52 protein-coding genes and 1 tRNA gene (2 of these 53 cut by a window edge) are annotated in these 57,671 nt (G+C 35.3%); 34 read left to right on the forward strand and 19 right to left on the reverse strand.

The annotated features are described in order from the left end of the window. Positions 1–773 carry the final stretch of a GumC family protein gene (locus GV828_RS06395; RefSeq protein ID WP_166536655.1) on the forward strand. It extends 1,585 nt beyond the left edge of the window, so only the last 773 of its 2,358 coding nucleotides appear in the window; its start codon lies off the left edge, out of view; its stop codon occupies positions 771–773. A gap of 234 nt (positions 774–1,007) precedes the next feature. Here the strand turns inward: GV828_RS06395 and GV828_RS06400 are convergent, their stop codons facing one another. Both GV828_RS06400 and GV828_RS06405 read right to left on the reverse strand, forming a co-directional pair. Beyond that, positions 1,008–2,531 carry a SulP family inorganic anion transporter gene (locus tag GV828_RS06400; RefSeq protein WP_166536656.1) on the reverse strand — a complete coding sequence of 508 codons (1,524 nt, stop codon included), beginning with the start codon at positions 2,529–2,531 and terminating at the stop codon, positions 1,008–1,010. Positions 2,532–2,570: 39 nt separating this feature from the next. Next, entirely contained in the window at positions 2,571–3,311 is a 741-nt protein-coding gene (locus tag GV828_RS06405; RefSeq protein ID WP_166536657.1) for a tyrosine-protein phosphatase, read from the reverse strand. A gap of 321 nt (positions 3,312–3,632) precedes the next feature. Here GV828_RS06405 and GV828_RS06410 point away from each other — a divergent pair, with 321 nt between their 5' ends. From GV828_RS06410 to GV828_RS06485, 16 genes are all read left to right on the forward strand, one after another. After that, positions 3,633–4,898: an ABC transporter ATP-binding protein gene (locus GV828_RS06410; protein ID WP_166536658.1), complete on the forward strand. Its 1,266-nt coding sequence runs from the start codon at positions 3,633–3,635 to the stop codon at positions 4,896–4,898. Continuing rightward, on the forward strand, positions 4,895–5,617 hold the full coding sequence (locus GV828_RS06415) for a hypothetical protein (protein ID WP_166536659.1): 723 nt from the start codon (positions 4,895–4,897) through the stop codon (positions 5,615–5,617). The genes GV828_RS06410 and GV828_RS06415 overlap by 4 nt, the downstream gene beginning before the upstream one ends. A 58-nt stretch (positions 5,618–5,675) precedes the next feature. Then, the gene (locus GV828_RS06420; protein ID WP_166536660.1) at positions 5,676–6,491 is read left to right on the forward strand and encodes a hypothetical protein; all 816 of its coding nucleotides are present in this window, start codon (positions 5,676–5,678) and stop codon (positions 6,489–6,491) included. Between the two features lie 4 nt (positions 6,492–6,495). Beyond that, entirely contained in the window at positions 6,496–7,368 is an 873-nt protein-coding gene (locus GV828_RS06425) for a glycosyltransferase (RefSeq protein WP_166536661.1), read from the forward strand. 34 nt (positions 7,369–7,402) lie between these two features. After that, the gene (locus tag GV828_RS06430; protein ID WP_166536662.1) at positions 7,403–8,425 is read left to right on the forward strand and encodes a glycosyltransferase family A protein; all 1,023 of its coding nucleotides are present in this window, start codon (positions 7,403–7,405) and stop codon (positions 8,423–8,425) included. 25 nt (positions 8,426–8,450) lie between these two features. Next, entirely contained in the window at positions 8,451–9,521 is a 1,071-nt protein-coding gene (locus tag GV828_RS06435; RefSeq protein WP_166536663.1) for a glycosyltransferase family 2 protein, read from the forward strand. A gap of 13 nt (positions 9,522–9,534) precedes the next feature. Continuing rightward, positions 9,535–10,353 (forward strand): polysaccharide pyruvyl transferase family protein, encoded by an 819-nt coding sequence (locus tag GV828_RS06440; protein ID WP_166536664.1) that lies wholly within the window; start codon positions 9,535–9,537, stop codon positions 10,351–10,353. A 4-nt stretch (positions 10,354–10,357) separates the two neighbouring features. After that, positions 10,358–11,452, forward strand: coding sequence for a glycosyltransferase family 4 protein (locus GV828_RS06445; RefSeq protein WP_166536665.1), 1,095 nt, complete (start codon positions 10,358–10,360; stop codon positions 11,450–11,452). After that, positions 11,449–12,456: an N-acetylneuraminate synthase family protein gene (locus tag GV828_RS06450; RefSeq protein WP_166536666.1), complete on the forward strand. Its 1,008-nt coding sequence runs from the start codon at positions 11,449–11,451 to the stop codon at positions 12,454–12,456. Before GV828_RS06445 ends, GV828_RS06450 begins: the two co-directional genes overlap by 4 nt. After that, positions 12,453–13,610, forward strand: coding sequence for a UDP-N-acetylglucosamine 2-epimerase (gene neuC, locus GV828_RS06455; protein WP_166536667.1), 1,158 nt, complete (start codon positions 12,453–12,455; stop codon positions 13,608–13,610). The genes GV828_RS06450 and neuC overlap by 4 nt, the downstream gene beginning before the upstream one ends. Further along, positions 13,610–14,308: an acylneuraminate cytidylyltransferase family protein gene (locus GV828_RS06460; RefSeq protein WP_166536668.1), complete on the forward strand. Its 699-nt coding sequence runs from the start codon at positions 13,610–13,612 to the stop codon at positions 14,306–14,308. The genes neuC and GV828_RS06460 overlap by 1 nt, the downstream gene beginning before the upstream one ends. After that, complete coding sequence (locus GV828_RS06465; protein ID WP_166536669.1) at positions 14,301–15,704, forward strand: UDP-glycosyltransferase; 1,404 nt, start codon at positions 14,301–14,303, stop codon at positions 15,702–15,704. The genes GV828_RS06460 and GV828_RS06465 overlap by 8 nt, the downstream gene beginning before the upstream one ends. Then, positions 15,685–17,004, forward strand: a complete 1,320-nt coding sequence (locus GV828_RS06470) for a hypothetical protein (RefSeq protein WP_166536670.1) — start codon at positions 15,685–15,687, stop codon at positions 17,002–17,004. Before GV828_RS06465 ends, GV828_RS06470 begins: the two co-directional genes overlap by 20 nt. 23 nt (positions 17,005–17,027) lie before the next feature. After that, a complete protein-coding gene (locus tag GV828_RS06475; protein WP_166536671.1) occupies positions 17,028–18,170 on the forward strand; it encodes a glycosyltransferase family 4 protein in 1,143 nt (380 codons plus the stop codon). Beyond that, entirely contained in the window at positions 18,167–19,708 is a 1,542-nt protein-coding gene (locus GV828_RS06480) for a glycosyltransferase family 2 protein (protein ID WP_166536672.1), read from the forward strand. Before GV828_RS06475 ends, GV828_RS06480 begins: the two co-directional genes overlap by 4 nt. Positions 19,709–19,801: 93 nt before the next feature. Beyond that, positions 19,802–20,800 carry a glycosyltransferase family 2 protein gene (locus GV828_RS06485; protein WP_166536673.1) on the forward strand — a complete coding sequence of 333 codons (999 nt, stop codon included), beginning with the start codon at positions 19,802–19,804 and terminating at the stop codon, positions 20,798–20,800. 54 nt (positions 20,801–20,854) lie between these two features. On the opposite strand, the gene GV828_RS06490 is transcribed toward GV828_RS06485, so the two are convergent. Further along, entirely contained in the window at positions 20,855–21,802 is a 948-nt protein-coding gene (locus tag GV828_RS06490; protein WP_166536674.1) for a PorP/SprF family type IX secretion system membrane protein, read from the reverse strand. Between the two features lie 6 nt (positions 21,803–21,808). Beyond that, positions 21,809–24,349 (reverse strand): T9SS type B sorting domain-containing protein, encoded by a 2,541-nt coding sequence (locus tag GV828_RS06495; protein WP_166536675.1) that lies wholly within the window; start codon positions 24,347–24,349, stop codon positions 21,809–21,811. 151 nt (positions 24,350–24,500) lie between these two features. Between GV828_RS06495 and GV828_RS06500 the strand changes: the two genes are divergently transcribed. The 6 genes from GV828_RS06500 (at position 24,501) to GV828_RS06525 (ending at position 31,467) form a co-directional block, all read left to right on the forward strand. Next, entirely contained in the window at positions 24,501–25,529 is a 1,029-nt protein-coding gene (locus GV828_RS06500) for a glycosyltransferase family protein (protein WP_166536676.1), read from the forward strand. Then, positions 25,526–26,641 (forward strand): glycosyltransferase, encoded by a 1,116-nt coding sequence (locus tag GV828_RS06505; protein WP_166536677.1) that lies wholly within the window; start codon positions 25,526–25,528, stop codon positions 26,639–26,641. The genes GV828_RS06500 and GV828_RS06505 overlap by 4 nt, the downstream gene beginning before the upstream one ends. Then, positions 26,638–27,711, forward strand: coding sequence for a glycosyltransferase (locus tag GV828_RS06510; RefSeq protein WP_166536678.1), 1,074 nt, complete (start codon positions 26,638–26,640; stop codon positions 27,709–27,711). The genes GV828_RS06505 and GV828_RS06510 overlap by 4 nt, the downstream gene beginning before the upstream one ends. Continuing rightward, positions 27,662–29,041, forward strand: a complete 1,380-nt coding sequence (locus GV828_RS06515) for an O-antigen ligase family protein (protein ID WP_166536679.1) — start codon at positions 27,662–27,664, stop codon at positions 29,039–29,041. The genes GV828_RS06510 and GV828_RS06515 overlap by 50 nt, the downstream gene beginning before the upstream one ends. After that, the gene (locus tag GV828_RS06520; RefSeq protein ID WP_166536680.1) at positions 29,013–30,020 is read left to right on the forward strand and encodes a glycosyltransferase family 4 protein; all 1,008 of its coding nucleotides are present in this window, start codon (positions 29,013–29,015) and stop codon (positions 30,018–30,020) included. The genes GV828_RS06515 and GV828_RS06520 overlap by 29 nt, the downstream gene beginning before the upstream one ends. A gap of 64 nt (positions 30,021–30,084) precedes the next feature. Continuing rightward, entirely contained in the window at positions 30,085–31,467 is a 1,383-nt protein-coding gene (locus GV828_RS06525) for a sugar transferase (protein WP_166536681.1), read from the forward strand. Here the strand turns inward: GV828_RS06525 and GV828_RS06530 are convergent, their stop codons facing one another. From GV828_RS06530 to GV828_RS06545, 4 genes are all read right to left on the reverse strand, one after another. Then, positions 31,468–32,580 (reverse strand): lipoprotein N-acyltransferase Lnb domain-containing protein, encoded by a 1,113-nt coding sequence (locus GV828_RS06530; RefSeq protein ID WP_166536682.1) that lies wholly within the window; start codon positions 32,578–32,580, stop codon positions 31,468–31,470. Positions 32,581–32,676: 96 nt separating this feature from the next. Then, entirely contained in the window at positions 32,677–33,846 is a 1,170-nt protein-coding gene (locus tag GV828_RS06535) for a zinc-dependent alcohol dehydrogenase (protein ID WP_166536683.1), read from the reverse strand. A gap of 12 nt (positions 33,847–33,858) precedes the next feature. Further along, positions 33,859–36,024: a catalase gene (locus GV828_RS06540; RefSeq protein ID WP_166536684.1), complete on the reverse strand. Its 2,166-nt coding sequence runs from the start codon at positions 36,022–36,024 to the stop codon at positions 33,859–33,861. A gap of 104 nt (positions 36,025–36,128) precedes the next feature. Then, positions 36,129–37,199, reverse strand: coding sequence for a putative type IX sorting system protein PorV2 (locus GV828_RS06545; RefSeq protein WP_235935422.1), 1,071 nt, complete (start codon positions 37,197–37,199; stop codon positions 36,129–36,131). A gap of 159 nt (positions 37,200–37,358) precedes the next feature. On the opposite strand from GV828_RS06545, the gene GV828_RS06550 reads away from it, so the two are divergent. Then, positions 37,359–38,096, forward strand: a complete 738-nt coding sequence (locus GV828_RS06550) for a CDP-alcohol phosphatidyltransferase family protein (RefSeq protein WP_166536685.1) — start codon at positions 37,359–37,361, stop codon at positions 38,094–38,096. A gap of 194 nt (positions 38,097–38,290) precedes the next feature. Beyond that, the gene (locus tag GV828_RS06555; protein WP_166536686.1) at positions 38,291–39,142 is read left to right on the forward strand and encodes a glycoside hydrolase family 25 protein; all 852 of its coding nucleotides are present in this window, start codon (positions 38,291–38,293) and stop codon (positions 39,140–39,142) included. A gap of 86 nt (positions 39,143–39,228) precedes the next feature. Here the strand turns inward: GV828_RS06555 and lptB are convergent, their stop codons facing one another. The 4 genes from lptB to GV828_RS06575 form a co-directional block, all read right to left on the reverse strand. Then, positions 39,229–39,969 carry an LPS export ABC transporter ATP-binding protein gene (lptB, locus tag GV828_RS06560; protein WP_166536732.1) on the reverse strand — a complete coding sequence of 247 codons (741 nt, stop codon included), beginning with the start codon at positions 39,967–39,969 and terminating at the stop codon, positions 39,229–39,231. Positions 39,970–40,086: 117 nt separating this feature from the next. Further along, positions 40,087–40,434 (reverse strand): carboxymuconolactone decarboxylase family protein, encoded by a 348-nt coding sequence (locus tag GV828_RS06565; RefSeq protein WP_166536687.1) that lies wholly within the window; start codon positions 40,432–40,434, stop codon positions 40,087–40,089. Beyond that, positions 40,418–41,248: a twin-arginine translocase subunit TatC gene (gene tatC, locus GV828_RS06570; protein ID WP_166536688.1), complete on the reverse strand. Its 831-nt coding sequence runs from the start codon at positions 41,246–41,248 to the stop codon at positions 40,418–40,420. Before tatC ends, GV828_RS06565 begins: the two co-directional genes overlap by 17 nt. Positions 41,249–41,254: 6 nt before the next feature. Next, positions 41,255–42,220, reverse strand: a complete 966-nt coding sequence (locus GV828_RS06575) for a KpsF/GutQ family sugar-phosphate isomerase (protein WP_166536689.1) — start codon at positions 42,218–42,220, stop codon at positions 41,255–41,257. 88 nt (positions 42,221–42,308) lie between these two features. On the opposite strand from GV828_RS06575, the gene recQ reads away from it, so the two are divergent. Continuing rightward, a complete protein-coding gene (gene recQ, locus GV828_RS06580; RefSeq protein WP_166536690.1) occupies positions 42,309–44,504 on the forward strand; it encodes a DNA helicase RecQ in 2,196 nt (731 codons plus the stop codon). A gap of 12 nt (positions 44,505–44,516) precedes the next feature. On the opposite strand, the gene GV828_RS06585 is transcribed toward recQ, so the two are convergent. After that, positions 44,517–45,560 (reverse strand): DUF2891 domain-containing protein, encoded by a 1,044-nt coding sequence (locus GV828_RS06585; RefSeq protein WP_166536691.1) that lies wholly within the window; start codon positions 45,558–45,560, stop codon positions 44,517–44,519. Between the two features lie 87 nt (positions 45,561–45,647). On the opposite strand from GV828_RS06585, the gene GV828_RS06590 reads away from it, so the two are divergent. From GV828_RS06590 to GV828_RS06625, 8 genes are all read left to right on the forward strand, one after another. Further along, entirely contained in the window at positions 45,648–45,887 is a 240-nt protein-coding gene (locus GV828_RS06590) for a hypothetical protein (protein WP_166536692.1), read from the forward strand. A gap of 211 nt (positions 45,888–46,098) precedes the next feature. Beyond that, entirely contained in the window at positions 46,099–47,634 is a 1,536-nt protein-coding gene (locus GV828_RS06595; RefSeq protein WP_166536693.1) for a T9SS type A sorting domain-containing protein, read from the forward strand. 150 nt (positions 47,635–47,784) lie between these two features. After that, on the forward strand, positions 47,785–49,350 hold the full coding sequence (locus GV828_RS06600; protein ID WP_166536694.1) for an NAD(P)/FAD-dependent oxidoreductase: 1,566 nt from the start codon (positions 47,785–47,787) through the stop codon (positions 49,348–49,350). Positions 49,351–49,519: 169 nt separating this feature from the next. Continuing rightward, positions 49,520–50,047: an isopentenyl-diphosphate Delta-isomerase gene (idi, locus tag GV828_RS06605; protein ID WP_166536695.1), complete on the forward strand. Its 528-nt coding sequence runs from the start codon at positions 49,520–49,522 to the stop codon at positions 50,045–50,047. Between the two features lie 78 nt (positions 50,048–50,125). Then, entirely contained in the window at positions 50,126–50,536 is a 411-nt protein-coding gene (locus GV828_RS06610; protein ID WP_166536696.1) for a 6-pyruvoyl trahydropterin synthase family protein, read from the forward strand. 75 nt (positions 50,537–50,611) lie between these two features. Beyond that, positions 50,612–51,577: a type I phosphomannose isomerase catalytic subunit gene (locus GV828_RS06615; protein WP_166536697.1), complete on the forward strand. Its 966-nt coding sequence runs from the start codon at positions 50,612–50,614 to the stop codon at positions 51,575–51,577. 57 nt (positions 51,578–51,634) lie between these two features. After that, positions 51,635–51,901, forward strand: coding sequence for a hypothetical protein (locus GV828_RS06620; RefSeq protein WP_166536698.1), 267 nt, complete (start codon positions 51,635–51,637; stop codon positions 51,899–51,901). A 78-nt stretch (positions 51,902–51,979) separates the two neighbouring features. Next, positions 51,980–52,053, forward strand: a tRNA-Thr gene (locus GV828_RS06625). An 89-nt stretch (positions 52,054–52,142) separates the two neighbouring features. Here GV828_RS06625 and GV828_RS06630 read toward each other — a convergent pair. The 6 genes from GV828_RS06630 to GV828_RS06655 all read right to left on the reverse strand — a co-directional run. Beyond that, the gene (locus GV828_RS06630; protein ID WP_166536699.1) at positions 52,143–52,853 is read right to left on the reverse strand and encodes a DUF4369 domain-containing protein; all 711 of its coding nucleotides are present in this window, start codon (positions 52,851–52,853) and stop codon (positions 52,143–52,145) included. 89 nt (positions 52,854–52,942) lie between these two features. Further along, positions 52,943–54,769 (reverse strand): M61 family metallopeptidase, encoded by a 1,827-nt coding sequence (locus tag GV828_RS06635; protein ID WP_166536700.1) that lies wholly within the window; start codon positions 54,767–54,769, stop codon positions 52,943–52,945. A gap of 49 nt (positions 54,770–54,818) precedes the next feature. Beyond that, a complete protein-coding gene (locus tag GV828_RS06640; RefSeq protein ID WP_166536701.1) occupies positions 54,819–55,751 on the reverse strand; it encodes an alpha/beta hydrolase in 933 nt (310 codons plus the stop codon). Positions 55,752–55,791: 40 nt separating this feature from the next. Next, positions 55,792–56,070 carry a DUF2805 domain-containing protein gene (locus tag GV828_RS06645; protein WP_166536702.1) on the reverse strand — a complete coding sequence of 93 codons (279 nt, stop codon included), beginning with the start codon at positions 56,068–56,070 and terminating at the stop codon, positions 55,792–55,794. 89 nt (positions 56,071–56,159) lie between these two features. After that, a complete protein-coding gene (locus tag GV828_RS06650; protein WP_166536703.1) occupies positions 56,160–56,999 on the reverse strand; it encodes a sterol desaturase family protein in 840 nt (279 codons plus the stop codon). Positions 57,000–57,014: 15 nt separating this feature from the next. Continuing rightward, positions 57,015–57,671, reverse strand: partial view of a sensor histidine kinase gene (locus GV828_RS06655; RefSeq protein WP_166536704.1) — the final stretch only. Its footprint extends 690 nt past the window's final position; 657 of the gene's 1,347 nt are visible here — the last part of the coding sequence; its start codon lies beyond the right edge, outside the window — the gene reads right to left on this strand; it ends in the stop codon at positions 57,015–57,017.

Raw genomic sequence — 57,671 nt, forward strand, 5'->3', positions numbered from 1 at the left:
TTGAAATTCCGTTTTTAGGAGATGTCCCTAAATCAGACTCGCATAACGAATTAATCAGCACTACAAGTCGTTCAAGCTCTGCGGAAGCCATCCGGATTATTCGCACAAACTTAGAATTCATATTATCAGGAATTACACATCAAAAAGGAAAAACAATTTTTGTAACTTCCACCATTCCAGGTGAAGGAAAAACATTTATCTCCGTAAATCTTGCGGCTACTATTGCCTTAAGTGGCAAAAAAGTTTTGCTAGTAGGTATGGATATTCGAAACCCAAAATTGTCCGAATACATGCCTGTTAATCCGCAAGGAATTACCAATTTCCTTTCAAAACCAGATGCCAATCTCGAATCATTTATCAATAAACTTCCAAATTTTGAAAATTTAGATGTACTGGCATCAGGGGTAATTCCACCAAATCCCGCCGAATTATTGATGAATGATAAAGTAAACCGGATGTTTGACACGCTTCGCGAACAGTATGACTACATCATTGTAGATACCGCACCAGTTAGCGTGGTAACTGATACCGTACTAATTGCTAAAAACGCTGACGCATTTATCTATGTAATTCGTGCCAATTATCTTGACAAACGTATGCTGGTTGTACCAGAAAATTTCTATAACGAAGGTAAATTACCAAACATGTCAACAGTTCTTAACGATACCGAAATCATGAAAAAAGGATATGGATATGGTTACGGTTACGGCTACGGTTACGGTGTAGAAGAAGAGAAAAAACCATGGTACCGTCAGTTTTTTGGTAAAAAATAAATATTTCGCTTACGCAAAAATTACTCAAACCGCTTCAATCTGGAGCGGTTTTTTTTGCCAAAATTTTACAGATGTACGCTCAAAATTTGAAGAATTCCGCTTTCGCAAAATGGACTCAGCATACTTAAATTTTGCGTAAGCGCTATTTTTATGAAACAAAACCAGTGATGGGCAACCTCAAACCAAACTGTTTATATTTTGGAATTGATCATTTTGAATAGCGAAATAAAATGATTATTCCGGCATGACACGATAAGTAGGATCTTCGCTGATGTTAACTTCTACATAACCCGAAGCATTTTGCAATAATTGAATGCAATCCGGGCTCAAGTGTTTTAAAACCACTACTTTGTTGATTGCTTTGTATTGTTCGGTTACTTTTTTAACGGCTTCAATGGCCGACATGTCTGCAATTCGTGATTCTTGGAAGTCAATGATGATTTCATTGGGGTCTGATTCAGGTTCAAATTTTTCTACAAAAGCTGTACTGCTCCCAAAAAATAAAGGACCAAAAATCTCATAAACCTTCCGACCGTTACTATCTATTGATTTTCTCGCTCTAATCCTTACGGCATTGTCCCACGCAAAAACAAGCGCTGCAATCACAACCCCAACTAATACAGCTAAAGCCAAATTGTGTAAAATAACCGTGATTGCGGCGACTAATATTCCTACAAAAATATCCGATTTTGGCATTTTATTGATGATTCTAAAAGAAGTCCATTGAAAAGTGCTAATGGCTACCATCATCATCACGCCAACCAAAGCTGCTACCGGGATTTCTTCAATAACAGAACTTCCGACCAAAATGACTGCTAAAATGGTTACAGCCCCAATGATTGCCGCCAAACGCGTTCTGGCTCCAGCTTCTAGGTTTACTAAAGTTTGTGCCACCATCGCACAACCGCCCATTCCACCAAAAAAACCGTTGGTCATGTTAGCCAATCCTTGTGCTAGCGCTTCTCTATTGGCATTTCCTTTGGTTTTGGTTATCTCATCGGTCATGTTTAAGGTCAGCAACGATTCAATCAGTCCAACACCTGCCATGATTAAAGCATAAGGAAAAATTATGTTGAGCGTTTCAAAAGTAAATGGAATTTTGGGAATGGCAAAAGAAGGCAAATCACCACTTACTGTGGCAATGTCCACCACTTTCTTTGTATCTATATTTAAGAAAAATACCAAGGCAAATACCACGGCAATTGCAATTAAAGAAGCGGGAACTGCACGGGTTAATTTGGGTACCAACCAAACTAATACAATCGTAAATAAGGTTAGTCCTGCCATGGTGTATAATTCGGTTCCCTGAAGCCAAGTGGTGATACCGTTAGTTTTGCTATTGAATTGGGAGATTTGTGCCATAAAAATAATGATGGCTAAACCGTTTAAAAACCCAAACATTACAGGTTGTGGAATTAGGCGGACAAATTTTCCAAATTTAAAAATACCCACGACCATTTGAAGAATACCTGCCAATATTACCGCGGCAAACAGATAAGACACTCCATGATTTGAAATCAAGGTCATCATGACCACTATCGTTGCACCAGCACCACCAGAAACCATTCCAGGACGACCACCAAAAATGGCTGTTACTAATCCCATTAAAAAGGCAGCATATAAACCGGTTAAAGGGGTTAATCCGGCAAGGATGGCAAAAGACAACGATTCAGGAATCATAGTCATCGCTACTGTAAGTCCAGCCAATATTTCTATTTTGTAATTGATAGGCTGGTTGAAAATTTTTTTGAAAAACATAGTTTTAGATAGGAGAAATTAACCCTTTTCAGTTTAAAGCTAATGGGAAGAGAATTGATTATTATTGCGTACTAAATCTTTTAAAGATTGGGCATCTTTGAAAGTAATACGACGCTGAAAACTTTTAACGTGGTTTTCATGATGCACATCCGAACCTACAAAATCATATAATCCGGATGCTAATAATTGCTCGGAAACTTTTGCTATTTTTTCGCCATAATATCCTACCGTGGAAAGCAGGTTCAACTGAAACAAACAACCGGATTGTTTCAATCGTTTATACTCTGAAATATTGTTATGGTAAAATAAATACCTTTCAGGGTGAGCCAAAACGGGTTGATATCCCGCCAAACGCAGTTTAAAAATAATATCGTGTAACTGAATTGGCGGATTTATGTATGACATTTCAACCAAAACATAGTTGTCTTTTAAAGTCAATAATGGGGTATTGGTATCAAGCAAATTTAGAAAAGAATCGTCCATCATGTATTCTGCGGCTGCTCTAACTTGAAAATCATGTCCAATATTGCTTAATGCATCATTTAGGATTTTTTGGGCAGGTAAAATGGTTTCTGGACTGTTATCCCAAACGGTTTTAATGATGTGAGGGGTGGCAATAAATTCAGTAAAGCCAATTTTTTTCAGACTACCAATTAATAACATGGATTGATCGGAAGACTTTGAGCCATCATCAATACCAGGAATTAAGTGGGAGTGAATGTCCACCAATCCTTCGGTTAATTCGGCTAAAATGGCTTTCTTTTTCGTGAAAAACAGCATCTTTTTCTTTTTTTCATTTATGAGGGCGAAGGTAAGAAAATATGGTTTAGGATTTATGATTGAAAGAGTTAATGATTTCTAGGTTTGAAGAGTGTTGAAACGTTATATTGTAAACTCTCGGGAATAAAGCTAAAGCATTAAACTTTAAACTTGGAATTTTATAATCATATCACGCATACAAGAAAATTTAAATAGGTAGGATTAGTGTAAAAATTTAAAATGTTCATTTTAACATTTTGATAAGAATGTGATGGCGAACGATGCAGTCTAGGACAGATTTGTTATATTTGGCAGAATTTTAAGCCTAATATCTCAAGTACCATGGAGGGTGACATTATTTTAAAAGCAGAAAATATTTCCAAACAATATCGTTTAGGTCAAGTAGGCACGGGAACACTTTCGCATGATTTAAATCGTTGGTGGGCTTCGGTTAGAGGTAAGGAAGATCCGTATCTAAAGGTTGGAGAAATCAATGACAGGAGTACGAAAGGCTCGTCTGACTATGTTTGGGCTTTGCAAGATGTTAGTTTTGAAGTGAGGCAAGGTGAAGTTTTGGGTATTATAGGGAAAAATGGTGCCGGAAAAAGCACGTTGCTTAAAATTCTTTCCCGCGTGACTTCGCCTACAACTGGTTCGATCAAAACTAAAGGACGAATTGCCTCGTTGCTAGAAGTAGGAACAGGATTTCATGGCGAAATGACAGGACGTGAAAACATCTACCTCAACGGTGCCATTTTGGGCATGACCAAAAAAGAAATTAAAAGTAAGATAGACGAAATTATTTCTTTTAGCGGATGCGAACGGTATATTGATACTCCTGTAAAACGATACAGTTCCGGGATGACAGTACGGTTAGCATTTGCAGTAGCTGCCTTTTTAGAACCCGAAATTTTGGTGGTGGATGAGGTTTTGGCTGTAGGTGATGCAGAATTTCAGAAAAAAGCCATTGGCAAAATGCAGGACATTTCCCGAGGCGAAGGCCGAACTGTACTTTTTGTAAGCCATAACATGGCGGCGGTGAAGAGTTTGTGTACCAGGGGAATTGTGATTAAAAATGGATCAATTGACTTTATGGGAGGCGTAGAAGATGCTATCATTAATTATTTGGAGGGCAATAAATCTGAGGGAACATTGGAACACGTAACCGATAGAAAAGGAAACGGAGTTGTCAAAATTAAAAACATTTGTGTTTTTGGTGCTACAGAAAATAGTTTGCCACAGGTAGGAGCGCCTTTCTCATTAGAAGTCCTTTTGGAAAATAAATTTAATAAAAAACCTTCCGAAATTCGATTTGATTTGAGAATTGATGATGCTTTAGGGCAAAGGATTCTATGGATGAGCGACTATTTGGTCGAAAAAAATACTAATGATATTTTTTCTAAAGTAACATTTCATATTGAAAAGCTCAATTTGAATAAAGGTTTGTACTATGTAACATTATATATTGAAGTAAATAAAGCCCTTAGTGATTATATCCAAAATGCGTTTAGCTTCGAAATAACTGATGGTGATTTTTACGGAACCGGAAAACAAGTACCGCCAATTCAAAGTAAAATTTTAACTGATTTTAAAGTAGCTTATCAATGATTACAAGAATAAAAACTGCAATTAAAAAACAATTAGCAGACCAAAACGAAATTTTACGCTTGAGTCGTGAGAATGAGTGGGCACATATCTATCATGATAGCATTAGGGGGAAAAAGTGGTTAGAGGAAATGCCATTAAATGTGGGTAGATGGGCTGGAAATTATACTTTTTTTTATTTGTTGAACCGTATCCTAAATGATTATAAACCACATTCTATTGTAGAAATGGGTCTTGGAGAATCGACAAAATTTATAATGGCTTATTTAAATAATGAGTTAACGAATACCAATCACATTGTAATTGAACAAGATGAAAACTGGCGAAATACTTTTGAAACCTTGAATGGCATCTCGCCCAATACTACAATTAAAATTCATAATCTACAGAAGGTTGAAATCAAGAACTTGCCTTCAAATGCCTATACTAATTTAGCTGCTACAATTTCCCAACCTTTTGATTTATATATCGTAGATGGTCCTTTTGGTAGTAAAAACTATTCCAGATATGATATTGTATTATTGGCAGAAAAATTTAGTAACGGACACGAATTTATCATTATCATTGATGACTATCAACGATTAGGAGAGAAAGAAACTGCAAAAGATTTAATTTCTGTTCTTCATCAAAAAAATATCAAAATATTTACTGAAGTGTATAAAGGTTACAAAGAGGTATGTGTTATTGCAACTGAGAAATATAAATATTCAACTTCATTGTAAGTAGTTCATTAAATTGCTTAAATGTAATTTTGTTGAAATACTTGTCTGCCTAAAAATTATGAAAAAAATTCTAGCAGTATTAGTTAATTATGGCGATGAACAACTCAACTATTTAAAGCAAGTGGTTGACGAGCTTAAAAGCTTTAAAAAATACAAGGTTACAATAATCGTACACTCCAATATCGACTTAGATATTGAGTTGATTGACAAGGTAAATATATACCAATTAGAGGATTACCAATTGTTACCCTTAACATGCCGCAAAACAATTTGGGAAAATAGAAATGATTATGAACTATTCATATATGGAGAAAATGATCATTTATTTCTCGAAAAACATATCGACAAACACCTAGAATATACAGCTATTTTACCCAAAAATAAAATTCCTGGTTTAATTCAATTCGAGGAGAAAGACGGATATTATTATTACCCCGCTTATCATGCCGATTTTGACTGGGATTTTAAATCAGTTAAAGTTTATGACAACAAAATTTTCGCTCACTTTAACAATGTTCATCAAGCCTCATTTATCCTTACTAAACAACAACTGCTGAACATAGGAAGCAAAATAAATTTTGTAGCATTGGTAAACGAAAAAACTTTTCTTGCCACTTTAAAAAGAAAACTAAAAAAAAGATTGGGATTCAAACTAGAGCGCGAAAACAAGTACAGTGTAAAATGCAAGGTTAATACTGATATTTACTTATATGGTGGTATGGAAAAATTAATTTGCATCTCAGAATTTAAAGATAATATCATTCATCACTTGCCAAACCTTTATGTCGAAGGAGAAAAAGGCCGAAATAAACTAAGGTCTGATGATAAAAGAATGAAAAATTCATTATCACAATTGTTAAAACAAAAAATGTAAAATTTTGTTAGCCATAGTAATTCCATATTATAAACTTACCTTTTTTGAGGAAACTTTACAATCATTAGCTGACCAGACGAACAAACGATTCAAGGTTTACATTGGTGATGATGCCAGTCCTGAAAATCCCGAAATAGCGCTTAAAAAGTTTGAGGGGCAATTTGATTTTATTTATCATCGGTTTAAAAGTAATTTGGGTGGGACTTCTTTAACTCAACAATGGGAAAGATGTATCGCTTTAATTGATGATGAAGAATGGGTCAATATTTTAGGAGATGATGATGTTTTAGGGAAAAATGTTGTGGAAGAATTTTATAAGAATGAGCAACTACGTAAAAAAAGTAATGTTTGCCGTTTTGCATCGGTAAAAATCGATGAAAACTCAAATGCTTTTTCTGAAATTTACACGCATCCACAGTTTGAAACTAGATATGACTTTTTAGAGCGGAAAACAAGAAGTTCGTTAAGTGAATATTTTTTTAGAATTTCTGAACTTTCCCAAAGTGGATTTAAGTCTTTTCCGTTAGGATGGTATTCTGATATTTTGGCGGTTTTGGAAGTTGCTGGTTCAAAACAAATTTTCACATGTAATGATGCTGTAATTTATATCCGCATCTCGAGGATTAGTATTTCTGGGAATTATAGAAATACACGCCAAAAATACGATGCTTCCTTTTTATATCATTATTACCTATTAAACAACCATGGTTTTACGTTTGCGAAGGAGCAAAAAGAAATTTTTTTACAACAGCTTACTCGATCGTACCTAAGTAACAAGAAAAATTTAAACCATTTTTTCAAAGTACAGTTTGCCTTACTTAAACACGGAAATATCAAAAATTATTTTAAATTCGTTGGAAAAATATTTTCGAACTGACAAAATGAAATAATCCTTAACGGGATTTGAAAAAATGCGAGTAGGTTTCAATCCAAATAAAGATAAAATAGTAAAAAAAAGCGATTACTTTCATCAAGTAATTGTTCCAGTTTATATTCCGATTCTTGAAGGTTATTTTAAAGACAGTTTGGTTATTTTGAAATACTGTTTATCGTCATTAATAGTCACCTCTCATCAAAAAACATATATTTCGGTTATCAACAATGGCAGTTGTCCAGCAGTGATTGAATATTTAAATAGTCTTTTGGAAAAAGGTAAAATTCAAGAGTTACTTCATACAACATCCATAGGTAAATTAAACTCCGTCATTAAAGGAATTTGTGGGCATCGGTTTCAATTTGTTAGTGTGGTAGATGCCGATGTTTTGTTTTTAAACGGTTGGCAAAATGCAACCTATGATGTGTTTCGGTATTTTCCGAAAACAGGAGCGGTTTGTCCGACACCTTCATCAAAATCATTTAAAACACATACGTCTAATATTTGGTTCAATCTATTATTAAGTAAGAAGCTACAATTTACATCAGTTAGAAATCCAGAAGCGTTAAAAATGTTTGCCAATAGTATTGGAAACCCTAATTTTTATAATGAGAATCATTTAAAAAAATATTTAACTGTTTCAAACGGAAGCTTTAAAGCGGTAGTTGGAGCCGGACATTTTGCTACAACCTACTTAGGAGAAATTTTTGATAAATTACAAAGTAAACATTCTAATTATCAATTAGGAGGTGATAGTGAAAAAGAAATTTTAGACCTGCCAGTTGTCAAACGTGACTTGTGGCGGCTTTCAACCGAAGACAATTTTGCACATCATATGGGAAATGTATTTGAGCCCTGGATGGACGAAGTATTTAATTCGATTTCCCAGAAAGATATAAGCCAGGCGAATTTGCCACCTCGTTTTTTTTTAAAATCCCAACCTTTTAATTATTGGTTTAAAACGAAATTATTTAGTAAGTTTATTCTAAAACGGCGTGTGATGAATCTTTTGCTGAAATATAAGGGCTTATCTAAAAACGAATCGCAAAATTACTTTTAGTATGTCATCCTAGCCACAAAAAAAAATGTTCACAATCCTTTACCCATATCGAAACCGCGAAATTTCAAGAATTAAAAAATCTTTAGATTCCCTACGTGCTCAAACAGCACAAAATTTTCAAGTCTATTTTTTAGATTACGGTTCTGATGCGGCTATATCTCATGAAGTGCAATCACTTTTAAATGAATATACTTTTGCAAAATATTATTATTTGCCCACAAGGTACCAACCTTGGAACAAATCTAAAGCCTTGAATTTTGGAATTAAAAAAATACAAACCGAGTATGGTTTTGTAGCAGATGTGGATATGATTTTTCATCCCCAGTTTAGTCAAGAGTTAACCCGTCTTAAAAATCCTAATCAAGCGGTTTATTTTAAAGTAGGTTTTCTTTCAGAAACAGAATCAAAAAAAAATCAGGCGTTTGAAGCATACCAAATAAAGTTTTATTCTAATCATGAAGCGACCGGTATGACGCTTTTCCCAATCTCAAAAGCCAAAGAAATCTCAGGTTTCGACGAATTTTTTCATTTTTGGGGAGCAGAGGATACGGATTTTCACAATCGATTGAAAAAAGCAAATTGCGAAGTTTTTTTCTATGCTGATAAAACACTAATGCTACACCAATGGCATCCAAACTTCAATTCGCAAAAAAGCGCTACACTAACGGCAAGTTTGCAACTAAGTAGAATAGCCGAAATCAACCATTTACACTTGCTCGAAAACGAACGGAATCCGAAAAACAATCATCAAAATGGATGGGGTGTAATTTTAGACAATGATGCGTTATTGGACAAAGCAGCAGATTTTAAAATTAACATTACTAACGAAAAAAAATACATTGACTATCTATTAAACGGTCAATTACCTTTGGCAACTAATCAATTAGTAGAAATCACAATTAAAAAAAGCCAAGAACCAAACACTTTAAAACATCAATTTAAAAAAGCGTTTGGCTATAAAACTAAATCATTTTATAACCTAAAAGAAGTGAATGATAAAATCCTTTTACAGCTTCTTTCATTTTACAGTTCAAAACCATACATTTATCGGGTTAACACAGATTTAAGTGGAATGCTACTTAAAATTGAACTTTAATTATTGGCCAAATATGTTTAAGGATCATAAAATAAAATTATTTTGGTGGAGCGAAATTTACTTAGGTCATAAAGACAAAGAAAATTTTGGTGATTTAGTGGGGAAATATTTAGTTGAAAAAATATCAAATAAACCAGTAAAATGGTTGCATCCTAAAAAGAGAGGATTGTTTTCTAAGAATACTAACTTATACTTTACAGCCGGAAGTATCTTAAGTCAAGTTAACGGCAAATGTACGGTTTGGGGAAGTGGCATTATCACGAAAGACCATCCTGTGAAGCCCGCAATATTTACTGCAGTTCGCGGGCCACAAACCCGAAAACATTTAATTTCACAAGGATATAATGTTCCTGAAATTTATGGTGATCCGGCTTTGTTGCTTCCGTTGTACCATAATCCCAAGATTGATAAAAAATACAAGGTTGGCATCATTCCTCATTATGTAGATTATAAAACAATTTGTAATTTATACGCTAATTCGCCACACATTAAAGTTATTGATTTGATGACAAATAATGTAGAATCCGTTTGTAATGAAATTTTGGAATGTGAAAATATAATTTCTTCTTCATTACATGGAGTTATCGTGCCTCATGCCTACGGAATTCCAGCAGTATATGTAAAGTTTTCGGATAAAATTTTTGGTGACGGTATCAAATATCAAGATTATTTTGAGTCCATAGAGATTGATAATTATGCCCCAAAATATATACAAGAAATAGTAACAGAAACTGCTTGGTTACAACTCATCTCAGATTATAATTCATTACCCAAAGCACAAAAAATAAATCAATTGCAAAAAGGTTTATTAGCAGCTTGCCCATTTAAATAAAAAGATGCCAAAAGTAATTCTTCTATCTCAATTTCCGCTGCCGTATTCCAAAATTGGAAGCTGGACTACATTGTATAAAAATTACTTGCAAAATGCTCATTCCATAGATTATATCGTTTGTAGTCCACCCGAAATTAAGTTTCAAGGAGTTGATTATGCTTTGGTAAAAAATGATTTTAGTACGAAATTGGGGCAAAAATTTTTTAAAAAGAAATATACAGATTATTTCAACGCCTTAGAAGAGGTAGTCCAACCCAATGAAAAGTATATTTTGCAAGTGATTGACAATTATGGAATTGTTCCGCATTTAGAAAAATGGCTTCAGCGCAAAAAACTACGTCAACAATTTTATATACAATTCTTTTACCACGGATTTCCACCATTTTTCGGAAACTTTGCAGGAAGAGAATTTTTTAACTTTATAGACGAAATGGTTTTATTAACATACGATAGTTATAAAGCTCATCGGGATTACTATACTATTTTACCAGCAAAATTTTCAGTTTTGCATAATGGTATTGACACACAAAAATTTTTTAAAGTAACCGAAATTCAAAAACAGCAACTCAAAGCTAAATTCAAAGTAAGCAATAAAACCATTTTTGTTTGGTGTTCACAAGACCGTCCTAAAAAAGGATTGGATTTAATTTTAGATGTTTGGAACAGGATTTATTCCGAAGAAAAAAATATGGAGCTCTGGGTCATTGGAGCCACACGAAATCAAACTATCAAAGGTGTCAAATTTTTAGGACGTATAGAAAATGATTTATTACCCGAATATTTTCAAGCATCAGATTGTTATCTTTTCCCAACACTCAATCATGAAGGTTTCGGATTAAGCCTAATTGAAGCCTTACATTGTGGAAATTATTGTATAGCATCAGCAATGGGTGGAGTTCCCGAAGTGTTGCAATACGGCAAGTTAGGTAAATTAATTGAAAACCCACATTTTATATTGGAATGGGTTAAAGCTATGGAAGATTTTTTACAACAACCCAAACCCGAAATTACTATTCCCGATGGATTTTATTCAAAAGAAAGTTGGAATGAAGGAATGAATGCCATTATCGCTTCGGCAAAAAAATCTATGGAAATATGAAAACACCTTATATTATCGCCGAAATCGGTCAGGCTCACGAAGGCAGTTTAGGACTCCTTCATTCTTATATTGATGCCTTAGCGCCAACTGGGGTTGATGCCGTAAAATTTCAAATGCATATTGCTGAAGCCGAAAGTAGCCAGCACGAGCCTTTTAGAGTTAAGTTTTCTTTAGAAGATGCTACTAGATATGATTATTGGGAACGGATGTCTTTCACAATCGAGCAATGGAAACAAATCAAAAAACATTGTGATGAAGTAGGTCTCGATTTTTTATGTTCTCCGTTTAGTAATCGTGCGGTGGACTGGCTTGAAGAAATTGGTGTTACCCAGTATAAAATAGGTTCGGGGGAGGTGAATAACTTACTTCTGTTAGAAAAAATCGCTCGAACTAAAAAGCCTGTTATTTTGTCTTCAGGCATGAGTAACTATCAAGAGCTTGACGAAACGGTCGCTTTTTTGAAAAAATCGGATGTGCCATTTTCGATTTTGCAATGCACCACAGCTTATCCTACACCACCTAACCAATACGGTTTAAATGTTATTGGAGAATTAAAAAACCGTTATCAGGTTGCGATAGGTTATTCTGATCATTCTGCATCGATTGCTGCCTGTGTCGCTGCAACGGCTCTTGGTGCTGAAATATTAGAATTTCATGCAGTTTTCGACCGAAGACAGTTCGGTCCGGATTCTTCTTCGTCGTTGACTATTGATGAAATTAAGCTATTGGTTCATAGTGTCCGAAGTGTTTCGGTTGCCTTATCAAATCCTGTAGATAAAAGTGATAATCATCATTTTTCATCCCTAAAAAATATATTTGAAAAATCGTTAGCAGTCAATAAGGCGTTACCAGCAGGACATGTCTTGCAGTTTGACGATTTAGAAGCCAAGAAGCCAAAAGGGTTTGGTATTGATGCTAGATTATTTCAGCAAGTTATTGGCAAAAAACTTAAGTTTGTCAAAAATCAATGGGATTTTTTAAATTTTGAAGATATTGAATTGTGAACCCAAGAAAAATTTGCGTAGTTATTACTGCGAGACCTTCGTACAGTAGGGTACGAACCGTATTAGAAGCGATAGACCATCATCCCCAACTCGAACTTCAACTTGTTGTGGCAGCTTCGGCATTGTTAGAGCGATATGGTTCTGCTGTTAATTTTATTGAAAAAGACGGATTTACTGTTACTGCCAAGGTCTTTAATGTATTGGAAGGAGAAAACCTTACCGCTGCTGCTAAAACGACCGGTATTGGAATTTTAGAGCTTTCTACAGTTTTTGATAATATCAAACCTGATATTGTAGTAACTGTTGCGGATCGATTTGAAACCATGGCAACAGCTATTTCGGCTTCTTATATGAATATACCATTGGCACATATACAAGGTGGAGAAGTGACTGGAAATATTGACGAAAAAGTACGACATGCCATAACTAAATTGGCGGATTACCACTTCGTTGCATCTGCGGGTGCGAAGGAGCGCGTGATTAAATTAGGCGAAGCAGAAAATGTAGTTTATAATACTGGTTGTCCTTCTATTGATATTGCCAAAGCCATATCACAATTTACGGAGTTGCAATTTGATCCTTATGAGAAATATGGTGGCGTAGGAGCTAAGCCGGATTTGTCTTCGGGTTATCTTGTGGTGATGCAACATCCGGTTACCACAGAATACCAAAATTCACGAAAGCATATCGAACAAACTTTAGCGGCGGTTCATCAGCTCAATATTCCAACCTTGTGGTTTTGGCCCAATGTAGATGCTGGAGCCGATGGTACTTCGGCAGGAATCAGGTCATTTAGGGAAAATAATGCTTCAGAGAACATTCATTTTTTTAAAAACATGGAAGGAGATGATTTTCTTAATTTGCTACAAAATTCTTTGTTACTTATCGGTAATTCAAGCGTTGGAATTAGAGAATGTGCTTATCTTGGTGTTCCGGTCGTTAACATTGGAACGCGTCAAAACATGAGAGAACGAGGCGATAATGTTACGGATGTAAATTATGATGCGGCAGCGATTATTTCGGCGGTACAAAATATTATTAAAACTGGAAAAGCAACTCCGTCTAAAATTTACGGAGATGGTAATGCAGGCAAAACCATTGCAAATCTATTAGCATCAGTACCTTTGAAGTTCCACAAAACAATCTCTTACTAATGAAAGTGTTGGTCATTATCCCTGCTCGAGGCGGAAGCAAAGGTGTTCCCGGTAAAAATATTAAAGTATTGGGTGATAAGCCATTGGTTATTCATGCTATTGATTGCGCCAAAAAATCAAATAAGGTCAGTGAAATTGTTGTAACAACGGACAGTGATGCGGTAATTGATGTGGTAAAAAACCAAGGAATTACAGTTCTTAAACGTCCCGAAAATTTAGCGCAAGATGACAGTAATGTTGTCACGGCAGTAAATCATTGCATTGAAACATTAGAAAATAGTTATGATTTGATTGTATTGTTACAACCTACATCTCCATTTAGAACCGAAAAAGATTTGGATGCCATTATTGAAATGTTTGAAAATGATGCCGATTTAGAAGGAGTTGTGAGTGTTGCAAAGGTTGAAGAACCTCATCCTGCCCGAATGTACCATAAATCCGAAGAAAATTATTTGAGTTCGTATGCAAAAGATGAAGAAAGCAAGCGAAGACAAGATTTGGATATTCTATTCCATAGAAATGGCTGTTTTTATGCTGTAACAACCGCTGTTTTTTTGAAACAAAAATCTTTAATGCCTGAACATAAAAAAGCGTACATTATGGATGCTGATTGGGTGGTAAATATTGATAAACCTCGCGACTTTGCTATTGCTACTTTATTGTATCAAGATTGGATTAAATTTGTTGGTAATGTCTAAAAAAATATTTATACTCCTTCCCGATGGTATTGGACTTCGAAACTTTGCTTATTCTGATTTTTATCAAATAGGAAAACAAGAAGGTTTTGAGGTTACTTTTTGGAATAACACCCCATTTGATTTAAGTGCTTTGGGTTTCGACGAAATTAAAATCCACGGAGCGAAAGCCCATCCATTAACGGAAATCTTCAAAAATGCCAGGAAACAGATTGAGCTTAACCTCAATATTAAAAAAAGTGGTGATGCCGTTTATGATACTTACCGCTTTCCTTTTTCCTATAAAAATTTAAAAACAAGCATCAAAAATATTGCCACTCAAGTTATTACTGCTGTTTGTAATTCCGAACAAGGCTTACGGAACGTTCGAAAAGTTATTGAAAAAAAAGAGCGAAAAACTGCCTTTTACCGCCGTTCAATTGAAACTTTAAAAAGTAAAAAACCTGCGATGGTTTTTTGTACAAATCAAAGACCTTTATTAGCAATTGCACCATTATTGGCGGCAAAAGATCTTGGGATTCCTACGGCAACCTTTATTTTTTCTTGGGATAATTTGCCCAAAGCAACTATGGTGGTGGAAACGGATTATTATTTTGTTTGGAGCGAACACATGAAACGCGAGTTGCTTGACTATTATCCCTATATTTTAGAAAAACAAATTGTGGTAAGTGGAACGCCACAGTTCGAAGCGCATTTTAAAAAAGAAACATTGTTTTCCAAAGAAGAATTTTTTGAAAAATACCATCTTGATGTAAAAACAAAATATATTTGTTATTCCGGAGACGATGTCACCACCTCGCCAGATGATCCGCAGTATTTAGCCGATACCGCAAAAGCAATCCGAGAGTTAAACGAAAATGGCGAACGTTTAGGGATTATTTTCAGGCGTTGTCCGGTTGATTTTTCTGGAAGATTTAATGAAGTGATTCAGCAAAATTCGGATGTAATTGTAGCAATCGATCCGCTTTGGAAAAAAATTGGAGAAGGCTGGAATACCATCTTACCAACTGCCGAAGACGTGGTTTTGCAACAAAATATTATTCAACATACTGAAATGGTAGTGAATTTAGGTTCATCAATGGTGTTTGATTACGTGGCCCATCAAAAGCCTTGTGCATTTATTAATTATGATGCAGCACAACAAAAACTTCCAGGCTGGTCAGTAAAAAAAATTTATAATTACATTCATTTTCGCTCCATGCCACATTGCAAAGCGGTCGTGTGGTTACATTCGCCTGAAGAAATTGCAGAAAAAATAAAGAATATTTTGCAAAACAGCGAAACAACTGTTAAACATGCACAAAATTGGTTTGAAGTCATTGCCGGACCAAGACCAATGACAGCATCACGGGAAATATGGAATGGAATTGCGATGGTAATTGAGCAACAACAAGTGTAATGTCATGCCGGAATCAACATTAAAAGAAAATAAAACAACACTTTTTCAGTGGCTTACGCTTTCAGGAGCTGCCATAATTTGTCTCATACTTCTTGTGTTACAAAATCAGCAATTGTTAGAATTTGCAGCACATCCTAACGATGGTTACATGGAGGCGTTTAAAAAATTTTATAGCTTAGGTTTTTACAATGGAAATGTTAAAGGATTCAGCATGTCATATAATGGAGTGATTTCTTTCTTTTATTTCTTTACAGGAAGTATTTCGTTTTCATTTTTTTTGACGAATATTATTTCACAAATTATAATCGTCTTCATAGCAGTTAAATTAATAAATCGTTTTAAAATCAAAATTAAGCGTTACTGGTTTTTATGTTTGTTGCTTTTTATTATGTTTCAGTTACTAAATTTGAAATCGTATGCTGCGTCATCTGACGATACTTTTTTAGGTGTTTTTGTAATATCAATTATTTATTTTGTTTTTGAAGATAATGGCGAAAAATTATTTGGAGTAAAAAAATCTTTTTTAATTGGACTGTTTTTAGCAATAGCGCTTTCTATTCGACCGACGGCAGTGGTCCTGATATTCTCATTTTTAATAGCTTATTTGTATTTAGGAAAAATTTTAAAAATTTCCCTTAAAACATTATTTAGATCGTTAGCAATATGGGTTGGAACTTTTGTCATTTTTACGGGACTATTTCACTTTCCTTCTCTTAAAGAACAGAATAAATTGGCAGTTTATGACAAAAATCCTCCTACGGGAGCAAATTGGACGCAGCGGAATTATTTGGGCTTAAAAAAGATACAAGCAGGAGAGGCAAAAATTCACCGAGATGCCATTTGGAAAGACTGTAAATTTAACGTTGTTAACGATTATTTGGATATAAATGGCAAAGATTCGCTTCCTGATAGCTTTTTGAAAGTGTTACTCAAAGATCCAATTTTACTATTACTGATATCACTATACAATTTTGTATTCTGCTTTTTGTGGGAGCTTAGATTTTACGGTTTTTTACCTTTTGTGCCCTTGTTTTTTGTTATTTCAAAGTCATTTCAGTCTATCTATAAAGTTTCGTTTGTATTTTTATTAACTGTATTCATTACATTTTCAACTGTATGTATTACATTTATTGAAATGCGCTGGTTAATTGGTTACGAAATATTAATTCCAGTAAGTATAATTTGTTCATTAGGTAATTTAGCTAAAATAATTGGCGAAAAAAAGGTTGATGCTGTAATAACATTGTCTATAATAATTGTTACAGTATTGAATTTTAAAACCTTGCTATCAACCTTATAATGTATTTGATAATCTAAATTGCAATGCACATCGCCTTTCTAACTCCAGAATATCCTCACCAAAAAGTTAACCATGCCGCCGGAATTGGCACAAGCATCAAGAACTTGGCATTGGCTTTAGCAAAAAATGGCGTTCGTGTTTCAGTTGTCGTTTATTCACAAAAAGAATTTGCCGTGTTCCAAGAAAATGGGGTTACTATACATTTGATTCCCCATAAAAAATACCGTTTTTTTACTTGGTATTTTTATCGGAAACACCTTCAAAATTATCTCAATCAACTCACTATTCAAGAAAAAGTTGACTTAATTGAAGCTCCAGATTGGACAGGAATTACCGCTTTTATGAAGTTTAAGGTTCCGTTAGTAATCCGCTTCCATGGGAGTGATGCTTATTTTTGCCATTTAGAAAACAGAAAACAGAAATTTAAAAATTTTTGGTTTGAAAAATTAGCATTGAAGAGCGCCAAAGCATTTATTGCCCCCACAAAATTTGCTGGAGAATTGACACAACAATTGTTTAAAATTAAAAGTCAGCAAATACAAATAATATATAATGGATTACAATTGTCGCATTTTAGTAACAAAAATCCAGGAGTTTTTGAACCCGGACTGATTTTATATTACGGTACCATCATTCGTAAAAAAGGCGTACTGGAACTACCTGAAATTATGAAAAATGTTATCTTACAATATCCCGATGTAACATTAATACTAATTGGTGGAGATTCTGCAGATGTTAAAACCAATTCAAAATCTACTTGGGAATTACTAAAGTCAAATTGCGATACCGCTTTAAAAAATAAAATCAAGTATTTAGGAAAAGTACCTTATCATGAAGTTCAAGAATATATTAAAAAGGCAAATGTTTGTATCTTTCCTACTTATGCCGAAACTTTAGGGATGGTTACCATAGAATCGATGGCAATGCAAAAAGCAGTAGTAAATAGCAATATTGGTTGGGCAAATGAATTGATTATCGACTCAGAAAGTGGATTTTTAATCTATCCGAGTGATCATGAACAATATGCCAAGGCTATCGTAAAAGTTTTGCAGAATCCCGAATTGGCACAAGAAATCGGGAAAAAAGCGAGGGAACGGGTGGAAGCAAAATTTGATATTGAAAAAATTGCCGAACAGAACATTGAATTTTATAAAAGCCAGTTATGATCATTTTTTATCATCAAGACCAAAAAGTTACACGTGTGTTTCATCAAACGAATAGAACTTCTGTTTCTCTCGCTAAATTTTCGTTAGGAAAAACACTTTTTATTTTGGCTAAAATGTTTCCTAACGATTTGATTGTTTGGTGTCATGAATCTCAAAAAGAAAATTTAAATTTAAAGCAATTGCCTGAAATTTTTCACCATCAAAAAATTATGGCATCGTATCATCCAAGTCAGTTATATTTCCCTGACAGCATTGGTTATGTAGAAGAATCTCCCTTCATTAAGGTAAAAAAAGTTGTGAAATATCCTACTTGGCAAATGAGTAGTTTGGCAGGCGGAATTCATGCGAGTATTTTAAATGAGATAAAGTTTAATGCTGAAGATAATTTTGATTATCTGCTTTGTTCTATTGCTAAAATGCTGATGCCACAAGGTTTATTGTGTTATTCAGAACCGCGAATGCTTGTTCAATCGTTACCTAACCAACCGCACGAAAATGCGAGTTTAAACCAATTGTTCCGCTTTGTAAAACAGCATTACAGGACACGTTGGGTTTTTTTGTTGTTTTTAAATTTCTTTTTATACGAACGAAAATTTCCAGTCGTCGCACTTTTCAGGACTGCTTTCTTGGGTAAAAGAACCCGTTCCATTTCTTTAGAACATCTTCCCATAAATTCGACTATGGCTGGAACTCCCGAAAATACTGTGGATGTCATAATTCCCACCATCGGCAGGAAACCGTATTTATATAATGTATTGTGTGATTTTCGCCAACAAACGCATTTACCTAAGAAAATTATTATTGTGGAACAAAATCCATTGCCAGACAGCACTTCCGAATTAGATTATCTCACTAAAGAAAATTGGCCGTTTGAAATTGAACATATTTTTACCCATCAAGCGGGGGCTTGTAATGCCAGAAATGTGGCATTGTCAAAAATTGCTCACGAGTGGGTTTTTATGGCGGACGATGACATCCGTTTTGAGCGGAATTTTCTCTATAATTTGTTACAAAATATCAACAATACGGGAAATAAAATTGCCACCATCAGCTGTCTGCAGCAAGGTGAGGAAAAAATCTATCAAAAGATTATTCAATGGTCCACTTTTGGTTCTGGAACGAGTATTGTTAAGCGGCATTGCCTTAACAATATAAAGTTCAACATGGCTCTTGAATTTGGTTATGGCGAAGACATGGATTTTGGCATGCAATTACGAAATGCCGGATATGATGTTATCTATTTGCCTTTTCCTGAAATCCTGCATTTAAAAGCACCAATGGGTGGTTTCCGCATTAAACCGACTTTGCCTTGGCAAAATGAAACAATTCAGCCCAAACCTTCCCCAACAGTAATGTTATTTAAAAAAACGCATTTAACTCCACAGCAATTAATGGGTTATAAAACAATTTTGTTTTTTAAATTCTACTCACGCCAATCTATAAAAAATCCAGTCCGTTATTTTCGTGAGTTTAAAAAAAGGTGGAAGTCGAGTATGGAATGGGCTTGCTTTTTGGAAAAAAAATCAACACTAAAATAAGTTTTTATTAAAAGAGTTTTTCCTTTAATCTTAATTTTTATAAAGCTCGCTATACTTGAGTTTGCTTCGTTATCTTTGAAAACATTTTAACCTATGGAATTTTCACTGATTATTTGCACCTATCAACGTCCGGAACCCTTGCAACTTTTACTGCAATCGGTAATCAAACAATCTTTATACCCTAACGAAATAATTATTGTTGACGGCAGTTTGGATGTAGATACAGAAAAGATGCTGCAAAAAAAAATCTATAAAGGATTGCGATATTTTCGAGTAGATCCTGCTGACAGAGGCTTAACCCGCCAACGCAATTTTGGGATTTCCAAAGTGGCAAGCACCAGCGAAATTATTTGTTTTCTAGACGATGACACTATTTTGTCCGAGCATTATTTTAAAGAATTATTAAATACATACCAGCAATTTCCAAACGCCTTAGCAGTTGGTGGCTACATCACAAATGAAACAACGTGGTTTGAATCTTCTGGAAATTCTTCACTTTCTCATCAATATTTTTGCTACGACGGTTTTTGTCGGAAAGAAAGCTCACGTTTTAAAATGCGTAAAAAACTAGGATTAGATTCTAATGTTCCGCCTGGTTTTTCGCCAAACTATTCTCATGGCAGAAGTGTCAGTTTTTTGCCTCCTTCCGGAAAAATTTATCCCGTCGAACAAATTATGGGGGGTGTTTCTTCATTTAAAAAATCAATTTTTGACCAGTCTCAATTTTCTACTTATTTTGAAGGTTACGGATTATATGAAGATGCAGATTTTTCCATTCGTCTTGCCAAAACAGGTTTGCTCTACCTTAATACTGCAGCACAATTAGAACATCATCATGCTCCAGACGGAAGACCCAATCAGTACCAATATGGTAAAATGGTGGTTCGAAATGGTTGGTATGTTTGGCGAGTAAAAAATCTAAACCCCAACATTAAAGATTGGTTTAAATGGCATGCAATAACCATTTTACTAACGGCAATTCGTGCTACAAATATATTAACCACTTCTGAAAAAAAGAAAGCTTTTACAGAAACCATTGGTCGTCTTTCGGGATGGGTAAGTTTAATATTTGATAAACCGGGGAGGAGTTAGGAGTGATTGTTGTAGTTAATTTTTAAATGCCAAATTTTTTTAGCTATTTTTTAATTAAAACCCTAAAAAACTTCCTGAATCAGTAACGCTACAATTACACTCACGACGGGATTGATCGTTTCTTTTAAATGTGTATTTTAAATAAAATTGGTGAGAACTTGGGGCAAATTTACTGATGTCGCTGATATTATGGTCATACGCATAACCGGCCTGAAAATTTTCAAAAAACTGAATACCTACCATTCCAGTAATGGCTGAATCCCATCGATAAGCTGCCCCGAAACGAAATTTATTTCTAAAATCGAAATTAGCAGCAATGTCAAAAGCAATGGGAGCTCCTGGAACGCCTTTTGCCAAAATGGAAGGTTTTAAAATCAACTCGTCCGTCAATGAAGTTTGAAAACCGGTCATCAAATAAAGATGCGGTTTGGTGCTGGCTTCGGCTTGTTGTACGGTTGCGTTGTAATTTGTGCTGATGAAATTTGGCGTGGACAATCCGGCAAACCACACTTTATTAGTGTATAAAATTCCAGCTCCAATTCTCGGTGCAAAACGGTTTTCAATATTATTTGCCAGTAAAGCATCGTCTGCATCGGCTTCGTCTAAACGGGAATAATCGACATTAATATTATTAAAACCACCTTTTAGCCCAAAGGAAAGCATATCGCCATCATCATTTAAAAAAACGCTGTACGAATAATCAACTGTAAATGAGAGTTCATCTGTTACCCCAATTTTATCGTTAATTACATTAAAACCCAATCCCATTTTTTCATCAATTGGTGCATTAATGTTGAGGTTTTGACTTTCGGGAGCTCCATCAATTCCCACAAATTGGCTTCGGTGAATGAGCATAATGCTACCATCATAAAATCCGGCAAAGGCAGGGTTAAATGAAGAAATATTTAAGCGATAGTCAGAAAATTGAACGTCTTGTTGGGCTTGTAATTTGCCCATTGAAAAAAGTCCTAACGTTAGCAAAATATATTTGGAAAAATTCATATTGGTTTAATAAGTAAGGTGTAAATAACCTGATTTAGATTTTGAAATACCGTCGATTCCAATGTAATTAAAAATATAAAAGTAAGTGCCGTGTGGTAACAATTGAGTTCCTGTGGCAACGTTCGGACCTTTATTGGCAATTCCTTTAAAATAGTTATTGTGCGTTCCGTAATTTTTTGTTTCAAAAACTAAAGAACCATAACGGTTGAAAATTTGCAAATTATTTTCAGGATGTTTTTCAATATTTCTAATCGAAAAATAATCATTTCTACCATCATTATTTGGCGTTACCGCATTGTGCACAAAAACATCACATTCATTTACCACCGCCAAAACTTCGAGCCTCTGGCTACTTTCACAACCGTTTTCTATTTGAGCGGCATAATACAAAGTATTGTTTTGCAAAGTTTCGCTTGACGCCAAAGCAGTTCCGTTTTCGGAAACATCGTACCACACAATTGAGGATTCATTGGCTACTAAATCAGCAACGGTAGGGTTGAGTTCCAAACAAAATTCTTGCGTGGTTAAAGCAGTTGGCGGATTGGTATCAGAAATTATTACTGTAATTGGCAAACGGTTTTCTCCAACACATGTTCCAAACACAAATGCCGCGTAATAGGTTTGACTATAAAGAGGTGTTTCCGGCGGAAAAGGAACAGTACTATCCGAGGTGCTGAAAAATCTTACATTAGGTTCATTTACCGTTAAATCGGCAACGGTTGGCATGTTCACTCGGCAAAATTCTTGAGTAGTATTGCTTGTTGTGGGCAAAGGAATAGGTTCAACTGTAACTGTTGCCGAAGCTGTAGTAGTATTTCCGGAAATATCTGTAACGGTTAGCGTGATATTATTAATACCAATATGTAGGCACGAAAAATTTTCTTGGCTAATCGTCATAGAACTGATGGCACAATTATCAGAGGAACCATTGTCAATATCTGCGGGAGTTACGACTGCTACACCATCAGTGTTAAGCGTTACGTTTATATTTTGGGCAATGGCAATTGGCGGCGTATTTTCGGAAACATTTACGATTGCTGTAGCCGAAGAATTATTTCCCGCATTATCAGTTGTTGTGAGGGTTACCGTATTGTTTCCAATATCTGCACAAGAAAAAGTGTCTTTGTCTAAGGTAAGTGCCACAATTCCGCAATTATCGTTTGAGCCCGCATCAATCTGTGAAGGTATAATCGTGGCTTGTCCCGCAGCATCTAACACCACGTTTATATTTTGCGTAAGCGAAACTGGCGAAATATTATCTACTACTGTAACCACTGCTGTTGCCGTACTCACGTTTCCGTTTGCGGCCGTAATAGTTAGGGTTACAGTGTTGTCACCCAAATCTGCACAACTAAAAGTATCACGGTCTAATTGTCTGTTAGTAATGCCGCAAGAATTGGTAGAGCCATTGTCAATTTGATTTGGCGAAATGGTTACATTTCCCGAAGCGTCCAAATTAGCGGTAATGTTTTGCGTGATAACAATAGAATTTGGGTCGAGCATAAGGTTCTGCGAAGCAGTCTCAGAACAACCATTTGGCAATGTTACTTCAAAGGTATAAAAACCACTCATGGAAGCAGCGATGTTGGGTCGAACCGGATTTAAAAGTGTACTTGTCCAGCCATCAGGTCCTGTCCATAAATATGTGGCTGTTGGTACCGCAGTTCCCAGAAGTTCCAAGGTTTGTGTGGCGCAAATGGCAGCATTATTGAATGAAAAATTTGCTATTGGCGCTTCAAGCACTTCAATTGTTGTAGAAGCATTAGCATCGCAAGGAGCGATTCCTACGCTGTAATTTATAGTATGAATACCGATTCCTGCTGTTGCGGGATCAAAAATTCCTTCGGGTGAAACACCAGGACCCGACCAAAGACCACCATTAGTTCCAGCGGTAAGGGTTACCAATCCGTTATTTTGACAAATAGGTGCAACTGGATCAATTGTAGCATCCGGTGGAGCCGTTTGTGCTCCTGGACCTAACTGTATTGTAAACGAACTATTAGCATTAGAATAATCTTGAACTACAACCATTAATTGAGAACCGGCAGTTACCATTGGAGCACTTACAGGAGAATTACATGGAAAAGAATTTCCAAATTGTACACAACCACCTTCATTTGCAGCATAGTTACAACTCAACATATTTGCAGGATTGATGATGGCGTTACACGGAATTTCGCCATCGGGAATATTAAAAATAAGTACATCCAGGTATCCAAAACCTCCGTCGCCTTCCACCAATAAATTCAGCGGACCGTTAGTAGAAATATTCAATAAAATAAAGGCGAATTTAAAAGCACCTTCTTCACCAATTTGGCATCCTCTGTGAAAATTGGGCACACTTGCTTCAAAATTAAACGGACCCGCCACGCCACTCTGGCAAATGGTGGTGTTAGAATTACAGGCTTGAGTGGCGAAAGTCTGCTGGTTGTCTAAAACTTTTTTGTTGAATGTTTTGTAATCGCCTTTTGGCGGATTGCGTTGGGCAAAAGTATTACTGCTTGAGAAAAGCAATAAAAAGGCTGCGAAAAAATATAGTAGTTTCATCAAATTGCGGATTGTGCGGATCATCGGCAAAGATAAGCAAGTTTAGAGTAAGGAAATACAAGCTGTTTGATAAACTTTTTTTCGATTAATATGCTAAAATGTTTACTTTTAAACGCTATTAATCACATTTAAAAAAAGCACCTCAGTTTGTATGTTGAAATTGCTAAGAAAAAAAATAAGAAAGAAGTTTAACGAAGTGCAGCAATTTCATTCTGATGTAAGGTTTTATGATGGTTCCACTTCTGTAATTTACCTCAAATTGCCACATAGAACTAAAGTGAGGACCTATCTTAATCTATTTGTTTTTTTGAAAAAATCATTTCCAGAAACTAAAATAGTGTTGGCATTTTCGTTATTCCGTTATTTTGTTTTAGCCAAATGGTTTTCGGTTTATCCTGAACTTTATTTCAAAAGACCATTCAAAAAAATCTCTAAACTTAGGTCTTTCTCCACTTTAGGAAATCCAGATTTTTTGGTAAATTTTAATTACGAAAAAGTGTATGGTTCTGATGAATTTGTACCCGAAGTATTGCCATATATTATGCATCCACAAAACTATCTTGCTGATACAAATACTATATACAATGGTCGTTTTTGCGGGATTTTGATTAGCGGTAATTTTGCAAAAAATATTTATGATACACCGGTAATGCAGGAAAAATTTGGAATTAAAAATCGCTACCAAATTTTAGAAAGTATTAAACAACATCAAAAAACAATCTTTTTGACTGGAGATGAATTTGTTGGCCAATTAAATTCAGGTATTCTTTTAGATAAACTTGTAGTTATGAGTTGGAGTAATGGAGCAATTCCATCGGAAAAATGGCGTTACTATTTATCATCGGCAAAATTCATTTTATGTACTCCAGGAATGACAATGCCTTTGTGTCATAATGTTCTAGAAGCACTTTCTGTTGGAACGGTTCCAATTGTAAATTATCCACATTGGTTGAATCCAAGTTTGAAAGACGGCGAAAATTGTTTGGTTTATAGCGATAATTTACATGAAGTTATTGACAAATCCTTGAACATGAGCGGCGAAGAATATGAGAAATTGAGTGAAAATGTAATCAGTTTTTATCAAAAATACTATCAAAGTTTCGATTTTGACGAACATCGTGGAGGCAAAATTACATTGGTGAATGAAAATAGTAACGATTTACCTTCCATAAAAAGATGATAATTGCTGTTTTTACCCACGTTATTCATACTAAAAGCAACGAAAAATATTTTGGTTACGGACCTTACGTGAAAGAAATGAATTTGTGGTTTCAAAATGTGTCCGAAGTTATTTTGGTTGCTCCGTTACAGTCAGGTAAACCTGATAAAATTGATATTGCTTATCAAGCTCCAAAACTGACTTTTATCACAATTCCAACCCTTTATTTTAAAAGTCTAAAACATTTTTTTAGAAGTATTTTTTTGTTGCCGAAAATGTTTTTTAGCATCTTCCGCACCATGCAAAAAGCCGATCATATTCATTTGCGATGTCCCGGAAATATTGGGCTTTTGGGATGTTTGGTACAAATTTTTTTTCCGAAGAAGAAAAAATCAGCAAAATATGCCGGAAATTGGGATTCTCAATCCAAGCAACCGTGGAGTTACAAGTTGCAAAAATATATTTTAAGCAATACTTTTTTAACGAAAAATATGCAGGTGTTGGTTTATGGCGAATGGGAACATCAGTCTCAAAACATTAAATCTTTTTTTACCGCCACTTATCGGGAATCAGATAAAATAGAAGTGCCTCAAAGAACATTTAAAATTATAAGATTTGTTTTTGCCGGAACACTTTCAGCCGGAAAACGCCCGATGTACGCCTTGGAAATTGTTCATCAACTGTTTCAAAAAGGTTTTCCAATTCAATTTGATTTTTATGGAGAAGGACCGGAAAGAGCTTTTCTTGAAAATTATATCGAAACAAATAATTTAAAAAATCAGGTAACTTTACACGGCAATCAAGATGAAATGACCGTGCGAAAGGCTTACCAAAATGCCCATTTTCTTTTGCTTCCGTCCAAAAGTGAGGGTTGGCCAAAAGTGGTTGCCGAAGCTATGTTTTGGGGCTGTATTCCACTAGCAACTCCGGTTTCGTGTGTTTCAAACATGTTGGAAAATGGGCGAAGAGGTATTTTGTTGACACTCAATCAGGAAACAGATGTCGAAAAAATTGAAACTATTTTGCATGATCAAGACCAATTTAATCAAATGAGTCAATTGGCGAAAAATTGGTCGCAGTTTTATACTTTAGATGTCTTTGAAAAAGAAATACAAAAAATTTTAAGCGTATGAGAATTCTGCAACTCATCGATTCGCTTGAGGCGGGTGGAGCCGAAAGAATGGCAGTTAATTTTGCAAATGTTTTGGCAAAACAAGTTGAATTTTCAGGATTGGTTTGTACTCGTGCTGAAGGACCTTTGCAAAAAACACTTTCTAACGAAGCAGCGTATTTTTTCATGTGTAAAAAAAGTGCATTAGATTTTAAGGCGCTATATCGTTTACAATCTTTTGTAAAAAAAAATAAAGTTGAGATTATTCAAGCGCATTCGTCTTCGTTTTTTACAGCTGTCTTATTGAAAATTTTAATGCCCAAGCTAAAAATTTTTTGGCATGATCATTATGGGAATAGAAGTAATATGCCTCAGTTTTCGAGATATGTTCTACAAATATGTTCAATGTTTTTTACGGGAATTCTTGTAGTAAATGAGCATCTCAAAATTTGGGCACAGAAATATTTATCTTGTAAAAATATTATGTTCTTGGAAAACTTTATTTCGGAACAAAAAAGGTTGACGGGTCTTCATTTACCTGGCGAAAATGGTAAAAGAATTATCCAAATTGCAAATTTAAAATATCCCAAAAATCATGTTCTGTCACTTGAAGTGGCGAAAATTGTGTCTGAAAAATATCCGAATTGGACTTTTCATTTCATAGGAAAGGATTTTAAAGATGCGTATTCTGAAAATCTTGTTAAAATAATTGATGATAGTAATTTGAAAAGTCAAGTATTTTTTCATTTTAATACTCAAATCGACGATTATATCAATCAAGCAGAAATTTGTATTTTAACTTCGGAATCAGAAGGTTTGCCCGTTTCTGTTTTAGAATATGGAAAATTTTCTAAAGCAGTTGTCGCCACCCAAGTCGGTCAGATTGATGTTGTGATTGAAAATGGTAAATCAGGTTTTTTAGTGCCGTCTGGCGAGGCCTCTATTTTTGCCGAAAAAGTTATTGAATTAATTGAAGATGAATCGCTACGAGAACAATTTGGCAAAAATCTTTTTCAAAAAGTAAAAAACAATTTTACTTTTGATGCGGTGTCCGATTCTTATTTTAATTTTATTAGAAGTGCCAAGCAATAATTTCAATTATTTTTTACTTTTAGGTGTTCATGCTTTTTTAGGTGTGCTGCTATATTTTATGCCTATTCTTGCTACACCTATTAGCTTGGCAATTTTTGGATTGGGGTTGCTGTACATTTTTAAAAATCAGAATAGGAACAATGAAATTTTAATCGTGTGTGCCTATTTGGTTGGTGGTGAAGTTTTATTCAGGATGACAGGCGGAAATTTACTCAATGAAATTACGAAATATCAAGTTTTAGTGCTGTGTTTAATTGGGTTTTTTTACAGTGGTTTCTCCAGAAACGCTATGGCCTACTGGTTATTTATTTTGTTGCTCATTCCAGCAGTTGTAGTTTCCATCACTTCCTTAAATATTGAAACCAATATCCGTAAAGCCATTGCATTTAACATCGTAGGGCCTGTAACACTGGGAATTGCGGCTATTTATTGTTATCGACGCCTAATAACTTTTGCTCAAATGCTCAACATCATTGTGGCGTTAGCATTGCCCATTTTTTCGATGTTGGTGTACTTACTATTGTACAATCCAAGCGTTCGGGATGTAGTTACCGGAACGACCTCAAATTTTGAAACTTCAGGAGGTTTTGGACCTAATCAAGTATCTACTATTTTAGGACTGGGCATGTTTTTATTTGCGACCTTAGTATTATTTCAGTCTAAATCTAAAATATTCTTAATTATTCATTTAGCATTGTTAGTAGTCATTTCCTTTAGAGCAATTGTAACGTTCTCTCGTGGAGGAGTGATTACCGGTGTGGTGATGATTGTTTTATTGCTGTTGATGATTTTTAGGAAAGGCAATAACGCCATGCGAACTCGTATCCTAATGATTTCAATTTTCACCGGATTTTTGGCTGTAGGAATCTGGACCTATACTTCAATTCAAACTTCGGGTTTAATTGATAAAAGGTATGCCAATCAAGATGCTGCAGGACGTGAAAAGGCTGATGCTTTAGGAGGTAGAGAGGAAATTGCAAAAACTGAATTAGCCATGTTTTTAGAGAACCCCATATTTGGGATTGGGGTTGGAAAAAACAAAGAATATCGGGAAGAACAAACCGGGATTGTAGCTGCTTCGCACAACGAAATCACTAGATTATTGGCAGAACATGGGATGTTCGGGATTTTTGCAATACTGATTTTGTTAATTACACCGCTCGTATTATCAATCGATAATAAACAGCATATTTTATTATTTTCATTTTTTGCATTTTGGTTATTAACCATCAATCATGCCGCGATGCGAACGGCTTCTCCGGCGTTTATTTATGCACTTTCACTCTTAAAAATAACCGGTCTTGAAAAACCTGCTTTACATAGGGAATAAACTTTCGGCACATGGGTTTTCACCTACTACGGTTGAAACTTTAGCGCCACTGTTGGGGAGCGAAGGATTTTCGGTACGGTCGGTTTCGAGCCAAAAAAATAAAATTTTACGTTTTGCCGAAATGCTTTTCAGTATTTGCAAATTCCGTAAAACAATTGATTTTGTGTTGATTGATACTTACAGCACAACCAACTTTTGGTATGCTTTTTACAGCGCAAAATTATGCATCCTGCTGAAAATAAAATATATTCCAATTCTGCACGGTGGAAATTTACCAAATCGACTTAAAACGAATTCTAAGCAATGCAAAATTCTTTTTGGAAAAGCTTATAAAATCGTGGCGCCTTCGGGTTACTTATTTTCTGTTTTTTATGAAAAATTTCCCCATACGGTTGCTATTCCAAATACCGTTTCAGTAGAAAATTACGAGTTTAAAAAAAGAGAAGTTTTTAAACCAAAGTTACTGTGGGTGCGATCATTTGCATCCATATACAATCCAAAAATGGCAATCGAAGTGCTTTCTCTGCTTCAGAAAAAATACCCCGAAGCTTCACTTTGCATGGTTGGACCAGAAAAAGATGGTTCCTTAAAAGCTGCTAAACTGTATGCCCAAAAATTAGGAATTCAGGTTAAATTTACTGGAAAGCTAACCCAAAAACAATGGGCGAAACTAGCAGAAGAGTACGATTTTTTTATCAATACCACTCATTATGATAATTTACCTGTAAGTTTAATAGAGAGTATGTTACTTGGTTTACCTATTATTTCTACCAATGTTGGCGGCATTCCATATCTTATTGAAAACGGGAAAACGGGGTTATTAGTGGCTGACAATGATGTAGATAACTTGGTAAAAAAACTTTCATTATTAATCGAAGACCAAGATTTAGCTGTAAATATAGCAACCAATGCTAAGATCAAGGCAAATGATTTTTCTTGGGAAAATGTAAAACAAAAATGGATGAAAATATTAACATAAATAAACTTTTTTTAAATGTAAAGCATTAACTTGCAACTGTTTTTTCCATACAAATTTTACTTTAATGCAAAACCACAAGAAGAAAATACATTTTGAAATTTCGGAAAGGAAAATTTTGCTTCGTATTTTCGATGTAATTGCAGTAGCGTTTGCCTTACTAGTGGTGTCTAAATTGCTTAATTTTAGGTATTTTGATGCTAATAGTGTACAATCTATTTTATTGTTAGGATTGTATATTAACGTCATTGGAACCGTTTTTGAGATCTACAATTTGCAAGTAGCTTCTAACCAGTTTCAAATCATTAGAAGTATATTACTCACTTCAGCCACAACGGTGTTAGTGTTTTTATTAACACCAATATTAACCCCAGTTTTACCATCTAATCGTTTACAAATTGTTTACTTTTTTTTAGCGATTACTTCATCACTTTTAATATGGCGTATATTTTACCAAACTTTTTTAGGCTCAAAAAGATTTCTTAAAAAAGTTGTGATTGTATGTGATGGTAGTCAATTAGATGAACTGACACAATCTCTGCAAAAAGTTGATCCACATTATAAAATATTAGGATTTATTAATACAGGAAAGAATACAGATTCTAGCTCAACTTTAGAATGTTTATCTATCGAAGATTTGAATATGTTTAGTCGTACCAATGGTATTTCGGAAATTGTTATTGCTTCTCAAAAAACTGATGGAATTACCGTAGCTATTTATAACGAATTATTAAATTTATTAGAGCAAGGTTTTATCATTCGCGAATATACACAGGTGTACGAAAATATCACACAACGTATTCCGGTTCAATACGTTGGCAAAGATTTCTACCGTTATTTTCCATTTAGCCGAAGCAATCAAAATCGTTTGTACCTTATTTTTGCCCGAATGATGGAAATATTGATATCATTGTGCGGAATTTTGGTAGGAATTTGTCTCTTACCGATTGTTTTGATTGGAAATTTGGTAAGTAATCGTGGGCCGCTTTTTTACACTCAAGAACGTATTGGAAAAAACGGAATTCCTTTTAAGATTTACAAATTTAGGACAATGGTTCGTAATGCCGAAAACGGTACCCCAATATTTGCGACTCAAAATGACCATCGCATTACACCATTTGGAAAATTTTTAAGAAAAACCAGAATTGATGAATTCCCTCAATTTCTTAACGTGCTCAAAAATGATATGGCAATCATTGGACCGCGACCAGAAAGACCAGCTTTTGTAAAACAAATTGCCGAAGAAATGCCCTTTTACCAAACCAGGCACGTAATTAAACCGGGACTTACAGGTTGGGCTCAAGTGAATTATTCTTATGGAGATTCCATCAAAGACAGCTTAATCAAGCTCCAATATGATTTATATTACATCAAGCATCGCAGTATTTTTCTTGATGTAAACATTACCATCAAAACCATTTCCACTATTTTATTTTATCGTGGTCAATAATCACCTTATGACCTGAGTATTTTTTGCGAAAGCGAACCTGAATAAAAAATATCCAGCCGTTATCATAACAGGAAATAATAGCCAAAATTGGTCACGGGTAATCACAATAGTGAAATAAATAGCTAAGCAAATTAAAGTGACAATAGCCGTTAATTTTAGAGGTTTTTGTTTTTTCCGAAGTAGAAAAATTGCCGTCAAAATGTGGATTGGGTTGAAAAGCAAAATATTGTAATTAGCCAAAACTTCCTCATGTAACGAATAAAAACCTACTGATGAAAGGAATACCCCAAATATTCCCAATAACATAAAAAAGAAAGCCGTGAGGTATTTTTTTCTAAAAATGATTACTGACAAAATCGCCATCGCATAGGTAATTGGATTATTCCAAATTGATTTTGAAGTTACGGGTTGTGCTTCAAATAAAATTTCGGTATTGGTGGTGAGTGGTTTTCCGTTAAATTTTGTGGTTCTAAGGACTTCGAGCAATTCAAGTGGAAGAAATAACTTTTCGGCAGGTTGATCAGTCTTGTTCCCAAAAATAATATTTACACCTAATTGCTGGTAAAAATTTTTGCTCAGGTAAGGATTTAAAATTTCTCTATAGGTTTCGTTAACTGGTTTTTTAGTGTCGATGATTTTGCCTCCCAAAACTTTATTGACTTCATCAATTACCATCGTAGTGCAATTTCTATCAATAAATTTATAAGTGTAAAAGCGCTCGTTAGAAAATAATATTTGGTTTAAATTATCAAATAATTGTTGCTTTTGCGCAAGCGTTAAATCTAGCGTTTGCTCATAAACCGAACGATTTTCCTGACGGTAATTTTCTAAAAAGGAAGCGTAAGAATTAGTGGCTACAAAATATTGCAAATCGCCTTTTACAAATTTTGCTAAAAAATAAGGCGTGTTAAAATCAAAATAACCAAAATTATAAACGATGTCAATAGCGCGCTTTTGATCTTTCACGCGTAAACCGGTATGACCGTAAAGCGTGTGAGATTCGTTAGCAGTTCCAACAGTTAGGATGCTTACTTGGGCATTTTCGCTTAGGGTATTTTGCGCGGAAACTATTTGCGTAAGCGATAAAAAAAGAAACAGAAAAATCTTTGACATAAGCGTAAATTGTAGCGCAAATATCCTTAAAAGAATTTACTTTTTGCTTAATTGTTTTACAAAAAAAAGGCGGAAACCAGTTCCGCCTTTTAAATTTTATGCCCAAGGATCGAGCACCACTTTTACACAACCATCTTCTTTTTTATCGAAAATATCGTATGCGTGTGAAATTTTGGAGAGAGGTAAACGATGAGTAATGATGTCCTCCAATTTTACTTTACCTTCGGTAACATAACCCAAAAGTTTGTCAATATGTTTGTGGGCTGGAGCTTGCCCGCCACGAATGCTAATGCCTTTGTCGAAAAATTGCCCGATGGGAAAATTGTCATAAGTGGTAGGATAGACGCCCAAAACCGACACGATTCCGCCTCGACGAACGGCACTCATGCAAGCTTCCAACACTTTTACTGAACCTTTTTCAAAGTTAATGACGGCTTTTGCACGATCTAATAAATTTCTATCGGGTTCAAATCCCACGGCATCAACACATACGTCAGCCCCTCGACCTTGCGTTAAATCTCTGATTTGTTCCACAACATCTTTGGCACCATTTTCCCACTGAATCGTTTCACAACCTGCAGTTTCTCTGGCTTTGTCTAATCGATATTTTACGGTGTCAACAATTATAACTCGAGCAGCACCACGAAGCCATGCACTTTTTGCAGCCATAATTCCTACGGGACCTGCACCAAAAATCGCCACGGTTTCACCTCCTTTTACATTACCCCAGTCGATCCCGGAATAACCTGTTGGGAAAATATCAGTTAAAAATAAAACTTGGTCATCGGTTAAATTATCCGGCACTTTTCTGGGGCCGAAATTAGCGTAAGGCACTCGAACATATTCGGCTTGACCGCCGTCATAACCGCCATACAAATCTGTATAGCCGAACAAAGCGCCACCTTTTTCGGTGAGCAAACCTCCTTCGGGACCGTAATGTTCCGGATTGGAATTTTCACAATGTCCGGGCAAATCGTGGTTGCAGAAAAAACAGCCACCACAAGCGATGGGAAACGGCACAACCACACGATCGCCACGTTTGAGATTAGTAACACCACGACCTACTTCTTCCACAATTCCCATAAATTCATGACCTAAAACCATCGGTCGCGGTTGCGGAAACCCTCCTGAAAAAATATGTAAATCGCTTCCGCAAATGGCTGTAGAAGTCACCTTTAAAATAATGTCCTGTTGGTCTTTGATAATTGGATCGTCAACGGTATCGTATTTTATTGATCCCGGACCGTGAAAAACAGCTGCTTTCATATCTTTTTTTTTTTAATTTAAAATTTTTTCACGTTCCCAAATGCGATGTTTCGCCAAAGCATTGACGAAGTTTTCAGTGAGTTGTGTTTTATTTTCTTTTTCCGAAAAAACACCTGCCGGAAGTTTTTGGTCTGATGTTATATTTTTACCAATATCAGAATTAGAAATAATATGAATTCCCTCATTTTCAGCGGCAATTGGTTTACAATGTTTGAACGCATCATTGATAAATTCTGCTGTTTGGGGTTGCTGTACTAATTTTTCCACACTTTCTTTTCCCGAAGGAATAAACACGCCATCGAATACAACAGAAGTAGTTGAAAGCAGGTTAAAATCAACCTTTAAAGTGTTTCCAGAATCGCATTTGATGGAATTGGCATTCGTGCCAATTATTTTCACTACAGCATTTTTAGATTCCAATTCATTTTTCATGATATTTACAGAATCTTCATTCACCCCATCCGAACACAAAAACGCAATCATTCTCGTTGCAATATCATTTGGATTAGTAGGATTTTCGATCATGCTTAACGCTTTGGAAAGTGTTTCAGGTTTTTTCGCAGTTGTCGGTTCGTGTTTTTGAGAATCGGTATCGGCACCAATTCCTTGGTTGATTGGTTTTTCAATTTCTTTGATGACAATGCCTAAACTTGCCGCTACTTCTTTCGCTAAATTTTCGTTTATTTTTGCCAATAATCCCACCATCCGTTCGCGAATGACAACCGTTTCTACCTTGCTCAATTCAAATTTTAGAGCATTGGCAATATGTTGTTTCTCGGTTTCATTTTGACTTTCATAAAATAAAACGGCTTGGCTAAAATGATCTTTAAAACTTTCGCTTCGTTCCCGAATTTTTTTGGCGTCAATACGTTCTTCATAACTGGTGAAACCGCCTTCAGCCATTTTGGCTTGGTATGGACAACCGCCACCTAATGAGTTGGGAAAATAGCTGACTCTTCCGGTATTGATTTCTTGTCGCATGTGACCGTCACGTTGGTTATTGTGCATGGCATTGATGGGACGGTTTATGGGAATTTCATGAAAATTTGGACTTCCCAAACGGGACAATTGTGTATCAGTATATGAAAATAATCGACCTTGTAATAACGGATCATTTGTAAAATCAATTCCCGGAACTACGTGACCCGGATGAAAGGCAACTTGTTCTGTTTCGGCGAAAAAATTGTCCGGATTTTTATTAAGTACCATTTTACCTATTAACGTTACCGGAACTAATTCTTCCGGAACAATTTTAGTAGGATCTAATAAGTCGAAATCAAATTTATGCTCATCTTCTTCCGGAATCAATTGCACGCCAAGTTCCCATTCCGGATAATTGCCGTTTTCGATGGCTTCCCATAAATCTCTACGATGAAAATCTGGATCTTTTCCAGAAATTTTTTGTGCTTCATCCCAAACGACTGCGTGGGTTCCTAATTTGGGTTTCCAATGAAATTTTACAAAAGTGGATTTATTTTCCGCATTGATAAAGCGAAAAGTATGGACGCCGAAACCTTCCATCATGCGGTAACTTCTGGGAATCGCACGGTCAGACATTGCCCACATGATCATGTGCATGGATTCTGGCATGAGGGAAATAAAATCCCAAAAAGTGTCGTGAGCTGATGCTGCTTGCGGCATCTCGTGATGGGGTTCGGGTTTTACCGCATGAATTAAATCCGGGAATTTTGAGGCGTCTTGGATAAAAAAGACGGGAACATTATTTCCGACCAAGTCATAATTCCCTTCTTCAGTATAAAATTTTACGGCAAATCCACGAACGTCACGAGCCAAATCGGTCGAACCTCTGAATCCTGCAACGGTCGAAAATCTAACAAAAACAGGCGTGATAGAATTGGGATCTTGAAGAAATCTAGCTTTGGTATATTGAGAAATGTTGCCGTAAGGCTGAAAATATCCATGAGCAGCAGAACCTCTCGCGTGAACAATTCTTTCCGGAATGCGTTCGTGGTCAAAATGGGTTATTTTTTCGCGTAAAATAAAATCTTCTAATAAGGAAGGTCCTCTGTCTCCAGCTTTCAACGAATTGTTGTCGTCATTGATTTTAACACCTTGATTTGTGGTGAGGTATTGGTCATGACCAAAAGATTTTTCGGGTGCTAAATCTTGCTGTTTTTTGTTGAAAGGTTCGCTGGAGTTTGTGTATTTTTTTTTCATTGGTGGCAGTTTAAAGATTGATAATCATAAAGTTGACTATTTTTATCTTTAATCTGCTTACACGATTTGACGAAAAAATTGTATTATTTACTCACGAAACAAAGTTACCTGCGGAAAATTCCTAAATCGACTTTTACAGAAAAAATATTGGAGTATAAAGCCACACTTTGATCGCCAATATCAGTTAAAGCGTAATCTACTTGAACACCTCTGTATTTAAAACCCACGCCAATGTTTGGTTGGAAACCTATTTTTTCTGTACCATCAATTTGCATAACATTTTGGAAATTTCCCGCTCCAGCTCTGAGAAAAACCAAATCGGTATAACCAAATTCTACCCCAATTGCCGGATCAATGCTTACAAAATCAGTAGAAATAATGTCATTAGTTTGGGCAAAATTCATGTTGAGGTTTGCCGCCGCTAAAATGCTGTAATCGTAGCGAATGATGAATTTTTTGGCAATTCCAAATTGTGCTTTTGGCATGGTAATTTCGGAATCTTCGGGTAGTTCTTGATTTTCTCCGGGAATAGCATCTTTAATTTTGTTGAATTCTTCCTCGTTGATATTCCAAATGTTGTATGTAGTGGTAATGTCGCGAAGCATTAAGCCAAATTTCCAATCGTTACGTTCAAATTGTAAACCGGCATCAAAACCAAATCCCCATGAACTGGCGAAATCTCCAATAATTCTACGGATTACTTTGGCATTAATGCCGTATTGTAGTCCTGGAATTTTTAATTTTCGGGCGTAAGAAAATGTCACGCCGTAATCAGCTGTAGAAAAAAGACTGATTCGGTTATAATCAATATTTCCTTCGCTGTCAATTAATTGTGTGGTGTTTAAAATATCGTCAACCCCAAAACGGATGAGATGAAGTCCCCAAGCGCTTTCATTGTCGATTGGCATGGCAAACCCGGCATAATCATATTGAGCAATGTTAGCAAAATAACTCGCATGCATGAGCGACACTTGTTTATCTTCAAGATTTACCAAACCTGCGGGATTCCAATACCCAGATGTTACATCGGCAACGCTTGCTGTCACAGCGTTACTCATTCCCATTGCAGCAGCATCAACACCAATATTCATAAACTCGTTTGAATATTTACGAACGGTTTGCGCTTGCACAAAAATTGTTGCGGATAAAAATGCGGCAATAATGAGTTTTTTCAAAGCCTGAAGGGTTAAAAATAGCGATTTTTAAATTTTTCCAAAAGTATAAATTTTTATCGAGCCAAAAACTACTTTTCGGTTTGGTAAAAAATCTTGACAAAAGAACGTAGTAAACTGTCAAGTTATTGTATTAAATTTGTGCAGAAACAAAAAAAACAGATGAAAATCAAAGCGCATATTCCTAACTTTATTACGTTGCTCAATCTTTTATCGGGCTGTTTTGCCTTGATTTTTGTAACCCATAATGACTTCCTGTTGGCATTCTCGTTTGTGGCACTTGGAATTTTTTTAGATTTTTTTGACGGTTTTTTTGCCCGAATTTTAAAAGTTCCTAGTGCTTTGGGATTACAACTCGATTCGCTTGCGGATATGGTGACAAGTGGCGTAGTTCCTGGATTTGTTATGTATAAAATGATGCATCAATCGCTTGGTTTTCCGGCTTATGAATGGAGCGATTTTGCGTTGCCTTTTGCAGGATTTTTAATTACTTTAGGGTCGTGTTATCGTTTGGCAAAATTTAATATTGATACAAGGCAAACCGATAGTTTTATTGGGTTACCAACACCTGGAAATGCACTTTTTATAATGTCGCTACCAATTATTGCAATGCAAAATAAATTTCCTTTTATCAGCGAAATGTTCGAGAATTTTTATTTTTTATTGGGAATTGCGGTTTTAAGTGCTTATATGATGAACGCTGAAATTCCGCTTTTTTCTTTGAAGATTAAAGAATTTACTTGGAAAAAAATGCAATTACCTGTTTTCTTTTTATTGGCCTCATTGGTAATGTTGATTTTTTTGAAAATGTTAGCCGTACCGTTGATTATTATCTTTTACATTTGCCTTTCGGTGGGATTGAATTTTTCTAAAACGAAGGTAAAAGCCAGCGATTTTTAAGTTGCCGTTTGTTACGAAGGATTCCAAAAATGCCTTTTTGATTATTTCCTAGCCCTGATTGTAGCGGAAATCCTGCCGCAATGAAGCTTGCGGAATTGCGGGAGATTGCAGCGGAAAGCAGGAATAGGGATGGCAAAGGTGCCAAATGTGTTGCTCCAAAAAAAAACTCTGGAAAATTTTTCTATTTTTAAATCATGAAAAAAGCGTCGAGTAAAGCAAAAGCAAAGTCGCGGAAAGTGGTCAAAAGACCGTGGCTTTCGGGCTTGCGGCTGAAGGTTTTGCTGTGGATTTTGGCGGTTGCGATTATGGGTGGTTTGGGCTATCATTATCGTGTGGCATTGGCGTATTATTTTAGTTTTAAAACCGATAAAAAGCTTTCGCCGAAGGAGAAAAAATTGGCTGAAGCTAGAATTAAAGATGTTTTAGAAGGACATGAAGGGAAAATTTTCGGGTTTGATGTTTCGGAATATCAAGGGATGATTGATTGGGAAAAGGCAAGGAATATTCAGCAAAAATATCCGCTGGAATTTGTTTTTGTTCGTGCTACGGCTGGAAAAAATAGGGTGGATGCGAAGTTTTTGCGGAACTGGAAATCGGCAAAAAAACATAATTTGGTTCGTGGTGCTTATCATTATTATCGCCCAAATGAAAATTCTTTGGAACAAGCCAAAAATTTTATTAAAACCGTAAAATTGATCAAAGGTGATTTGCCTCCGGTTTTGGATATTGAGCAATTGCCTAAAAATCAATCAATTGACAGTTTAAAAGTGGGGTTGCAACGCTGGCTTGACAAGGTGGAAGCACATTACAAAGTGAAGCCGATTATATATTCGGGAGAAAGTTATTACCGGGATTTTTTAGAGGAAGAATTTTCGGAATATTATTTTTGGATTGCCAATTATAATTATTTCGTAGAAGAAATTAAGGATGATTGGTTGTTTTGGCAATTTAGCGAGCAGGCTACAATTCCCGGAATTAAAGGTTTGGTGGACGTAAATGTTTATAACGGCACGAAAAAACAGCTGTTGTATTACGCGGTTGATTAACGATTTATGATTTATGATATTTGATTTATGATATTTGATTTATGATGGTCTAAATTTTAAATCAAATATCGTAAATCATATATCTATTAGAAATCAAGTTTCTTTTTACGGAGTTCGAAATTTTGTCCGAGATATACTTTTCTTACCATTTCGTCTTCCACAAGTTCTTCGGGAACTCCAGCTTTTAAAATTCCACCTTCAAACATTAAGTAAGTTTTATCAGTAATGGCGAGGGTTTCCTGAACGTTATGATCCGTGATTAAGATTCCGATATTTTTATTTTTGAGTTGTGCTACAATTCGCTGAATATCTTCAACAGCAACGGGATCCACGCCTGCAAAGGGTTCGTCTAACAAAATAAATTTTGGATCTGTTGCCAAAGCGCGAGCAATTTCGGTTCGGCGTCTTTCGCCACCTGAAAGTAAATCGCCACGGTTGGTACGAATGTGATTCAAGCTAAATTCTGAGATTAAACTTTCCATTTTTGCTTCTTGTTCATCTTTCGTAAGATTGGTCAATTGCAAAACACTCATAATGTTATCTTCAATGCTGAGTTTTCTAAAAACCGAGGCTTCTTGGGCAAGATAACCTATACCGTTTTGAGCTCGCTTGTACATTGGATAATCGGTAATTTCTGTTTTGTCTAAGAAAATTTTTCCGCTGTTAGGTTTTACTAATCCTACAATCATGTAGAAAGAAGTTGTTTTTCCGGCACCATTTGGTCCTAAAAGCCCCACAATTTCGCCTTGATTAACTTCCACGGAAATGCCTTTTACAACGCTTCTGCCTTTGTATGTTTTGATTAAATTTTCAGCTCTTAACTTCATCATTGAATGGAAAATTTTTGAGATAATGAATTATCGCAAAGTCACTTTTTATGGCACAAATAAAATTAAAATTTGTCAATCGCTTATTTGAATTAACAAATAATTGCATCAGGGTTATTATTGATTATTTTCCAATGCTTCCCAAAATTCATAAGCACGACGCAAATGCGGAATGACAATCGTTCCGCCAACTAAAGTAGCAATACTCATGGCTTCCATCATTTCGGCACGAGAAATTCCTTGTTTGAAGGCAGTTTCCAAATGATATTTGATACAATCATCGCAACGCAAAACGGCTGAAGCTACTAAGCCAAGAAGTTCTTTGGTTTTCACATCCAAAGCGCCTTCCATGTAAGCATTGGTGTCAAGATTAAAAATTCTTTTAATTACTTTATTATCGTCTGCCAGCAATTTATCATTCATTACTTGGCGGTAATCATTAAATTCTTTAACTAAGTTGCTCATTTTTTAATTTTGCTTTAAGTACCCAACCAGAAATCAGGATACTAAATTCGTATAAAATCATTAACGGAATTGTTACAATTATTTGACTTACAATGTCTGGTGGTGTTACGATTGCCGCAACGATAAGAATAATTACCAAACTGTGTTTTCGGTATTTGCGAAGGAATGACGGGTTCACTAATCCCAGTTTAGATAAGAAAAACATTACAATAGGTAATTCAAAAACTAAACCACAAGAAATCGTAGTGCTTCTTACCAAGGAAATATAACTGTCAATATCAATATTATTTTCAATTTGCTGACTTACTTGGTATCCCGCTAAAAAATTGATAGACAGCGGACAAATGATAAAGTAACCAAATAACACTCCTAAGAAAAATAAAATTGATGAAATGGCGATAAAAAGTTTGGCTTGCTTTTTTTCTTTATCATACAAAGCCGGACTGATAAAGAGCCACATTTGCCACAATACGAAAGGAAATGCCAAAATAAAGCCAGCAGTAATTGAGGTCCAGATGTGAGCATTAAATTGCCCCGACATAACTCGGCTTTGAATATCAAAATTAACCTGATTATTGCAAAAACCTTCACCGGTTCCGCCGAAAAATTTACTTGCTTCGCAAAACCAATGGTAAGTGATAAAATCAGGATTTTTAGGTCCAAATATAATGTTATCAAATATAAAATCAGCAAAGTAAAATGCTACTGCAGCTGCTATTACAATTGCCAAAGTGCTTCTGATAAGCAACCAGCGTAATTCCTCTAAATGGTCGAGAAAAGACATCTCTCCCGGATTTTTTTTTGTTTTCGCCATTATTTTTTAAACAATTCCTTCTTTTAAAATATCATGCAAATGAATGATTCCTAGATATTTGTTATCTTCGGTTACAATCAATTGAGTGATTGAAAAATCTTCCATTAAATTTAAAGCTTCAACCGCCATATCAGAAGATTTAATGCTCTTCGGATTTTTGGTCATGATGTCCGAAGCAGTTAAGTTAGAAAAATTATCGTAATTATTCAACATTCTTCTGATATCGCCATCGGTAATAATGCCCACGATTTTTTCGTTTTCCACAACAGCGGTTACCCCAAGTCGTTTTTGAGAAATTTCTACGATGGCTTTTTTAACCGAACACTCCGGACTTACTTCTGGTTTATGCGAAGCATCAAGCATATCTGCCACACGAAGCAATAATTTTTTTCCCAAAGCGCCTCCCGGATGGAATTTGGCAAAATCTTCGGCTTTAAAATTGCGGAGCTGCATTAAGCAAATGGCTAAAGCATCGCCTAAAACGAGTTGTGCTGTAGTGCTATTTGTTGGCGCTAAATTAATCGGGTCACATTCTGTTTCAACATACGCGTTTAAAACGAAATCGGATTGTTTCGCCAAAAAAGAAGTTAAGTTACCGGTAATGGCAATTAATTTGTTTCCAAATCTTTTTAAAAGTGGTACTAAAACTTTAATTTCTGGACTATTGCCGCTTTTAGAAATGCAAATTACCACATCACCATTTTGAACCATTCCTAAATCACCATGGATGGCTTCGGAGGCATGAAGAAATACCGATGGCGTTCCTGTGGAATTTAGCGTGGCGACAATTTTTTGAGCAATAATCGCACTTTTACCTATTCCTGTTATCACTAATCGACCGTTAGAGTGGTAAATAATTTCTACCGCTTTCGCGAAATCATCATTTAAAAAATCAGAGAGTTTTGCAATTGCCTCACTTTCAGCTTTAATGGTATTTCGTGCTGAAGCGAGTATGGTATCTTTTTGAATCAAAACAGAATTTTTATAAAATTTGTGGTTGTAAAAGAAAATTGTATCTTTATATAATGCAAATTTACGCAAAATACCATATAAATATAGAATGAATTCAAACGAAATTGACATCCACAAAGAACTGAAAAAATTTTTTGGTTTCGGCCAATTCAAAGGTTTGCAGGAACAAGTTGTCAAGAGTATCATTTCGGGCCACAATACCTTTGTGATTATGCCTACGGGAGGCGGTAAATCTTTATGTTACCAACTTCCGGCATTAATTAAAGACGGTACCGCCATTGTGGTTTCCCCCCTTATTGCCTTAATGAAAAACCAGGTTGATGCCATCAGAAGTTTATCTTCTGAAAATGGCGTTGCCCACGTTTTAAATTCATCGCTTACCAAAACCGAAATCGCTCAAGTAAAAAAAGACATTGTATCGGGCATTACAAAATTATTGTATGTTGCTCCAGAATCATTAACCAAGGAAGAATATACTTCTTTCTTGCGAAGCGTTCCCTTGTCTTTCGTAGCGATAGATGAAGCACATTGCATTTCGGAGTGGGGTCACGATTTTCGTCCCGAATATCGAAACTTGAGAAACATAATCAAGCAATTGGGCAACATCCCGGTAATTGGTTTAACCGCAACTGCCACGCCAAAAGTTCAGGAAGATATCTTGAAAAACCTTGATATGACAGATGCTAACACTTTTAAAGCATCGTTTAACAGACCTAATTTGTATTACGAAGTTCGTCCGAAAACAAAAAATATTGAGTCAGACATTATACGTTTTATCAAGCAACATAAAGGTAAATCAGGAATTATTTATTGCTTAAGCCGAAAGAAAGTAGAAGAAATTGCGCAGGTTTTACAAGTAAACGGCATTAGTGCGGTTCCATATCACGCTGGTTTAGATGCTAAAACCAGAGCGAAACATCAAGACATGTTTCTAATGGAAGATGTGGAAGTGGTGGTAGCAACCATTGCTTTTGGTATGGGAATCGATAAACCAGATGTGCGTTTTGTAATTCACCACGATATTCCAAAGTCATTAGAAAGTTATTATCAAGAAACCGGAAGAGCAGGACGTGATGGTGGAGAAGGTCATTGTTTGGCTTATTATGCATACAAAGATGTAGAAAAACTTGAAAAATTTATGGCAGGAAAACCCGTGGCTGAACAAGAAATTGGTTTTGCTTTGCTTCAGGAAGTAGTCTCTTATGCCGAAACTTCTATGTCGCGCCGTAAATTTTTACTGCATTATTTTGGAGAAGAATTTGACTCCGAAACCGGCGAAGGAGCGGATATGGATGATAATGTTCGGAATCCGAAGAAAAAAGTGGAAGCCAAAGATGATGTGGTAAAATTACTTCAAGTAGTTCGAGATACTAAACATCTTTATAAAGCTAAAGAAATTGTTTTTACCCTGATGGGTAAAGTCAATGCTACGATTAAAGCCCATAAAACGGATGCCCAATCTTTTTTTGGATGTGGAACTGATAAAGACGAACGTTTTTGGATGGCATTAATACGTCAGGTACTGGTCGATGGATATCTGTCAAAAGACATCGAAACTTACGGAATTTTAAAATTAACCGAAAAAGGAAAACAATTTATTGCAAATCCTTCTTCTTTTATGATGTCTGAAGACCACGAATACAAAGAAGGCGAAGACGATTCGATCATCACTTCTTCAAAATCTTCAAACGTGGCAGACGAGGTGTTGACGGGAATTTTAAAAGACCTTCGAAAAAAAGTTGCCAAAAAGTTAGGCGTTCCTCCGTTTGTAGTTTTTCAAGATCCGTCGATTGAAGATATGGCTTTAAAATATCCGATTTCAATCGAAGAAATGTCAAATGTTCACGGCGTTGGAGAAGGAAAAGCCAAGAAATATGGTCGAGAATTTGTAGAATTAATTGCCAAATATGTTGAAGAAAATGACATCATTCGGCCGGATGATTTGGTAGTAAAATCCACAGGAGCCAATTCAGGGTTGAAGTTATATATTATTCAAAATGTGGATCGAAAATTATCATTAAACGATATTGCTCGAGCCAAAGGTTTGGACATGGATGCTTTGCTTAAAGAAATGGAGCAAATTGTGTATTCTGGGACGAAACTTAACATTAAATATTGGATTGATGACATTTTAGACGAAGACCAGCAAGAAGAAATTCAAGAATATTTCATGGAATCTGAATCGGATAGTATTAAATTAGCACTCAAAGAATTTGACGGCGATTATGATATTGAAGAACTTCGATTAATGAGAATCAAGTTTATCAGCGAAGTGGCCAATTAATTTTTGGTTAAATTATTTTTCTGAAAAAGCTTTTAAGGCGAACGTTGCCAGCCAATGTTCGCCTTCATAATTTCCGTCCACCACCGTTGGAAGCGAATAAACAAGATGTTCGTTGGCCACTTTTTTTAAGTGCGAAAATTCCTTTGGAAACTGATTGGCAAGGTGGTAAAAATTCCAAGCCCTGCTAAAATTCAAGCCGTCTAAATGTACCAAATGACCGTCAGTTCTGTCGGAAACTTTCGCTAATTCCCATTTAAAATTTTTATCAAAAAGTGGTTTAGCAAATTTTTTCATCCAAACTATAAATTCTTTTTCAGGCAAAATACGCTGCATAATTCCCATTTCTTCCAAACAAGGCGACAAGAAATCCGTTCCCGAAGGTTCCCAAGCAAACGGACAATTTTCGTCATTGCCAAAAAGCCTGATGGCATTTTCTTGCAACACTTTTTGCAGATTTTCATTCTTCGAAAAAACCGCATAATCCCAAGCCAAACTCATTCCAAAACCCGTGTTATTGTGCGTTCCAACCCGAACCGGATAATTTAATTTTGGTAAAAATTCTACATATCTTTCTTCAATCAATTTTGTTAACGGCTTTAGATTTTGCGCCAATTCTTTTGCGAAATCTTCATCGGATTGTTCCAAAATCAATTGTAATTGTAAGATCCAAGCCCAACCGTAGGTTCTCTCAAAAGATTTTTCGTGTTTTTTTGAAAGATAAGCGACTTCGGCAGCAATATTGTCTTTAGATAAATTGGTTTTTAATTTTTGAATAATCTCATTTTTATTTTCAAGATTTGGAAAACGATTCAGCAAATACACCAAGCTCCAATGTCCATGAACCGAAGAATGCCAATCAAAACAGCCGTAAAATGCGGGATGAAGCGTTTTCGGAGATTGGATTTCGCTGGCGTCGTTAAGCAATTGCCCCAATTTATTCGGGTATTCTTGTTGCAAACATTTTAAAGGAAGTTGCGCCAAATGATTGGCCTGATTTTCCGAAAGTTCTTGTGCGAAAAATGTTGCCGGAAACAACAAAAGAATATATTTGAGCATTTTAAGAGAAGTTTTTTTTCAAAAATAAACATTTAAAAGCGAACAAAGGAACTTTCGGACTTTTGTATTTTTGTCAAAATTATTTTTATGGAAGAAAAAATAAAACTGATTTGGGATTTTCGTGGTCCGGCAGCTCAAAAAACCGCTGAACACCACGAACTTCATTTGAAAGAATTTATTCAAATGGAAAAATTTCCTATGATTGCTACCGGTTTTCAGATTATTAATGAGATGCATTCCATCGCGTTTATGGTCGTGGAACGCCAGAATATGATTGCCGTTCGAGATGCGTTAAAACCACACAGAGGAGAAATTTTTGAAGAATAAATTGTAAAAATAATGTTTGGTAATCAACTCTTTTTAAAAAATGAAATTAGGTTTGATAAAATAGGGTGAATTTGCCTTTTTTTTTTCTATGATTAGGTTTTGATGAGATCTTCCACTTAAAAACTGTTCGCTGATTTCTGAGTGTGATAATTGTAAATTAAAATCTTAATTTTATGTTCCAAAATTTGTACATTTGTTAGAAACTAAATGTATGAAACATAATTACTTAATAAAATTTTCAGCGGTATTTTCTTTCTTTTGCTTAGCAACTATTGCCTCTGCTCAAACCAATTATTCAGTTACACCTATTCCGCACCAAGTTTATACTATGCCCAATCAAGCCTTGATACCAAGTATGGACGATCAATATTCGAGTGTAATAAACATTGGCTTTGGATTTACTTACTTTGGAAATACTTATAATCAAATGGTTGTAAGTACAAACGGATATATCGATTTTAGAACAAGTCTTGCTAACACAACTTCACCATGGCAAATTTCAGGAACATTTCCCAACATCTCAATTCCCATAAAAAATTCAATCATGGGAAGTTTTCATGATATGTATAACAACGGTTCGAATGTATCATCTGCGGCAATTTCGTACGCAATCGTCGGAAGCGCACCTTATAGAAAATTTGTAGTTCTTTTTAGCAACCAACCGCAATATAATTGTACAACATTGCTAAGTAGTTTTCAAATTATACTTTATGAAACCTTAAATATTATTGATGTTCAAATCATTGATAAACCGATCTGCACAGCATGGAATTCTGGGCGAGCAACTTTGGGAATAGTTGATCAATCAGGAACTACGGCTATAATTGCTTCGGGTAAAAATAACACATCTTGGATGGCTACTCAAGAAGGCTGGAGATTTAAACTGCCTTCTATTAATCAGTCCAATAATTTTATTTTTTGCGATATTGATAACGATGGCACAGAAACTTTTGACCTCACGGTTATAAATTCAGGTTCATCTAATAACACAACTTTTTATCAAACGCTAGCAGACGCAGAAAATGAATTAAATGCATTATCGCCAATTTACACAGTAGCTTCAGGAGCATCACAAACAATTTTTGCATTAAACGACAACATAATCACACCATTAAACCTGTCTATTATCAACTGTTCTGTTGATTATGATTTAGATCAAGTTCCAACTATTTCAGAAGATTTAAATCAAGACGGAAATTTAGCTAATGACGATACAGATGGCGATGGAATTCCAGATTTTTTAGATAACGACGATGACGGAGATATGATTCTTACTTCGGTAGAATATGTTTTCGCAAATCAGGGGCGAAATCTTGAAAACTCGCTAATAGATACAGATGGCGACGGAATTCCAAATTATCTTGACAACGACGATGATGGCGATGGTGTATTAACCATAAATGAAGACTATAATCAAAATAACAATCCAGCCGATGACGACACAAATAATAACGGTCTTCCAGATTATTTGGAATCTGCAGTAGCTTTAGGATTAGAAGAACATAATTTAAACCAAATAATCTCGCTTTATCCAAATCCAGCTACAACTATACTTAATGTCGAAAACCATAGCGGAAATAAAATAGCTTCAATTTCCATTTATTCAATCACAGGAGCATTAGTTAAAGAAGTGAAAAATCAAGATGAAATCAAATTTATTTCTGTATCAGAATTACAAAATGGAATATACTTCTTAAAAGTAAAAGCAGGAAACCAAATTTCGAATAGCAAATTTGTCAAAAATTAAATAAATTAAATTCCGGAAAAGGCCTAACACAAAATTAGGTCTTTTTTTTTACAACTTTTTAGAAAAACACCATTAATCCAAGTGTAGAATTATAAAAGTAGTGCTCAAAAACCCATAAAAATACAGATCAAATTTCCCTACCTTTGCACCATGCCAAGAGAATTTCAAATACAAGTTTCGCCAGAAGTGGCAGTTAATGCAACATTATTAACTGATTTTGTGTCTAAATTGATGCAGGTTTCACCAAGCGAAATTCAGCATATCGCCATTGTAAAAAGATCGATTGATGCCCGACAAAAAAATATCAAAATCAATCTTAAAGTTGCTGTTTTTCACAACGAAAAATTTGTAGAAAATAAAATTAATTTGCCGCCTTACCGCAATGTTTCAAACAATCAAGAAGTAATTGTAATTGGTGCAGGACCTGCGGGACTTTTTGCCGCTTTACAATTGATAGAATTAGGACTAAAACCCATCGTAATCGAACGTGGAAAAGATGTTCAGGAACGCCGCCGTGATTTAAAAGCCATCAACCGCGATCACATTGTCAACGAAGATTCTAATTACTGTTATGGCGAAGGTGGAGCAGGAACTTATTCGGATGGAAAACTGTACACCCGTTCCAAAAAACGCGGAGACGTTGATAGGATTCTTCGACTTTTTGTGGCATTTGGCGCTTCCGAAGAAATTTTAGTTGATGCCCATCCACACATTGGGACCAATAAATTGCCGAAAATTATCAAGGCAATGCGAGAAAAAATTATTGAATTTGGGGGTCAGGTACTTTTCAATACAAGAGTCGTTGATATTTTGGTAAAAAATAATGAAGTTCAAGGTGTTGCTACGCAAAATGGCGAGGTCATTGAAGCTCAGAAAATTATTTTGGCAACCGGACATTCAGCTCGAGATATTTTTGAATTGCTCGACAGAAAAAAAATTCACATCGAAGCCAAACCTTTTGCACTTGGCGTTCGAGCGGAACATCCGCAAAGTTTGATTGACAAAATTCAATACAGTTGTGATTACCGTGGCGATTTTTTGCCTCCAGCTCCATACTCCATCGTGAAACAAGTGAACGGCCGTGGCATGTATTCTTTTTGCATGTGTCCCGGAGGCGTCATTGCACCTTGCGCGACAAGTCCTGGAGAAGTGGTGACAAACGGTTGGTCACCATCAAAACGGGATCAGGAAACGGCAAATTCCGGAATTGTGGTCGAATTAAAATTAGAAGATTTTAAGCCGTTTGCAAAATTTGGCGCTTTGGCTGGAATGGAATTTCAAAAAAGTATCGAGCAAAAAGCGTGGCATTTGGCAGGCAAAACGCAAAAAGCACCCGCACAAAGATTGGTTGATTTTACGAAAAGTAAAATTTCTGCGGATATTCCAAAAACTTCCTACGTTCCCGGAACTTCGTCGGTAGAACTGGGTCAGGTTTTTCCCGGATTTATCACTCAAGTTTTACGCGAAGGATTTGTTCAGTTTGGCAAATCGATGAAAGGATATTACACCAACGAAGCGATTTTGCATGCTCCAGAATCCAGAACTTCTTCGCCCGTAAAAATTCCACGCGATAATTTTTCTTTTGAACACGTTCAAATCAAAGGTTTGTATCCTTGTGGAGAAGGAGCGGGATATGCCGGCGGCATTATTTCTGCGGCAATCGACGGTGAAAAATGTGCGTTGAAAATTGCAGAATCGTTAGCTATCAGCCAATGATGTTTTTTCCATTATTTTGATCCATTTTTTCATTGACATCTTTTACTGATTCATTTATTTGAAATTACTTTTCAAAAATAAAACCTTTAAAAAATGGGGATTACGCAATTTTGAACGAATTTCTACAACCCATTTCTTTTTTGTATTTTTGACGGGCTATAAAAATACTATGACAGAAGAAAAAGTAATTTTAGTCAACGAAAAAGACGAACAAATTGGGCTGATGCCAAAATTGGAAGCACACGAAAAAGCCGTGTTGCATCGCGCATTTTCGATTTTTATTTTAAACGAAAATAACCAAGTGATGCTGCAACAACGAGCTGCAAATAAATACCATTCGCCTTTGTTGTGGACCAACACTTGCTGCAGTCATCAGCGTGAAGGTGAAACTAATTTGCAAGCCGGAAACCGCAGATTACAAGAAGAAATGGGTTTTTCAACCGAACTCAAAGAACTGTTTCATTTTATTTACAAAGCCCCTTTTGACAATGGTTTAACCGAACATGAGCTTGACCATGTGATGATTGGTTACTATAATGAAGCTCCTAAAATTAATAAAGACGAAGCCGAAAGCTGGAAGTGGATGGACATCGATGGAATTAAAATAGATCTCAAAGAAAATCCGGAAAATTACACCGCTTGGTTTAAAATAATTTTTGAGGAATTTTATCATTTTTTAGAAAAAGCAAAGGTTTAAAAAAGTTTTCAGGTTTCAAGTTTGAGGTTTCACACCAAACTTCTAACTTCAAACCATCAACTCCAAATTCACAACTGAATGAAAGTTACCGTAAGTCGAAAAGCCCATTTTAATGCCGCTCATCGTTTGTATCGAAAAGATTGGAGCGATGAAAAAAACAATTTGATTTTTGGCAAATGCAATAATCCTAATTTTCACGGACATAACTATGAATTGATTGTAAGCGTTACCGGGGAAATTAATCCCGAAACCGGTTTTGTGATTGATATAAAAGATTTAGCTGAAATTATTTTGCAAGAAGTTGAAATTCCGTTTGATCATAAAAATCTAAACCTCGACGTGCCAGAATTTTTTGAATTAAATCCTTCTGCAGAAAATATTGCAGTAGTGATTTATAATAAAATAAAACCGAGGATTGATGCCAATATGGAACTCGAAATCACGTTGTACGAAACCCCAAGAAACTTTGTAACCTATCGAGGTTTATAGTTTTCAAATTACAAAAAAAGAATGAAATTTTGTAACCAAAAATTTTGTGGAAGGCAGTAATTTCAAATAAAAAAAATGAGCGAAGTTTTTTATCCACTTACCTTCACACCCATTTTAAAAGATAGAATTTGGGGCGGTAAAAAATTACAAACTGATTTTAACAAAAATATCGAATCCCCCACTACTGGCGAAAGTTGGGAAATTTCTGGCGTTGAGAATAGTGTTAGCGAAGTAATGAACGGTCAGTTTCAAGGAAAATCTTTTAATTGGTTACTAAAAGAATTTCCAAAAGAAATTTTGGGCAACCGTATTTTTGAGAAATTTGGAACAACTTTTCCATTATTATTTAAATTCATTGATGCTCGCGAAGATCTGTCAATTCAGGTGCATCCCAATGACGAACTAGCCAAAAAACGCCATAATTCTTTTGGTAAAACCGAAATGTGGTACGTCATGCAAGCCGATGAAAATGCAAGGATTGTGGTAGGTTTCAAAAAAAATTCGGACCAACAAGAATATTTGCAAGCGCTTAAAAACAAAAATTTATTATCCATTTTAAAAGAAGTTCCGGTTAAAAAAGGCGATGTTTTTTTCTTAGAAACAGGAACCGTTCACGCTATTGGCGCCGGAATTGTTATTGCCGAAATTCAACAAACAAGCGATATTACTTACAGAATTTATGATTGGGATCGAGTTGATGCGCAAGGAAATTCCCGTGAACTACACACTGAAGAAGCGCTTGACGCAATAAATTATAACTCAACGGATGCTCAAAAACAATATGCCAAAACTGTAAACGAAGCAAACCAACTGGTGCATTGCGAATATTTTATAACCAACTATTTACCTATTGATAAAACAATAGAAGTTAACATTACTAACGATTGTTTCCGGGTGTACATGTGCATGGAAGGAATTTTTGAAATCGTTACCGGAAATGAAACTTATTCCTACAAAAAAGGCGATACTGTATTAATTCCCGCAGCTTTATCGCAGTTTAAATTAAGTGGAAAAGCGACGCTTTTAGAAATTTACATTTAAAAACTACATTAATAAAAGATATTGCGTAATTTTGCACGCAAATTAAATGATATAAAAATGGCAAACGTTAAGAATTTAAAGAAAGACATCAACTACGTTTTAGGAGATATTATTGAAGCGGTTTACATCTGGGAAATGTCAACTACCGGAAAACCAACTGAAGCTTCTGAGGCTTTGATTGATGAAGCAATCGTTACTTTCGATAATTTAATCGGAAAAGTAAACGCTAAAAATGTTGAAAACAAAAAAGCACATTTTAAGCAAATTCACAAAGATTTAGAAACGGCTGCAACTCAATTGGTTACTAAAATCAATGCATTGTAAGAAAAAAAAATCATAAAAAAGTGCGATTTTTTTTTGGAAAAATAAATTTCAGAATTATATTTGCACCCGAATTGAGATGCCGGTGTAGCTCAGCTGGCTAGAGCAGCTGATTTGTAATCAGCAGGTCGTGGGTTCGAGTCCCTCTATCGGCTCAATCAAAAAAACCATCACAACGTGATGGTTTTTTGTTTTTACTCGTCTTAAAAAAAAATCGGCTGGAGAAATTTCCAGCCGATTTTTTTTATTGCTCTGATTTTTTTCTTTCGGCTATAAAATCCGATAACATCTTGCCATATTTAGACTTCGCCACTTTAGGTGTCAATGAATTATTGATGGTGTCGAGATATTTTATATTAGCATCATAAATTTCTGATAAAGCTACATAAGGTGCAATTTCGTGCTGTTTATTGTTGATGGCAAAATTAATGGCAAATAAATATTTACGCTTCACTAAGTCATTATTTTTTTGGTCAAGGTCAGAGGGTGCTTGGCGATTAAACTGAAAAGCACGCAACTTTTTTTCGGTTAATTCTAATTGCGAATTTTTAAAGCGAGACATCATTTTTTGATAATCTTCATATAATTTTTGATTTTCTGAGCCAGTAAATTTTGCGGAAGCAAAAAAACTTGCCAGCTTGGTATTCAAAGTCATTTTTCCGGGTTCGGCAAAAAACATTAAATTGTTGTCGATACTGTTAGTTTCCCCACGATCCAAGAATAAATAGAGCATTTGTGGTTCGTCAATTTGAAAATTGGTTTGGAAATTTTCATCACCATTAAAAATAACCGAATCTATTACTACAAACGCTGTGTCTTTAATTTGTTGGATATATAATTTTCCTTGTTTCAACCCTTGTATTTTCCCCGAAAAATCTAAGTTTCCTTGCTTTTCTTTTTCTCCGGAACAACTCAACAAGGCGAGTGCCACAACGACTGTCAATATTTTTTTCATAAAAATGATGCTGATTTTTTTTTTGTGATGCAAAATAACGAAAAAGTTTTTAGTTTACAGGAGCTTCCTAAAAATTACAAACTTTTAAGTTAATTTTTCAGCCAAGCGTTTTTTAATTCTTTTTTTGAATCGTCTGTAGCTCTCCAGCCCTCTGAAAATTCAGTTGGTGCTTTATAATTGCCTTTTAGTTCTATCTCTTTTCCATCGCGTTTTACTTTCATTGTAATAGTATCTCCGTTTTTCCAAGTTTGGCTTTCCATTAGCAAATCATAGATATTTTCGAGATTGTATTTTATACCGTTGAGTTCAGTAATAATGTCATTTCCTTTGGCATTTAAACTTTTGAAAAACTCTTGATTTTCAGAGCTTTCGAGTACGAATATTTCTTTAGTTGCCGGATTTACATTTACTGTTGGCAGTTGGTTTTTAATGAAAACATTTCCCGGAACTTCAATTTGTGCTTTACGAACGCCCATTTTTTCAAAATACTGTGCATAATTAATTGGAGTTGGACCTGCCACGTGAATGTCTAAAAATTCACGAATATTTGCAGCGGTCAACTGCTCAATTTTTTTAAAAAGTTCGTCATCGTTAAAGGCTTTTTGCGTGCCATATTCGTTTGAAAGCTGCTGCATAAGATCTAGAAGTCCTTTATCGCCATTAGTGTTTTCTCTAATTTGAATATCCAAACACATCGCAATTAATGCGCCTTTTTCATAAACATTTAGATATTGGTCTTTGTAAGGTTTTTTTAAAACTTCGGCACTCATCTTGGTAAACGGCATGGTGTCGTCCATTTTCGAAGCATTTACAATTTTTCCTGCCATTCGGTTATAAAAATCGTCTTCGGAAATTAAACCTTGATTGACTTGAAATAAGTTTGCAAAATATTCCGTGACACCTTCGTACATCCATAAATGTTTAGACATTTTAGGATTGTTATAATCAAAGTTTTTAATCTCTTTAGAATGAATGGTCAACGGTGTTAAAATGTGGAAAAATTCATGCGAAACAATGTCCTTCAATTGTTCATTTAATTGTTCCAAAGGCAAGGCTTCGGGCATGACAACTGTAGTAGCGGTTGGATGTTCTAAAGCTCCAAAGCCTTGAGCATCATTACGGTTCACGTCTGACAAGTAAATTAAAACGCTATATTTTTGGGTTGAATTTATCTTCCCCAGAAAATTTTTCTGAGCGTTCATCATTTTTTCTAAATCAGGAGATACTTGGGCTGCCGAAACGACCGCGTTTGGCGAATAAACCGCAACTAAAATCTCCATTTCTTGAACCGAAAATATTTTGTAATCCGGCTTGGCATACATTATTGGATTTTCAACTAATTGAGAATAATTTTCGGTTAAAAAAACATCTATATTATCACTTTTATCCGTATCCGTTAATGAAGTTGCGCCCCAAATTTCAGCCGGATGCAAAACTGTTACTTCGTACGGATTAGTCATAAAATCCTTAATATATCCTACAAAGGCGTGAGTATTGATGACAAAATTTTTGCCTTCATCAATATTGGTTCCTGCAGGCGAAAAAATGCTATGGTTTTCCTCATTTTCAAATGTGTCGTTGACCCAATAGGTTATTTTGGCAATTTTATTTGCGTCCGAAATATTCCAGGAATTGTCATCAAACTTGGCAATTTTTAAGGCTTTTCCTTGGCTGTCAAATGCTTTAAAGTTATCGATATACTTTCCGTAATCATCTTCAGAATAGGTTCCGGGAACGGTTTTAGGGATATAAAAAGTAATTTCTTTTGATTTTATCGCCGGCGGAACGATAGAAACCATCACTTTGTCATCTTTTACCACATTTAAATCGATTGTCACTTTCACAGTCGAATTATTTTGGGCGTAACCAAAATTCACCAAAAAAGTGATTGTTAAAAGGTTCAAAATATTTTTCATTGTAAATTTTTCCTGATTAGATTTAACTTCAAAGTTAATGTTACAGTTTTTAAATTTTTTTAACGAAGTTAGCAACACTTTCAATCAATTGAGGCATTACAGGCAGATCTCCGTTAGCGTACGAAGCCATATTTTCTTCCTCACCATTCTTAATTTCTTTTAAAACATGATTCATGTTTTCGATAATTACTAGTTCTGATTGGGGTGTTGCTTGATGCAAAAGTTTTGCATCAGTTTCGGGGATTTGCATGTCTTTGGTGCCGTTAATGATTAAAATGGGGATTTTTAATTGTTCAATTTCTTTTTGGGGATCGTGTAGTAATAAAGATCTCATATAATTTTGAACACTTGGTCTAAAAATAGATGCTAGAATTGGATTTACTTTTTCAATTGGTTTTCCTTCCTTAAGTAATTGTAAATTTTTGGCTGTTTCGGCTTTTAAAGCAGGCATTCTGTTACCAATTTGTTCTACTAAAATTTTATCTAAAGTTCTTCCAGCTCCCGCAATTGAAACAAATCCATCTACTGAATTTTTCGCAGCATTCATCCCAATCAAACTGCCTTCGCTGTGGCCTGCCAAAATTATTTTTTTAAATTTTTTTGTTTTTTCAAAATGCGAAATAATTCTTTCAACATCAACAATCATCGAATCCAGCGTCAATTCGCCTTCCGAGAAATTACCATTTTTCATCTCGGCAATGATGCGTTTATCAAAGGTAAAAACGGAAATATTTTGCTTTGCTAATCCTTCGGCTAAAAGTTTTAAAGAGTTATTTTTTACGCCAATTTGGTTTCCGTTTCGATCAGTTGGTCCGGATCCGGCAATTACAATGACTAAATTTTTGCCGTCTTTTTCCGGTAGATACAAGCTTCCGTTTAATATAGGATTTACCGAAATTTCTGTTACTGAGAATTTTTCTTGAGCCGAAACTTTCGTCAAGACTATAATTAAGATAAAAAGCAGGAAGATTTTTTTTGTCATAATTTATATAAAAAAAAACTCCGCGAAGGGAGTTTCAAGGTTAATCAAATTTATTTTTGATGTAATATTTGCCATCGAGATCATCGTCAAAATCATCAATTTTAGGTGGTTTTGGCTTTGGTTTTGCAGCCATAGCTTTCTTTTTCCACAACTCATATTTATCTGCCGGAAGTCTTTTTTTCATCAAATCATTCACTTCCTGTTCAGAACAACCCAATTCTTTTTTAATAATTTCGTAAGGGTTTCGTTCTTCTAATGCTAATGTATATAGCTTTTCGAGTTCGTCGCGATTCAGTTCTACGCGTTTGCTTTTTTTCATCACTTGAAAATTAATCCTAGAGAAATAAATTTTATTTTAAAAGTTGACTCAATATTAATAAAAAAATCGATTACTTTTTAAAAAGGGCTTCATTTTTCATTCAATTTTTTTTCTGGTGAGCAAGATTTCCAAAAGGGAATATTGATTAAACTTGACAATTGATTGTGTTCTTCAGGGTTCATGTGTGTATCAACGCCATAGATGATTTTACTTTTTTCCAAAGTTAAAAACGTACCAAACATTCTGTCCCAAATAGAAAAAATATTGCCGTAATTACTATCAGTATAAGGTAATTGATAGTGATGATGTACTTTGTGCATATTTGGTGAAACAATAAAAAAACTAATAAACTTGTCTAACTTTTGCGGAAGCGAGAGATTAGCATGATTGAATTGTGAAAATATAACGGACATTGATTGGTATAAAAAAACAAGCCACATTGGTGAACCGGAAATTAATACGGCTAGAACCGTAAAAATAAATCGAATGATGCTTTCTCCAGGATGATGACGATTTGCCGAAGTGGTATCAATCCACGTATCAGTATGATGAATGAGGTGGAAACGCCAGAGAAATTTAGTTTTATGTTGTACTAAATGTGCTAAATAGGCTCCAATTAAATCTAAAATCAATAATCCGATTAAGGCAAAAAGCCAAAGCGGAATTTGGGGCAACCATTGCAATACGCCAAATTTTTTGGCAACGGCCCAGTCTGCTGATAACAGCAATAAAAATGCAAGGACGAAATTGACGATGATTGTGGTGATTGTAAAAAAAATGTTGATTCCGGCATGATTCCATTTTTTATAATCAAAATGAAAAAGTGGAAAAGTGTTTTCGATTAACCAAAAAACGGCAATTCCACCAACTAAAATTAAGGCTCTGTGAGTGGAAGGAATCGTGGAAAAATAATTTACAATTTCGTCCATAATCAACGATTTTTTTTAAAAATAAACGGTGAAAGTGGTGCCTTTTCCTGCTTTACTTTCTACCGAAATTTTTCCTTTTAAACTTTCAATTTGTGCTTTGGTCATAAACAATCCTACACCTTTTGCATCAGGATGGTTGTGGAAAATTTGGTGCATTCCAAATATTTTATCGCCGTATTTTTCTAAATCAATTCCTAAACCGTTGTCTTGTATTTTCAGGCAATAACTATTTTCGGTTTTGTGAGTACTGATAGAAATTTCTGGAATTCTATCCGCACTTTTATACTTAATTGCGTTGCTGATTAAATTGTGAAAAATGCTTTCCAGATAAATTCTCGAATACACAATTTCGGGAACATCATTAAAATTTACGATAAATTTCGCTCCGCTTTGCAATATAATTCCTTGCAAGGTTTCAATTGTTTTAGTATAAATTTCCTGAAAAGATAATAATTCTTTTTCAATTTTTTTATTTTTTTTGATGTGTAAAACTTCCATCAATTGGTTAAGGGATTCGTTAAGATTTTCGGCTACTTTTTTAAGCAATTGAAAAACTGTTTGAAATTCTTCTACATTGCTTTTCTCGTCTAAAGTGGAAATTAATGCGGTAATATTAGCTGCCGGAGCTCTTAAGTTATGAGAAGTAATATTGGCAAAATCATTTAACTGCAG

This window comes from Flavobacterium ichthyis (assembly GCF_009915155.1).
Taxonomy (GTDB): Bacteria; Bacteroidota; Bacteroidia; order Flavobacteriales; family Flavobacteriaceae; genus Flavobacterium; species Flavobacterium ichthyis.

Bases quoted from the DNA above. Each gene is read 5' to 3' on its own strand.
- GV828_RS06490 (WP_166536674.1), bottom strand. From the start codon at position 21,802: ATGAATTTTTCCAAATATATTTTGCTAACGTTAGGACTTTTTTCAATG.
- GV828_RS06555 (WP_166536686.1), top strand. From the start codon at position 38,291: ATGAAAAAAGCGTCGAGTAAAGCAAAAGCAAAGTCGCGGAAAGTGGTC.
- tatC (WP_166536688.1), bottom strand. From the start codon at position 41,248: ATGGCGAAAACAAAAAAAAATCCGGGAGAGATGTCTTTTCTCGACCAT.
- GV828_RS06620 (WP_166536698.1), top strand. From the start codon at position 51,635: ATGGCAAACGTTAAGAATTTAAAGAAAGACATCAACTACGTTTTAGGA.
- GV828_RS06525 (WP_166536681.1), top strand. From the start codon at position 30,085: ATGCAAAACCACAAGAAGAAAATACATTTTGAAATTTCGGAAAGGAAA.
- GV828_RS06450 (WP_166536666.1), top strand. From the start codon at position 11,449: ATGAAAACACCTTATATTATCGCCGAAATCGGTCAGGCTCACGAAGGC.
- GV828_RS06595 (WP_166536693.1), top strand. From the start codon at position 46,099: ATGAAACATAATTACTTAATAAAATTTTCAGCGGTATTTTCTTTCTTT.
- GV828_RS06445 (WP_166536665.1), top strand. From the start codon at position 10,358: ATGCCAAAAGTAATTCTTCTATCTCAATTTCCGCTGCCGTATTCCAAA.
- GV828_RS06495 (WP_166536675.1), bottom strand. From the start codon at position 24,349: ATGAAACTACTATATTTTTTCGCAGCCTTTTTATTGCTTTTCTCAAGC.
- GV828_RS06435 (WP_166536663.1), top strand. From the start codon at position 8,451: ATGTTCACAATCCTTTACCCATATCGAAACCGCGAAATTTCAAGAATT.
- GV828_RS06645 (WP_166536702.1), bottom strand. From the start codon at position 56,070: ATGAAAAAAAGCAAACGCGTAGAACTGAATCGCGACGAACTCGAAAAG.
- GV828_RS06650 (WP_166536703.1), bottom strand. From the start codon at position 56,999: ATGGACGAAATTGTAAATTATTTTTCCACGATTCCTTCCACTCACAGA.
- GV828_RS06565 (WP_166536687.1), bottom strand. From the start codon at position 40,434: ATGAGCAACTTAGTTAAAGAATTTAATGATTACCGCCAAGTAATGAAT.
- recQ (WP_166536690.1), top strand. From the start codon at position 42,309: ATGAATTCAAACGAAATTGACATCCACAAAGAACTGAAAAAATTTTTT.
- GV828_RS06635 (WP_166536700.1), bottom strand. From the start codon at position 54,769: ATGAAAAATATTTTGAACCTTTTAACAATCACTTTTTTGGTGAATTTT.
- GV828_RS06430 (WP_166536662.1), top strand. From the start codon at position 7,403: ATGCGAGTAGGTTTCAATCCAAATAAAGATAAAATAGTAAAAAAAAGC.
- GV828_RS06440 (WP_166536664.1), top strand. From the start codon at position 9,535: ATGTTTAAGGATCATAAAATAAAATTATTTTGGTGGAGCGAAATTTAC.
- GV828_RS06415 (WP_166536659.1), top strand. From the start codon at position 4,895: ATGATTACAAGAATAAAAACTGCAATTAAAAAACAATTAGCAGACCAA.
- GV828_RS06585 (WP_166536691.1), bottom strand. From the start codon at position 45,560: ATGCTCAAATATATTCTTTTGTTGTTTCCGGCAACATTTTTCGCACAA.
- GV828_RS06420 (WP_166536660.1), top strand. From the start codon at position 5,676: ATGAAAAAAATTCTAGCAGTATTAGTTAATTATGGCGATGAACAACTC.
- GV828_RS06400 (WP_166536656.1), bottom strand. From the start codon at position 2,531: ATGTTTTTCAAAAAAATTTTCAACCAGCCTATCAATTACAAAATAGAA.
- GV828_RS06535 (WP_166536683.1), bottom strand. From the start codon at position 33,846: ATGAAAGCAGCTGTTTTTCACGGTCCGGGATCAATAAAATACGATACC.
- GV828_RS06480 (WP_166536672.1), top strand. From the start codon at position 18,167: ATGATCATTTTTTATCATCAAGACCAAAAAGTTACACGTGTGTTTCAT.
- GV828_RS06465 (WP_166536669.1), top strand. From the start codon at position 14,301: ATGTCTAAAAAAATATTTATACTCCTTCCCGATGGTATTGGACTTCGA.
- GV828_RS06510 (WP_166536678.1), top strand. From the start codon at position 26,638: ATGAGAATTCTGCAACTCATCGATTCGCTTGAGGCGGGTGGAGCCGAA.
- lptB (WP_166536732.1), bottom strand. From the start codon at position 39,969: ATGAAGTTAAGAGCTGAAAATTTAATCAAAACATACAAAGGCAGAAGC.
- GV828_RS06410 (WP_166536658.1), top strand. From the start codon at position 3,633: ATGGAGGGTGACATTATTTTAAAAGCAGAAAATATTTCCAAACAATAT.
- GV828_RS06460 (WP_166536668.1), top strand. From the start codon at position 13,610: ATGAAAGTGTTGGTCATTATCCCTGCTCGAGGCGGAAGCAAAGGTGTT.
- GV828_RS06485 (WP_166536673.1), top strand. From the start codon at position 19,802: ATGGAATTTTCACTGATTATTTGCACCTATCAACGTCCGGAACCCTTG.
- GV828_RS06615 (WP_166536697.1), top strand. From the start codon at position 50,612: ATGAGCGAAGTTTTTTATCCACTTACCTTCACACCCATTTTAAAAGAT.
- GV828_RS06600 (WP_166536694.1), top strand. From the start codon at position 47,785: ATGCCAAGAGAATTTCAAATACAAGTTTCGCCAGAAGTGGCAGTTAAT.
- GV828_RS06475 (WP_166536671.1), top strand. From the start codon at position 17,028: ATGCACATCGCCTTTCTAACTCCAGAATATCCTCACCAAAAAGTTAAC.
- GV828_RS06500 (WP_166536676.1), top strand. From the start codon at position 24,501: ATGTTGAAATTGCTAAGAAAAAAAATAAGAAAGAAGTTTAACGAAGTG.
- GV828_RS06550 (WP_166536685.1), top strand. From the start codon at position 37,359: ATGAAAATCAAAGCGCATATTCCTAACTTTATTACGTTGCTCAATCTT.
- GV828_RS06540 (WP_166536684.1), bottom strand. From the start codon at position 36,024: ATGAAAAAAAAATACACAAACTCCAGCGAACCTTTCAACAAAAAACAG.
- GV828_RS06505 (WP_166536677.1), top strand. From the start codon at position 25,526: ATGATAATTGCTGTTTTTACCCACGTTATTCATACTAAAAGCAACGAA.
- idi (WP_166536695.1), top strand. From the start codon at position 49,520: ATGACAGAAGAAAAAGTAATTTTAGTCAACGAAAAAGACGAACAAATT.
- GV828_RS06630 (WP_166536699.1), bottom strand. From the start codon at position 52,853: ATGAAAAAAATATTGACAGTCGTTGTGGCACTCGCCTTGTTGAGTTGT.
- GV828_RS06405 (WP_166536657.1), bottom strand. From the start codon at position 3,311: ATGCTGTTTTTCACGAAAAAGAAAGCCATTTTAGCCGAATTAACCGAA.
- GV828_RS06640 (WP_166536701.1), bottom strand. From the start codon at position 55,751: ATGACAAAAAAAATCTTCCTGCTTTTTATCTTAATTATAGTCTTGACG.
- GV828_RS06530 (WP_166536682.1), bottom strand. From the start codon at position 32,580: ATGTCAAAGATTTTTCTGTTTCTTTTTTTATCGCTTACGCAAATAGTT.
- GV828_RS06610 (WP_166536696.1), top strand. From the start codon at position 50,126: ATGAAAGTTACCGTAAGTCGAAAAGCCCATTTTAATGCCGCTCATCGT.
- GV828_RS06590 (WP_166536692.1), top strand. From the start codon at position 45,648: ATGGAAGAAAAAATAAAACTGATTTGGGATTTTCGTGGTCCGGCAGCT.
- GV828_RS06515 (WP_166536679.1), top strand. From the start codon at position 27,662: ATGCGGTGTCCGATTCTTATTTTAATTTTATTAGAAGTGCCAAGCAAT.